This window comes from Neorhizobium sp. R1-B (genome assembly GCF_004368875.1).
In the GTDB taxonomy this organism is placed as follows: domain Bacteria; phylum Pseudomonadota; class Alphaproteobacteria; order Rhizobiales; family Rhizobiaceae; genus Neorhizobium; species Neorhizobium huautlense.
On record NZ_SOEM01000010.1, the window covers coordinates 57,378 to 115,048 of the forward strand.

At 58.9% G+C, this 57,671-nt stretch carries 51 protein-coding genes (2 of these 51 cut by a window edge); 26 read left to right on the forward strand and 25 right to left on the reverse strand.

Annotated elements, in window-relative coordinates; all coding sequences use genetic code 11:
- From rho to EDE05_RS15385, 6 genes are all read left to right on the forward strand, one after another.
- On the forward strand, positions 1–347 hold the 3' portion of the coding sequence (gene rho / locus EDE05_RS15360; protein WP_105372201.1) for a transcription termination factor Rho. It extends 919 nt beyond the left edge of the window; 347 of the gene's 1,266 nt are visible here — the last part of the coding sequence; the start codon falls outside the window, past its left edge; it ends in the stop codon at positions 345–347.
- An 85-nt stretch (positions 348–432) separates the two neighbouring features.
- On the forward strand, positions 433–1,731 hold the full coding sequence (mnmE, locus tag EDE05_RS15365) for a tRNA uridine-5-carboxymethylaminomethyl(34) synthesis GTPase MnmE (protein WP_132411068.1): 1,299 nt from the start codon (positions 433–435) through the stop codon (positions 1,729–1,731).
- 48 nt (positions 1,732–1,779) lie between these two features.
- Positions 1,780–3,654 (forward strand): tRNA uridine-5-carboxymethylaminomethyl(34) synthesis enzyme MnmG, encoded by a 1,875-nt coding sequence (gene mnmG, locus EDE05_RS15370; protein WP_132411210.1) that lies wholly within the window; start codon positions 1,780–1,782, stop codon positions 3,652–3,654.
- Positions 3,654–4,271, forward strand: coding sequence for a 16S rRNA (guanine(527)-N(7))-methyltransferase RsmG (gene rsmG / locus EDE05_RS15375; RefSeq protein WP_105372199.1), 618 nt, complete (start codon positions 3,654–3,656; stop codon positions 4,269–4,271). The genes mnmG and rsmG overlap by 1 nt, the downstream gene beginning before the upstream one ends.
- A 13-nt stretch (positions 4,272–4,284) precedes the next feature.
- Positions 4,285–5,076 carry a ParA family protein gene (locus EDE05_RS15380; protein WP_105372198.1) on the forward strand — a complete coding sequence of 264 codons (792 nt, stop codon included), beginning with the start codon at positions 4,285–4,287 and terminating at the stop codon, positions 5,074–5,076.
- 28 nt (positions 5,077–5,104) lie between these two features.
- Positions 5,105–5,989 (forward strand): ParB/RepB/Spo0J family partition protein, encoded by an 885-nt coding sequence (locus EDE05_RS15385; protein WP_105372197.1) that lies wholly within the window; start codon positions 5,105–5,107, stop codon positions 5,987–5,989.
- Between the two features lie 6 nt (positions 5,990–5,995).
- Here EDE05_RS15385 and holA read toward each other — a convergent pair whose 3' ends face one another.
- From holA to leuS, 3 genes are read right to left on the reverse strand one after another with little or no spacing between them, the layout of a single operon-like run.
- Complete coding sequence (holA, locus tag EDE05_RS15390) at positions 5,996–7,027, reverse strand: DNA polymerase III subunit delta (RefSeq protein WP_132411070.1); 1,032 nt, start codon at positions 7,025–7,027, stop codon at positions 5,996–5,998.
- Positions 7,015–7,575 (reverse strand): hypothetical protein, encoded by a 561-nt coding sequence (locus EDE05_RS15395; RefSeq protein ID WP_105372195.1) that lies wholly within the window; start codon positions 7,573–7,575, stop codon positions 7,015–7,017. The genes holA and EDE05_RS15395 overlap by 13 nt, the downstream gene beginning before the upstream one ends.
- Positions 7,565–10,195, reverse strand: coding sequence for a leucine--tRNA ligase (leuS, locus tag EDE05_RS15400; RefSeq protein ID WP_132411072.1), 2,631 nt, complete (start codon positions 10,193–10,195; stop codon positions 7,565–7,567). Before leuS ends, EDE05_RS15395 begins: the two co-directional genes overlap by 11 nt.
- A gap of 174 nt (positions 10,196–10,369) precedes the next feature.
- On the opposite strand from leuS, the gene EDE05_RS15405 reads away from it, so the two are divergent.
- The 5 genes from EDE05_RS15405 to minE all read left to right on the forward strand — a co-directional run bounded on the left by EDE05_RS15405 (position 10,370) and on the right by minE (position 15,049).
- Positions 10,370–11,029, forward strand: a complete 660-nt coding sequence (locus EDE05_RS15405; RefSeq protein WP_105372194.1) for a YggS family pyridoxal phosphate-dependent enzyme — start codon at positions 10,370–10,372, stop codon at positions 11,027–11,029.
- Between the two features lie 104 nt (positions 11,030–11,133).
- Positions 11,134–13,056 (forward strand): propionyl-CoA synthetase, encoded by a 1,923-nt coding sequence (locus EDE05_RS15410; protein ID WP_134101918.1) that lies wholly within the window; start codon positions 11,134–11,136, stop codon positions 13,054–13,056.
- Between the two features lie 154 nt (positions 13,057–13,210).
- A complete protein-coding gene (gene minC, locus EDE05_RS15415) occupies positions 13,211–13,945 on the forward strand; it encodes a septum site-determining protein MinC (protein ID WP_105372192.1) in 735 nt (244 codons plus the stop codon).
- Positions 13,946–13,976: 31 nt separating this feature from the next.
- A complete protein-coding gene (gene minD / locus EDE05_RS15420; RefSeq protein ID WP_105372191.1) occupies positions 13,977–14,792 on the forward strand; it encodes a septum site-determining protein MinD in 816 nt (271 codons plus the stop codon).
- Positions 14,789–15,049 carry a cell division topological specificity factor MinE gene (minE, locus tag EDE05_RS15425; protein WP_105372190.1) on the forward strand — a complete coding sequence of 87 codons (261 nt, stop codon included), beginning with the start codon at positions 14,789–14,791 and terminating at the stop codon, positions 15,047–15,049. Before minD ends, minE begins: the two co-directional genes overlap by 4 nt.
- A gap of 87 nt (positions 15,050–15,136) precedes the next feature.
- Here minE and EDE05_RS15430 read toward each other — a convergent pair whose 3' ends face one another.
- The gene (locus tag EDE05_RS15430; RefSeq protein WP_105372189.1) at positions 15,137–15,847 is read right to left on the reverse strand and encodes a DUF1013 domain-containing protein; all 711 of its coding nucleotides are present in this window, start codon (positions 15,845–15,847) and stop codon (positions 15,137–15,139) included.
- Between the two features lie 220 nt (positions 15,848–16,067).
- Here EDE05_RS15430 and acs point away from each other — a divergent pair, with 220 nt between their 5' ends.
- Positions 16,068–18,020 (forward strand): acetate--CoA ligase, encoded by a 1,953-nt coding sequence (gene acs / locus EDE05_RS15435; RefSeq protein ID WP_134101922.1) that lies wholly within the window; start codon positions 16,068–16,070, stop codon positions 18,018–18,020.
- A 79-nt stretch (positions 18,021–18,099) separates the two neighbouring features.
- Here the strand turns inward: acs and EDE05_RS15440 are convergent, their stop codons facing one another.
- Positions 18,100–18,546: a thermonuclease family protein gene (locus EDE05_RS15440; RefSeq protein ID WP_112796010.1), complete on the reverse strand. Its 447-nt coding sequence runs from the start codon at positions 18,544–18,546 to the stop codon at positions 18,100–18,102.
- Between the two features lie 49 nt (positions 18,547–18,595).
- Complete coding sequence (locus EDE05_RS15445) at positions 18,596–18,814, reverse strand: DUF1674 domain-containing protein (RefSeq protein ID WP_105372186.1); 219 nt, start codon at positions 18,812–18,814, stop codon at positions 18,596–18,598.
- Positions 18,815–18,925: 111 nt separating this feature from the next.
- Here EDE05_RS15445 and htpX point away from each other — a divergent pair, with 111 nt between their 5' ends.
- From htpX to purH, 4 genes are all read left to right on the forward strand, one after another.
- The gene (gene htpX, locus EDE05_RS15450) at positions 18,926–19,891 is read left to right on the forward strand and encodes a zinc metalloprotease HtpX (protein WP_105372270.1); all 966 of its coding nucleotides are present in this window, start codon (positions 18,926–18,928) and stop codon (positions 19,889–19,891) included.
- 59 nt (positions 19,892–19,950) lie between these two features.
- Positions 19,951–21,297: a transcription antitermination factor NusB gene (locus EDE05_RS15455; RefSeq protein ID WP_245505137.1), complete on the forward strand. Its 1,347-nt coding sequence runs from the start codon at positions 19,951–19,953 to the stop codon at positions 21,295–21,297.
- A gap of 98 nt (positions 21,298–21,395) precedes the next feature.
- Positions 21,396–23,078: a heparinase II/III family protein gene (locus EDE05_RS15460; RefSeq protein ID WP_105372184.1), complete on the forward strand. Its 1,683-nt coding sequence runs from the start codon at positions 21,396–21,398 to the stop codon at positions 23,076–23,078.
- Between the two features lie 81 nt (positions 23,079–23,159).
- Positions 23,160–24,776, forward strand: a complete 1,617-nt coding sequence (gene purH / locus EDE05_RS15465; protein WP_105372183.1) for a bifunctional phosphoribosylaminoimidazolecarboxamide formyltransferase/IMP cyclohydrolase — start codon at positions 23,160–23,162, stop codon at positions 24,774–24,776.
- An 11-nt stretch (positions 24,777–24,787) separates the two neighbouring features.
- Here the strand turns inward: purH and EDE05_RS15470 are convergent, their stop codons facing one another.
- On the reverse strand, positions 24,788–26,185 hold the full coding sequence (locus EDE05_RS15470; protein ID WP_105372182.1) for an MFS transporter: 1,398 nt from the start codon (positions 26,183–26,185) through the stop codon (positions 24,788–24,790).
- A gap of 153 nt (positions 26,186–26,338) precedes the next feature.
- Entirely contained in the window at positions 26,339–31,105 is a 4,767-nt protein-coding gene (locus EDE05_RS15475; RefSeq protein ID WP_132411076.1) for an NAD-glutamate dehydrogenase, read from the reverse strand.
- Between the two features lie 171 nt (positions 31,106–31,276).
- On the opposite strand from EDE05_RS15475, the gene pdxY reads away from it, so the two are divergent.
- The gene (gene pdxY, locus EDE05_RS15480; RefSeq protein WP_105372180.1) at positions 31,277–32,149 is read left to right on the forward strand and encodes a pyridoxal kinase PdxY; all 873 of its coding nucleotides are present in this window, start codon (positions 31,277–31,279) and stop codon (positions 32,147–32,149) included.
- A 72-nt stretch (positions 32,150–32,221) separates the two neighbouring features.
- A complete protein-coding gene (locus EDE05_RS15485; RefSeq protein ID WP_105372179.1) occupies positions 32,222–32,896 on the forward strand; it encodes a carbonic anhydrase in 675 nt (224 codons plus the stop codon).
- Between the two features lie 15 nt (positions 32,897–32,911).
- On the opposite strand, the gene EDE05_RS15490 is transcribed toward EDE05_RS15485, so the two are convergent.
- Positions 32,912–33,721, reverse strand: coding sequence for a lytic transglycosylase domain-containing protein (locus tag EDE05_RS15490; RefSeq protein WP_105372178.1), 810 nt, complete (start codon positions 33,719–33,721; stop codon positions 32,912–32,914).
- Positions 33,722–33,916: 195 nt separating this feature from the next.
- Positions 33,917–34,951: an aspartate-semialdehyde dehydrogenase gene (locus EDE05_RS15495; protein WP_105372177.1), complete on the reverse strand. Its 1,035-nt coding sequence runs from the start codon at positions 34,949–34,951 to the stop codon at positions 33,917–33,919.
- A 497-nt stretch (positions 34,952–35,448) separates the two neighbouring features.
- Between EDE05_RS15495 and EDE05_RS15500 the strand changes: the two genes are divergently transcribed.
- Positions 35,449–37,332, forward strand: a complete 1,884-nt coding sequence (locus EDE05_RS15500; protein ID WP_105372176.1) for an MFS transporter — start codon at positions 35,449–35,451, stop codon at positions 37,330–37,332.
- Between the two features lie 67 nt (positions 37,333–37,399).
- Here the strand turns inward: EDE05_RS15500 and lpxE are convergent, their stop codons facing one another.
- The 5 genes from lpxE to EDE05_RS15525 form a co-directional block, all read right to left on the reverse strand.
- Positions 37,400–38,206 carry a lipid A 1-phosphatase LpxE gene (gene lpxE / locus EDE05_RS15505; RefSeq protein ID WP_105372175.1) on the reverse strand — a complete coding sequence of 269 codons (807 nt, stop codon included), beginning with the start codon at positions 38,204–38,206 and terminating at the stop codon, positions 37,400–37,402.
- Positions 38,207–38,336: 130 nt separating this feature from the next.
- Entirely contained in the window at positions 38,337–39,446 is a 1,110-nt protein-coding gene (leuB, locus tag EDE05_RS15510; protein WP_105372174.1) for a 3-isopropylmalate dehydrogenase, read from the reverse strand.
- A gap of 102 nt (positions 39,447–39,548) precedes the next feature.
- On the reverse strand, positions 39,549–39,938 hold the full coding sequence (locus EDE05_RS15515) for a RidA family protein (RefSeq protein WP_105372173.1): 390 nt from the start codon (positions 39,936–39,938) through the stop codon (positions 39,549–39,551).
- Positions 39,939–39,950: 12 nt separating this feature from the next.
- The gene (gene leuD / locus EDE05_RS15520; protein ID WP_105372269.1) at positions 39,951–40,556 is read right to left on the reverse strand and encodes a 3-isopropylmalate dehydratase small subunit; all 606 of its coding nucleotides are present in this window, start codon (positions 40,554–40,556) and stop codon (positions 39,951–39,953) included.
- Between the two features lie 138 nt (positions 40,557–40,694).
- Positions 40,695–40,922 (reverse strand): hypothetical protein, encoded by a 228-nt coding sequence (locus EDE05_RS15525; RefSeq protein WP_105372172.1) that lies wholly within the window; start codon positions 40,920–40,922, stop codon positions 40,695–40,697.
- Between the two features lie 108 nt (positions 40,923–41,030).
- On the opposite strand from EDE05_RS15525, the gene EDE05_RS15530 reads away from it, so the two are divergent.
- Positions 41,031–41,933, forward strand: coding sequence for a CoA ester lyase (locus tag EDE05_RS15530; protein WP_105372171.1), 903 nt, complete (start codon positions 41,031–41,033; stop codon positions 41,931–41,933).
- Positions 41,930–42,136, forward strand: a complete 207-nt coding sequence (locus EDE05_RS15535) for a DUF1737 domain-containing protein (RefSeq protein ID WP_105372170.1) — start codon at positions 41,930–41,932, stop codon at positions 42,134–42,136. Before EDE05_RS15530 ends, EDE05_RS15535 begins: the two co-directional genes overlap by 4 nt.
- A 12-nt stretch (positions 42,137–42,148) precedes the next feature.
- On the opposite strand, the gene EDE05_RS15540 is transcribed toward EDE05_RS15535, so the two are convergent.
- Positions 42,149–42,586: a metallopeptidase family protein gene (locus EDE05_RS15540; RefSeq protein WP_105372169.1), complete on the reverse strand. Its 438-nt coding sequence runs from the start codon at positions 42,584–42,586 to the stop codon at positions 42,149–42,151.
- Between the two features lie 172 nt (positions 42,587–42,758).
- Between EDE05_RS15540 and EDE05_RS27225 the strand changes: the two genes are divergently transcribed.
- The 5 genes from EDE05_RS27225 to bfr all read left to right on the forward strand — a co-directional run bounded on the left by EDE05_RS27225 (position 42,759) and on the right by bfr (position 49,506).
- Entirely contained in the window at positions 42,759–43,697 is a 939-nt protein-coding gene (locus EDE05_RS27225) for a hypothetical protein (RefSeq protein ID WP_245422851.1), read from the forward strand.
- Complete coding sequence (locus tag EDE05_RS15545) at positions 43,594–45,159, forward strand: DNA polymerase Y family protein (RefSeq protein ID WP_245422849.1); 1,566 nt, start codon at positions 43,594–43,596, stop codon at positions 45,157–45,159. Before EDE05_RS27225 ends, EDE05_RS15545 begins: the two co-directional genes overlap by 104 nt.
- Entirely contained in the window at positions 45,156–48,593 is a 3,438-nt protein-coding gene (locus EDE05_RS15550; protein WP_132411080.1) for an error-prone DNA polymerase, read from the forward strand. The genes EDE05_RS15545 and EDE05_RS15550 overlap by 4 nt, the downstream gene beginning before the upstream one ends.
- Positions 48,594–48,743: 150 nt before the next feature.
- Positions 48,744–49,055: a (2Fe-2S)-binding protein gene (locus EDE05_RS15555; protein ID WP_132411082.1), complete on the forward strand. Its 312-nt coding sequence runs from the start codon at positions 48,744–48,746 to the stop codon at positions 49,053–49,055.
- Entirely contained in the window at positions 49,021–49,506 is a 486-nt protein-coding gene (gene bfr, locus EDE05_RS15560) for a bacterioferritin (RefSeq protein WP_105372165.1), read from the forward strand. The genes EDE05_RS15555 and bfr overlap by 35 nt, the downstream gene beginning before the upstream one ends.
- Before the next feature lie 221 nt (positions 49,507–49,727).
- Here bfr and EDE05_RS15565 read toward each other — a convergent pair whose 3' ends face one another.
- The 9 genes from EDE05_RS15565 to proB form a co-directional block, all read right to left on the reverse strand.
- Positions 49,728–50,264: an RNA pyrophosphohydrolase gene (locus EDE05_RS15565; RefSeq protein ID WP_132411212.1), complete on the reverse strand. Its 537-nt coding sequence runs from the start codon at positions 50,262–50,264 to the stop codon at positions 49,728–49,730.
- Between the two features lie 16 nt (positions 50,265–50,280).
- Positions 50,281–51,474 carry a divergent polysaccharide deacetylase family protein gene (locus EDE05_RS15570; protein ID WP_132411084.1) on the reverse strand — a complete coding sequence of 398 codons (1,194 nt, stop codon included), beginning with the start codon at positions 51,472–51,474 and terminating at the stop codon, positions 50,281–50,283.
- A gap of 85 nt (positions 51,475–51,559) precedes the next feature.
- A complete protein-coding gene (locus tag EDE05_RS15575; protein WP_105372162.1) occupies positions 51,560–52,891 on the reverse strand; it encodes a S41 family peptidase in 1,332 nt (443 codons plus the stop codon).
- Positions 52,881–54,263 carry a murein hydrolase activator EnvC gene (locus tag EDE05_RS15580; RefSeq protein ID WP_132411214.1) on the reverse strand — a complete coding sequence of 461 codons (1,383 nt, stop codon included), beginning with the start codon at positions 54,261–54,263 and terminating at the stop codon, positions 52,881–52,883. Before EDE05_RS15580 ends, EDE05_RS15575 begins: the two co-directional genes overlap by 11 nt.
- A gap of 122 nt (positions 54,264–54,385) precedes the next feature.
- Positions 54,386–54,868, reverse strand: a complete 483-nt coding sequence (rlmH, locus tag EDE05_RS15585; protein WP_132411086.1) for a 23S rRNA (pseudouridine(1915)-N(3))-methyltransferase RlmH — start codon at positions 54,866–54,868, stop codon at positions 54,386–54,388.
- A gap of 107 nt (positions 54,869–54,975) precedes the next feature.
- On the reverse strand, positions 54,976–55,449 hold the full coding sequence (rsfS, locus tag EDE05_RS15590; protein ID WP_112737256.1) for a ribosome silencing factor: 474 nt from the start codon (positions 55,447–55,449) through the stop codon (positions 54,976–54,978).
- Between the two features lie 110 nt (positions 55,450–55,559).
- Positions 55,560–56,219: a nicotinate-nucleotide adenylyltransferase gene (locus EDE05_RS15595; protein ID WP_207914843.1), complete on the reverse strand. Its 660-nt coding sequence runs from the start codon at positions 56,217–56,219 to the stop codon at positions 55,560–55,562.
- Positions 56,194–57,477, reverse strand: a complete 1,284-nt coding sequence (locus tag EDE05_RS15600) for a glutamate-5-semialdehyde dehydrogenase (protein WP_132411088.1) — start codon at positions 57,475–57,477, stop codon at positions 56,194–56,196. The genes EDE05_RS15595 and EDE05_RS15600 overlap by 26 nt, the downstream gene beginning before the upstream one ends.
- Positions 57,470–57,671, reverse strand: the 3' end of a protein-coding gene (gene proB, locus EDE05_RS15605) for a glutamate 5-kinase (protein WP_132411090.1). The gene runs 974 nt beyond the window's last position; only the last 202 of its 1,176 coding nucleotides appear in the window; its start codon lies off the right edge, out of view — the gene reads right to left on this strand; the stop codon is at positions 57,470–57,472. The genes EDE05_RS15600 and proB overlap by 8 nt, the downstream gene beginning before the upstream one ends.

Sequence of the window (57,671 nt, forward strand, 5' to 3'; positions counted from 1 at the left end):
CCCGCAACATCGAGGAAGGCGGTTCGTTGACGATCATTGCAACCGCTCTGATCGATACCGGAAGCCGCATGGACGAAGTCATCTTTGAAGAGTTCAAGGGCACCGGCAACTCGGAAATCGTCCTTGACCGAAAGGTGGCCGACAAACGCATCTTCCCGTCGATGGATATCCTCAAGTCCGGTACCCGGAAAGAAGACCTGCTTGTGCCGCGCCAGGACCTGCAGAAGATCTTCGTGCTTCGTCGTATCCTTGCGCCGATGGGAACGACGGACGCCATCGAATTCCTGATCGACAAGTTGAAACAGACGAAGAACAACGCCGATTTCTTCGATTCGATGAACACCTGATCGTTAGCCGGATTCAATTACAGGAAGCGCTCGGCTCGTCTGGGCGCTTTTTGATTTTTCGGATCTGGTTTGTTAAGGCAATGCCATGATCTCATCCGATACGATCTTTGCACTTTGCAGCGGTGTGTTGCCGGCGGGTGTCGCAGTCCTGCGGCTCAGTGGCCCTGGATCCTTCGATGCGGCGCGCGTTCTGGCGGGAGATTTGCCGCAAGCCCGCCGGGCAGTTTTAAGAACAATTCGGAGCCCCGACGGCTTGGTTATCGACCAAGCGCTTGTGCTTCTGTTCCCAGCACCCAATTCGTTTACGGGAGAAGATTGCGTCGAGTTCCAGCTGCATGGCAGTCGCGCCGTTATTGCAGCCGTTTACGAGGAGCTCGAACGGCTCGGTCTGCGGCTGGCCGAGGCAGGAGAATTCTCAAGAAGGGCATTTGAGAACGGCAAGCTGGATCTGGTGGAGGTAGAGGGCCTCGCCGATCTGATCGCCGCCGAAACGGAGATGCAGCGCCGGCTGGCGGTAGAACAAAGTCTGGGCGGCCAATCGGCGCTTTACAATCAATGGGCCGAAAGGTTGACCCGGGCGCGGGCGCTGATCGAAGCCGAACTGGATTTTGCTGACGAGGACGACGTTCCAGGATCGGTTTCCGACGGGGTGTGGTCGGACATGGCAGATCTTCTTCTGGAGCTTAGGGAGCATATCGCCGCCGCCAGGGCGGGGGAGGTTATCCGAGACGGATATAAGGTGGTGATCGCTGGGCCGCCCAATGCCGGCAAGTCCAGTCTGCTGAATGCCTTGGCCAAGCGGGACGTTGCAATTGTAACGGAGATTGCCGGCACCACGCGAGACATCCTGCATGTGGATATCGACCTAGACGGCTATCTCGTGCGATTTTTCGATACGGCCGGTTTGCGGTCTACCGACGATCGCGTCGAGCTGGAAGGAGTTAGGCGGGCTTTGACTGCCATTGAGCAGGCGGACTTGATCCTGCACCTCGAAGAGATCGATTCGGAACCGCAACAGTCTATACCTCTTGGGATGCCCAACGTGCTGCGGATCGGCACCAAGGTCGACAGCCATGGCGCCTCGTCCGCCTATGTCCTCTGTATTTCCAGTCGCACCGGGGAAGGACTTGAGGCGCTACGGGCGCATTTGCTTGCTACCCTGCAACAATTATGGTCCGGGTCTCTGGTCCCGAACCGCCTGAGGCATAGCCGTCATCTTAAAGAGGCTTCCAATTTCCTAGAGGAAGCGTTAAACGGCAGTGAGCTTGATGTCCGAGCTGAAAGCCTGCGCGCCGCAGCCTCCTCTCTTGGCCGAATAACCGGCCATGTGGATGTCGAGCAGCTCTTGGATATCATCTTTTCGCAATTCTGCATCGGCAAGTGATTCACGTGAAACGCCCAGTGGCGGGTTCGTGGAGTGATGGAAATGGACATGACATTTGACGTGGTGGTTATCGGCGGGGGACATGCGGGCTGTGAAGCGGCAAGTGCTTCCGCGCGGATGGGCGCCAGAACGGCGCTGATCACCCACAAGATAGAGACGATCGGCGTCATGTCCTGCAATCCGGCCATCGGCGGGTTGGGAAAGGGGCACCTTGTCCGGGAGGTTGATGCCCTTGATGGTCTGATGGGTCGCGTTGCTGACGAGGCAGGCATACAATTCCGTCTGCTCAATCGGAAAAAAGGACCGGCGGTACGCGGGCCGAGAACTCAGGCTGATCGCAAGCTTTACCGCCTTGCGATGCAGAGAGAAATCCTGAACCATCCCAACCTTGACGTCATTGAGGGTGACGCCTTCGACATCCAGACCGCGGAGGGTCGAGTAACCGCGGTGGAGATGAAGGATGGACGCCGATTCGGATGCGGAACGGTTGTACTGACGACCGGTACCTTCCTCCGGGGTCTGATTCACATCGGAGATCAAAAGATCCCCGCCGGTCGGGCCGGAGAAGAGCCTTCGCTCGGTCTTTCGGCAACTCTTCAGAGATGCGGGTTACGGCTCGGGCGGTTGAAGACGGGCACCCCTGCCCGCCTCGACGGACGAACAATCGATTGGGGCGGTATCGGTCGCCAGGAGGCCGACGAGGAGCCCGTCCCGTTCTCGTTCATGACCGACCGGATTACAACCCAGCAAATCGCCTGCGGTGTTACCCGCACGACAGAAGCCACCCACAAGATAATCTCGGACAACATCCATCGCTCAGCGATGTATTCAGGGCAGATCGAGGGTGTGGGGCCGCGCTACTGTCCGTCGATCGAAGATAAGATTGTCCGCTTCGGAGAGAGAGACGGTCACCAGATTTTTCTGGAACCGGAGGGGCTCGACGATTTCACTGTTTATCCCAATGGCATTTCCACCTCGCTTCCCGCCGACATCCAGGATGCGTTTATTCGTACCATCCCGGGGTTGGAAAAGGTCGCCGTTCTCCAGCCGGGCTATGCGATCGAATACGATCATGTCGATCCCCGCGAACTGACACCCTCGCTTGAGGTCATGAAGATGTCCGGATTATTCCTCGCAGGGCAGATCAACGGGACCACCGGGTACGAAGAGGCGGCCGCACAGGGCCTGGTGGCCGGACTGAATGCGGCTCTCAAGGCGGGCGGCGAAGATCCTTACCACTTCAGCCGCGCCGATTCCTACATCGGGGTCATGATCGACGATCTGACTTCACGCGGCGTAACCGAGCCGTATCGAATGTTCACCTCTCGTGCCGAATATCGGCTTTCTCTGCGTGCGGATAATGCAGATCTCAGACTGACTCCGAAAGGCATTGATCTGGGTTGCATACATGCGTCACGGCAAGAAAAGTTTGAGGCATATAGCGGGGAGCTTGATCAGCTTCGAACTATACTGAAGTCGCTCGATCTGACGCCGAATGAGGCGGCCCGACACGGCCTGAAGATGAATCAGGACGGACAGAGACGGACCGCCTACGAAATTCTGGCCTATCCCGACCAAACTCTTTGTTCTCTTTCCGCCGTATGGCCTGAGCTGGCAGATGTTTCTCCGAAAGCACGGGAGGCTCTGGAAATTGAAGCTTGCTATGCGGTTTACATGGATAGGCAGGTCGCGGACATTGCCGCAACACAGAAAAATGAAGCGCGTTCGATACCTCAAGACTTTGATTTCGCTTCACTTTCTGGTCTTTCTAACGAGGTCAGGCAAAAGTTGGCGGCCTCGAGGCCTGCCAATCTGGCACAGGCAGCAAAGGTCAATGGTATGACCCCAGCGGCGCTTGCTTTGCTTCTGGCCTTGCTCCGCAAGGAAGAGCTGGCGGCCCATCGCGTTAAACGAGTCTCCTGATGTTGTTAAACGGCAGGAGTGTTTCACGTGAAACGCAAGAACGGCTGGAGCATTTTTCTAAGCTCTTTCAGAAATGGGCCAAGACGATCAATCTCGTTGCTCCTTCGACGTTGGATGAGTTGTGGCACCGTCATATCGCCGACAGCGCGCAAATCTTTCATCTCTCTCCCGGCCCCTACACTTGGGTTGATCTTGGATCGGGTGGAGGGTTTCCCGGTATTATCACCGCCATCTTCTTAGCGGAGATAGGTGGTGGCTGGGTTCATCTGGTGGAAAGCAACCAGAAGAAGGCAGCCTTTCTTCGGGTGGCCCTGAGCGAAACAGGAGCCCGCGGCTCGATCCACCCAATTCGGATCGAAGCAGCAACGAAAGCAATCACTGAATGTGATCGGATCTCTGCAAGGGCACTTGCGGACCTCGAACAGCTCCTCTCCTATACCGCACCATGGGCAGGCAATAAAAATACCAGGGCATTTTTCCATAAAGGCCGGGATTACGCGAGTGAGGTGCAGAAAGCCCGTGGTCGATGGTCATTTGATCTGTTAAAACATAACAGTGCCGTCGAGTCAGATTCTGTCATCCTTGAACTCAGCAATATCAGGCACAAAGAACCCTAACTTCAGGTGCGGTATGTTCGAAAAAAACCGGATTATCACCATCGCCAACCAGAAGGGTGGTGTCGGAAAAACGACGACGGCGATCAATCTAGCGACGGCCCTTGCTGCAATCGGCGAGCGTGTCCTGATCGTGGATCTGGATCCGCAGGGGAACGCCAGTACCGGTCTGGGGATCGAACGCCGCGAACGGAAGATATCCTCTTATGATTTACTGATGGGCTATAACTCGGTTGCTGAAACGGCCTTGGAGACCGCGGTGCCCAACCTCTGGATTGTTCCGTCGACCATGGACCTGTTGGGGTTCGAGATGGAGATCTCGCAATCTTCCGACCGTGCCTTCAAGTTGCGGCGAGCGCTAAACACCGACGAAGCCCAGTTCTATTCTTATATTCTTCTGGATTGCCCTCCATCGTTCAATCTATTAACGATGAACGCGATGGCTGCTGCTCATTCAGTTCTTGTACCGCTCCAATGCGAATTCTTCGCCCTTGAGGGGCTGAGTCAACTTTTGGAAACCGTTGATCAGGTTCGCCGCACCATCAATCCGGCTCTTGATATCCAGGGCATCGTGCTAACAATGTTCGACGCTCGTAACAATCTGGCCCAGCAGGTCGTCAGTGACGTCAGGACCTATTTGGGAGATAAGGTCTACCATACCCTTATCCCTCGCAATGTTCGAGTGTCGGAAGCCCCCTCTTATGGAAAACCGGCTATTCTTTACGACCTGAAATGTGCTGGCAGCCAGGCCTATCTGCAGCTGGCATCCGAGGTGATCCAAAGAGAGCGTCGGCGCAAAGCGGCGTGAATGCATCGACTGGAGTGAGTAGAAGCGAATGAATGACGATGTTTCGAAGCGGCGCCTGGGCCGTGGTCTCGCAGCTCTGATCGGTGAGATGGACCAACCGGTTCCGGTCGACGGAGGCACGCGCGGCGTCAATCCAGATCGCATGGTGCCGATTGAATATGTCGCTCGCAATCCGCGTAATCCGCGAAGAAGTTTCGACGAAAGCGAGCTGCAGGATTTGGCGAGTTCGATCCGACAACACGGGATCGTTCAGCCGGTGGTTGTCCGCCCGCAGGGCTCGGATCGTTTTGAAATCATCGCCGGGGAGCGGCGTTGGCGGGCGGCGCAACTTGCGGGTTTGATTGAAATTCCCGTTATCGTTCGCGATGTGGACGATCGTACCGCGTTGGAAATCGCCATTGTCGAGAACGTCCAGCGCTCCGACCTTAATCCGTTGGAAGAAGCGCTGGGCTACGAACAGCTGATCGCAGAGCATGGCTATACCCAAAACGATCTTGGCGAGATTATCGGCAAGAGCCGAAGCCATGTGGCAAACAGTCTGCGCCTGTTGAAATTGCCGGAACCTGTTCGGGATATGCTTGCCTCCGGGAGCCTCTCCGCCGGGCATGCGCGAGCGTTGATTACCACTTCGGATCCTGCGGCACTTGCTCGTACGATCGTGTCAAAAGGTATGTCGGTTCGCGATGCAGAACGACTTGCGCAGAACGACATCAAGGCCCAGAGCGAGGGAGCATCCGTTTCGAAGACGGAACAAAAGGATTCCGATACGCTGGCGCTCGAGCGCACGCTGACGGACTCTCTCGGGCTGGAGGTCAAGATCAACCACAAGAGCGGCGGCGGCCATGTGCGGATCAATTATCGGAGCCTCGATCAGCTCGAGGAGATCTGCCGCTTGCTGGAACGAAGACAATGAACAAAATCAACGGCTTGACTGAATAGTGATCGCCATCAGGGTTTGGAAAGCAATACTCGGCTCAAGGTTTTGTTTCTGACGCGACATCAATATAGCAGATTGCAGACGTTCGGTTTCGCGAGACAACGCCGGCGCGCTCCATGTCCGGAGCGCTTTTTCCATCATCGGCTTGCGCTTGAAGTGAATGTGTCGGCCGAGCGTCATCATCACCTGTGCGACGGGAAGTTTTTTCTCTTCCATTTCAGCTTTCATCAGATCCAGCAGCTGGAACTGCTTGAGGCAGGATTGCAGGACGAGGAAAATCGGAGTCTTGGAAGAGAGGACTTTCTGTATGGCGCGATGGAGGCTGGGCAGATCGCCACTCAGGATCGCATCCACTGCTTCGTCGGCTGAAACGCCGCTTGCATCGCCGATGATGTCGTGGATGTGTTCCTCCTCCACCATACCCTTGCCGCGGCAATAAAGGGCAAGTTTTCGAACCTCATTGCGAGAGGCAACCCGGTCTCCTCCCAGAAGGTCCAGGAGCTTCTGCCGCGCCGCGGTGCTGATTTTGAGGTTTTCGCCTCCGAGTTCGCTGTCGATGAGGCTGTTCAAGGCTCTTATGTCATCCGCATAACAGGGAATTACGGCAACGGATTTCGCGGGCTCGGCAGTCTTTCGCAGACCGCTCCCTTTTTTCAGATCCCCTGCCTCGATAATCAATATATTGGCAGGAGGCGAACCTGCGGCGAGAATCTGAACCGCATCGAGAAGCGGCTTTTCATTCGCGGCACCGCGGAGCCAGACAAGTTTCGATCCGCCGAAGAGGCCGAGCGAGTTCACTTCATCCAGAAGCCTGCCTGGATCTCCCTGAAGATCTGAAACATCCAGCTTCAGCGTGGCGAATGGGTCATCTTTCGGAACTCCCGTCCGGGCAGCGATTATCGCGGCGCGTTCCGAGACCAGACCGCGATCAGGCCCGTAAATGACGAATATCTTGTAGAGTTCGACACCCTTTTCTGCAAAACGGTCGAACTCGTGGGACTTTATTTCTGCCATACCGTCTGCGGCTGAGGTTCGCGGGCTATTACGATCGCGATCTCGGCGCGAATGAACTCGGCAAGCTCGCGTGCCGCGCGGTTTTCAGCATCGCGAATGGCCCGAAGCTTGGCAAAGCCCTGCCCCGAAACATCGATTAGAGACACCACCTCGCGCTTGCTGGACCTCAGCACCTGCCCGTCGCTCAAGCGTGTGATCGTGTAGGTCGCCCCGACCTGCACACGGCCGGGCACAGGTACGCCCGTCGTGGAGACGTTGTCGTCGTCCTCGTCGTCGATAATGCTCGACGCCGTGCTGGTGGCCGACAGCTTCACGTCATAGGCCGGGCGCACAGACTCACCGGCACCGCCAGATGTCAGGAAGATCAAGTGGTTGCGGATGACTTGGTCAATGCGGCTCTGGGGGTGGGAGAAACCGACCGCAGCAAGCCGTTCGCCCGTGCCCGCCGACTCCGAGTAGAGGGGACGGACCTGGCAGCCTGCCACGACGGCAAGCAGGACAAGGCTGGAGATAAGGCCGATGCGACGGAAGGAGCGGTCAGACGACAATGTTCACGATCCTCTGTGGGACGACGATGATTTTCTTTGGCGCCCGGCCATCAAGAGCCGCCCTCACCGCTTCCAGCGCCAAAACCGCAGCTTCGACGGCACTTTGATCCGCGTCGCGGGCGATTGTCAATTCGGCTCGTTTCTTGCCATTGATCTGGATGGGCAAAGTGATGTCATTTTCGACGACTAGGGCTTCATCGTACTGCGGCCAGGCGGTCTTGGTCAGCAATCCGCCGTTGCCAAGCGCAGCCCAGCATTCTTCTGCGAGATGCGGTGTCATTGGAGCCACGATCTGCACCAGTATCTCCGCGGCGTCGCGCACCGCAGCTCGAAATGCCAAATCGCCTTCGCCCGCCGCGACCCTGCCGAGCGGTGCAGCCAAGGCGTTGACAAGCTCGTAAATGCGCGCAACCGCCTTGTTGAAGGAAAGCTTGTCGTAGTCTCCCTGGACGGCCTTCAATGTTTTATGGGCCAGCTGCGAGATCGCAAGCGCCTCGCCCCCCTTAGCCGGCTTCGGCTCGATGGTGGAGAGGTTTCCGGATGCTTCGGAGATCAACCGCCAGAGCCGCTGTGTAAAGCGGTGAGCACCCTCTACGCCGGCCTCCGACCAAATGACGTCGCGCTCAGGCGGCGAGTCCGAGAGCACAAAGAAGCGAGCCGTGTCCGCGCCGTAGGACTCGATAATATCGTCCGGATCCACGACGTTTTTCTTGGACTTCGACATCTTCTCTATCGAACCGATGGTGATTTCCTCGCCGGTCGCCAGAAGGGTAGCGCGTCTTTTGCCGTCGACTTCCTCAATGCGGATATCGGCAGGCGCTACCCATTCGCCATTCTGCCCGGAACCCCGACGGTAAGTCTCATGAACAACCATGCCCTGGGTGAACAGGCCTTTGAAGGGTTCCTTCAGGTCGACATGGCCCGTCTCCCGCATGGCGCGGGTGAAGAAGCGCGAATAGAGCAGATGCAGGATCGCATGTTCAATACCGCCGATATATTGATCGACGGGCAGCCAGCGGTTGGCGGCGGCTGGATCTGTCGGCTCGTTTTCCCAAGGCGCGGTGAAACGGGCGAAATACCAGCTCGAATCGACGAACGTATCCATCGTATCCGTCTCGCGACGCGCATTCTTGCCGCAGTTCGGGCAGGCAACATGTCGCCAGGTCGGATGACGGTCCAGCGGATTGCCCGGCTGGTCGAAGGTCACATCGTCCGGCAATCTCACCGGCAGATCCGCTTTCGGCACCGGCACGACGCCGCAGTCATCGCAATGAATGACAGGGATAGGGCAGCCCCAGTACCGCTGCCGGGAAATGCCCCAGTCACGCAGGCGGAAATTTACCTTGCGTTCGCCCTGCGGCATATTGCCGAGCAGCGTGTCGGACAACTTATCGGCAACGATCTCGAAAGCTTCCTCTGTCGTTTTACCGTCCAGGAAGCGGGAATTGATCATTACGCCGTCATCGACGTAGGCCGTATTGCCGATCTCGAAGGTCGCGGCATCGCCGCCCTTGGGCATAACGACCGGAACCACGGGCAGATCGTATTTGCGGGCAAAATCCAGGTCGCGCTGGTCGCCGGAAGGGCATCCGAAGATAGCACCCGTGCCGTAGTCCATCAGCACGAAGTTGGCGACATAGACCGGCAGTTCCCAAGAGGGATCGAGCGGATGCCTGACCCGGATACCGGTATCCATGCCCTTCTTTTCGGCCGTCTCCAGCGCAGCCAACGAGGTCCCGTGACGTCGGCACTCTTCTGCAAAAGCTTCGATAGCCGGATCCTGTGCGGCAACGGCCTTTGCGATCGGATGGTCGGCTGCGATCGCCAGGAAAGAAGCACCGAACAAGGTGTCCGGGCGGGTGGTATAGACCACCACTTCGTTCTCACCGGCAGGGGCGGTGCCAGGGACGATCTCCCAACGCAAGGCCAAACCTTCGGACCGGCCGATCCAGTTCTTCTGCATCAGCCGGACTTTTTCCGGCCATTGATCCAGGTCATCCAGCGAATCGAGCAGGTCCTGGCTGAATTCGGTGATCTTGAAGAACCACTGCACCAGCTCTCGCTGTTCGACCAGGGCGCCGGAGCGCCAGCCGCGGCCATCGATAACCTGTTCGTTGGCCAGCACGGTCTGATCGACCGGATCCCAGTTAACCTTCGATTGCTTGCGATAGACCAAGCCCTTTTCCATCATGTCCAGGAAGAGGTGCTGCTGGCGATGGTAATAATCGACATCGCAGGTGGCGAATTCGCGCGACCAGTCCAGCGAAAGGCCCATGGCCTTCAGTTGCTTCTTCATCGCTTCAATGTTCTGGTAGGTCCAGGCCTTCGGATGAACCTTGTTGTCCCGAGCGGCGTTTTCGGCTGGCATTCCAAAGGCGTCCCAACCCATCGGATGCAAGACGTTGAACCCGCGAGCGCGCTTGTAACGCGCAACCACATCTCCCATCGCGTAGTTCCGCACATGGCCCATGTGAATGCGGCCCGACGGGTAAGGGAACATCTCCAGGACGTAATATTTCTCGCGCGGATCGCTGTTGTCGGTCTCGAAGACCTTGGCTTCGTTCCACTTCTGCTGCCAGCGAGGCTCGGCATCGCGCGGATTATAACGTTCAGTCGCCATTTCGATGATATTCCGGGAAATCAGGATAAAGAGTCGGGCGAGACCTTCACCATGAAACCCCGCAAGCGTCAAGTTTTACGGGGTCGGGAAGGGGCAAAGTTTCAGGCGGAAAGGCCTTGGCAGAGGCTTATATGAGGGCTACTCGCTGACATCGCAAGAAATGGAAAGGTGATCATGAGCGTCGAGCAGAGACTTCACGAAGTTCAGGAACGGATAGGCAAGGCGGAGCGTCAGGCGAAGCGTCCGGGCGGATCGGTGGCGCTCGTCGCGGTATCGAAGACTTTCGACGCAGATCACATCCGGCCGGTGATTGCTGCCGGCCAGCGCGTGTTCGGCGAAAACCGGGTGCAGGAAAGCCAGGGCAAATGGCCCGAGCTGAAGGGGGAGACGCTTGGCATCGAACTGCATCTGATCGGGCCGCTGCAATCCAACAAAGCGGAAGACGCGGTCGCCCTGTTCGACGTCATCGAAACCGTCGACCGGGAAAAGATCGCCCGGGCGCTGGCCGGCGAGATGAAACGGCAGGGAAGATCGCCGAAGCTCTACGTGCAGGTCAATACCGGGCTGGAGCCGCAAAAGGCGGGAATCGAGCCGAAGAAGACCGCCGAATTCGTGGATTTCTGCCGCGACGAACTTGGTCTTTCAGTCGAAGGCTTGATGTGCATTCCGCCGGCGGAGGAAAATCCCGGTCCGCATTTTGCGCTGCTTGCCAGGCTCGCCCAAGATTGCGCAGTGGAGAAGCTGTCCATGGGCATGTCGGGGGACTTCGAGACAGCGATCGAGTTCGGCGCGACCAGCGTAAGGGTAGGCTCGGCGATCTTCGGTGCCCGATAATAGACTTTTGTCAAGTCTCTCACGCTTTCGTCGGGGTTTCCCGTAATCCGTCGCCATCCTAGAGTGGCGGCCATCGGGCTGTGCTCATGTGACGGGAGGTGCAGATGCAAAGCCGCTATTTCGACGCCTATAAGGGCTGGCAGCAAAATCCGGAAGAATTCTGGAGGGCCGCCGCAAAGGAGATTCACTGGTTCAAGCAACCGGCCAGGATCTTCGACAGGGACCAAGGCGTTTATGGCCGCTGGTTTCCCGACGGGGAGACCAATACGTGCTACAATTGCCTCGACCGGCATGTCGAGGCCGGACGGGGCGGACAACGGGCCTTCATTTATGACAGCGTGATGACCGGCACGCAGAAAAGCTTCACCTACGACGACGTGCTTGTCGAGGTACAGGCGATCGCCGCAGTCCTCAGAAAACATGGCGTAGCCAAAGGTGACCGCGTTATCATCTATATGCCGATGGTGCCGGAAGCGGTGTTCTCCATGCTTGCCTGCGCCCGCCTCGGCGCGGTCCATTCCGTCGTTTTCGGCGGCTTCGCTGCACAGGAACTGGCCGCGAGGCTCGAAGACTCCAAGGCAAAGGTGATCATCAGCGCAAGCTGCGGTCTGGAGCCCGGGCGCGTGGTGGCCTATAAGCCGCTTCTCGATCAAGCGATCGACATGGCCAAGACCAAGCCGGATTATTGCCTGATCCTTCAGCGCGATCAGCTACACGCGCCGCTCCGCTACGAGCATGGAGATCGCGATTTCGCCGATGCGGTCGAAATGGAAAAGGTCAGCGGTACCGAGGTGCCGTGCGTCGCGGTAAAGGCCACCGATCCGCTCTACATCCTTTACACGTCCGGCACGACGGGACAGCCGAAAGGCGTTGTCCGCGACAACGGCGGACACATGGTGGCGCTCCGCTGGAGCATGGAGAATATCTACGGCCTGAAACCGGAAGACGTCTTCTGGACAGCCTCCGACATAGGCTGGGTGGTCGGCCATTCCTACATCGTCTACGGGCCACTTCTGGCCGGCAATACCAGCGTGATCTTTGAGGGAAAGCCGGTCGGCACACCTGACGCAGGTACCTTCTGGCGGGTGATCAACGACCACCGCGTCAAGGTTCTGTTCACAGCGCCGACCGCTTTCAGAGCCATCCGCCGAGAAGACCCGGAGGGTGATTTTATCGCCAGATTCGATACGTCCAGTCTGACGGCATTGTTTCTGGCGGGAGAGCGCGCCGATACGGAAACCCTGAAGTGGGCAGAGCAGAAGCTTCGGATCCCGGTCATAGACCACTGGTGGCAGACGGAAACTGGCTGGCCGATGGCGGCGAATACGATGGGGCTCGGCCTGATGCCGACCAAGCACGGTTCGCCTACGCGGCCGATGCCGGGTTATGCGATCGATGTGCTTGACGATGCCGGTCACCCGGTACCGTCGGGGACGCTCGGCAATATCGTCGTGAAATTGCCCCTGCCCCCCGGTTGTCTCGTCAGCTTCTGGCAGGCCGACGAACGGTTCCGTGACGCCTGCCTTGCCGAATTTCCCGGCTATTACAAGACCGCCGATGCAGGGCTTGTGGACGATGAGGGCTATGTGTTCGTCATAGCCCGCACCGACGACGTCATCAACTGCGCGGGGCACCGGCTTTCCACGGGAGCGATGGAGGAGGTGTGCGCCATGCATCCAGACGTCGCCGAATGCGCGGTCATCGGCGTGTCGGATGCGCTGAAAGGCCAAGTTCCCTGCGGTTTCGTTGTCCTGAAGCACAATGTCGCGCGTGATCATGCCCTGATCAAGAAGGAAGTCGTGGGGCTCATCCGAAACGAAATCGGCCCGGTTGCGGCTTTCAAGACGGTGATGGTCGTCGATCGCCTGCCGAAAACCCGTTCAGGCAAGATCCTGCGCGGCACCATGCAGAAGATTGCCGATGGAATGCCATGGAAAATGCCTGCCACGATCGACGATCCCGCCATTCTCGATGAAATCACATCCATCCTGAAGGCGAATGGATATGCGCGCAGCGCAGCAGCGTGAATCTTAGGAAAACCTGCCGAGCCCTTGAAACCTCCGGCGTCGGCCGGAGGTTTTCTATTACCCAACCGCTTAATAAACTGGCCCAACGGAGCTTGGCGTTAACTACTTGTTAACCATACCGGCAGTACACACGGTCAACGATTTATTTACGTAGATGACCAAAGTGCTAACAGACGCTCGATCGATCCGCATCAAGGGCCGCTCTTTTCTGGCGGTCGTCCTTTCTCCCGATCTTCCGTTCGACGACTGGCTCGCAAGGTTGGACGATCTGGCGGCGCGTTCGGCCGGTTTTTTCCTAGGACGTCCCGTCGTTCTGGATGTTACGGATCTGCCGATCGACCGGGCTCAATTGAAGGAGCTGCTCGCCGAGTTCAGCCAGCGCAATGTCAGCATCATGGGCATCGAAGGCGCGCGTCCCTCGATCCTTGGCCAGGGCATGCCGCCCGCTCTGAAGGGCGGGAGGCCTGTTTCCGACGAAGCCGTGGCCAAAGAACCGGTCATCGAGCTGCAGAACAACCCGGCCGACAGCAAATCCGCAGTCGTCGAAAGCCGGCAGCCATTGCAGTCCATCATCATCCGGGAACCGGTGCGCTCAGGCCAATCGGTGATCTTTCCGGAGGGCGATGTGACCGTCATCGGTTCGGTAGCTTCGGGCGCCGAGGTCATCGCCGGCGGGTCCGTCCACATCTACGGGACGCTGCGCGGCCGGGCGATGGCGGGTTCGGTCGGCAACGCCTCGGCGCGCATCTTCTGCCGCAAGATGGAGGCGGAACTGCTGGCGATCGACGGCATCTACAAGATGGCTGAAGACATGGCTCCGAGCTTGCGTGGAAAACCCGTCCAGCTCTGGCTCGAGGGCGATACAATCATGGCAGAGACACTTATCTGAGCCGGAGACGGCTGGGAAACAGGAGAGAAACATGGGGAAAGTCATAGTAGTCACGTCAGGCAAGGGCGGGGTCGGCAAGACGACCTCCTCCGCCGCGTTGGGAGCGGCTTTGGCGCACAAGGGCGACAGGGTCGTGATCGTCGACTTCGACGTTGGTTTGCGCAATCTCGATCTGGTCATGGGCGCAGAGCGCAGGGTCGTTTACGATCTGGTCAACGTCATCCAGGGCGAAGCAAAACTCAGCCAAGCGCTGATTCGCGACAAGCGGCTGGAAACACTCTTCCTGCTGCCTGCTTCGCAAACACGCGACAAGGACGCTCTTACTCCTGAAGGGGTCGAGACGGTCATCACGGAGCTGAAGCGAGTTTTTGACTGGGTGATATGCGACAGCCCGGCCGGTATCGAGCGCGGTGCGACGCTTGCCATGCGCCACGCCGATATCGCGGTGGTCGTGACCAACCCGGAAGTCTCCTCGGTGCGCGATTCGGACCGGATCATCGGGCTTCTCGACGCCAAGACCGCCAAGGCCGAACGGGGCGAACGCATCGAAAAGCACTTGCTGCTGACCCGCTACGATTCGAACCGAGCCGAGCGGGGCGACATGCTGAAGGTCGACGATGTTCTGGAGATCCTCTCGATTCCGCTCATCGGCATCATTCCGGAAAGCATGGATGTGCTGCGCGCTTCCAACATCGGTGCACCGGTCACTTTGGCGGACGCCCGCAGCGCTCCGGCAATGGCCTATTTCGACGCCGCCCGCCGGCTTGCCGGCGAGGTGCTGCCGATCACGATTCCCGGTGAAAAGCGGGGTATCTTCGGCAAAATCTTCGGAAGGAAGGCCGCATGAGCATTTTCAGCCTTTTCCGCAAACAAAGGTCTGCGCCAATGGCGCGCGAGCGCCTGCAGGTGCTCCTGGCGCATGAGCGCGCTTCCAGCAGTTCCGATCTCGTTTCCGTGCTCCGTGAGGAAATCCTGGCCGTCATAGCCAAGCACGTACAGCTCGACAGTGACAAGGTGCACGTAAAGATGGACCGTGACGAGAACGTTTCGATCCTTGAGATCGACGTGGAAATTCCGCTCGACGCGGCATTGCAGGCGGCCTGAAACAGCGGCCGACCGCGTCCTTTGGACCAAAAAAAACCCGCCGGATCGGCGGGTTTTTGCGTTCAATGGAATGGCAGGCGGATCTGCTTAGAAGCGATCGTCCTCGTCTTCCTCGTCGCGGCGATTGGACTTCAGCGAGCTCAATTTCGCGAAGACGGCATCCGCATCGATTTCCTTTTCTTCCTCGCGTTCCGGGCGATAGCTGAAGCCCAGGTTTTCGGTCTCGGAAGCCGGCTGCAGTGAGGCGCCGAGCTCGGCAGCCGTCGGCAGCGGACGGCCCTTGGAGGCGCGTTCGACTTCCAGGTCGAGATCGATCTGGCTGCAAAGGCCAAGCGTGACCGGATCCATGGGCGTCAGGTTGGCGGAATTCCAGTGAGTGCGTTCGCGAATCTGCTCGATCGTCGATTTCGTGGTGCCGACAAGGCGGGAAATCTGGGCGTCCTTGAGTTCCGGATGATTGCGGACCAGCCAGAGGATGGCATTTGGGCGGTCCTGGCGCTTCGAAACCGGCGTATAACGCGGGCCGCGGCGCTTCGATTCCGGCACGCGTACCTTGGGCTCGAGGAGCTTGAGCTTGTAGTTGACGTCTGCCTCACCCCGGCCGATCTCGTCGCGGGAAAGCTGGCCGGTGGCGATCGGATCGAGGCCCTTGATGCCCTGCGCCGCTTCGCCGTCGGCAATCGCCTTCACTTCCAAAGGATGAAGCTTGCAGAAATTGGCAATCTGGTCGAACGAAAGGGCGGTGTTGTCGACGAGCCAGACAGCGGTCGCCTTCGGCATAAGCAATTGTTGGGCCATGGGTATAGTTCCTCTGTCGTCCGCGCCGGTGTCGCGGGCCGTGGGTATCAACCACAATTTCCGGGAATTTACCGCCCTATAGCTGAAATGCGACGGAATTGCAAATCTTCAAATGACATGGCCGTTTGTCTAATTGCCGGGCCGGCTTCACCTGTTATGAATGCAAAACAGATTGCCTAGTCGACCATTGGCTGCGGCGTCGTTCGATGGGGAGGTATTCATGTCCGAAAAAGTTTATCCGGTGCTCAAGGCCACCAAAGCGAGAGCTTTGATCGATAAGGAAAAGTACGAGAAGTGGTATGAGGAAAGCATCGAGAACCCGGACAAGTTCTGGGGCAAACACGGAAGGCGCATCGACTGGTTCAAGCCTTACACAAAGGTCAAGAACACCTCCTTCAAAGGCAAGGTCTCGATCAAGTGGTTCGAAGACGGCCTGACCAACGTCTCCTACAACTGCATCGACCGGCATCTGAAGACGCATGGGGAGCGCACTGCGCTCATCTGGGAGGGCGACAACCCTTATATCGACAAGAAGATCACCTATAATCAGCTTTACGATCAGGTCTGCCGGCTGGCCAACGTCCTGAAAAAGCACGACGTCAAGAAGGGCGACCGCGTTACCATCTATATGCCGATGATCCCGGAAGCGGCCTATGCGATGCTCGCCTGCGCCCGCATCGGGGCGGTCCATTCGGTGGTCTTTGGCGGCTTTTCGCCTGAAGCGCTGGCCGGCCGCATCGTCGATTGCGAGTCTACTTTCGTGATCACCTGCGACGAGGGCGTGCGCGGCGGCAAGCCGGTGCCGCTCAAGGAAAATACCGATACCGCCATCCATATCGCTGCCCGGCAATATGTGACGGTCGACAAGGTGCTCGTCGTACGCCGCACCGGCGGCAAGACGAACTGGGCGCCCGGCCGCGACCTCTGGTATCACCAGGAAATCGCCAGTGTGAAGCCGCATTGCGAGCCGGTAAAGATGAAGGCGGAAGACCCGCTCTTCATCCTCTACACGTCGGGCTCCACCGGCAAACCCAAGGGCGTGCTGCACACCACCGGCGGCTATCTCGTCTATGCGGCGATGACCCATGAATATGTCTTCGACTATCACGACGGCGACATCTACTGGTGTACTGCCGATGTGGGCTGGGTGACGGGGCATTCCTATATCGTCTACGGACCGCTCGCCAATTGCGCCACATCGCTGATGTTCGAAGGCGTGCCGAATTTTCCGGATCAGGGCCGCTTCTGGGAAATCATCGACAAGCACAAGGTCAACATCTTCTATACCGCGCCAACGGCGATCCGCTCGCTGATGGGAGCCGGAGATGAGTTCGTGAAGCGGTCATCGCGGGACAGCCTGCGCCTGCTCGGCACGGTCGGCGAGCCGATCAACCCGGAGGCCTGGGAATGGTATTACAATGTCGTCGGCGACAAGCGCTGCCCGGTGATCGATACCTGGTGGCAGACGGAGACCGGCGGGCATATGATCACGCCACTGCCGGGCGCGACGGATCTGAAGCCGGGTTCGGCCACCAGGCCGTTCTTCGGCGTGAAACCCGAACTGGTCGACAGCGAGGGCAAGGTGCTGGAAGGGGCGGCTGACGGCAACCTGTGCATCAGCGACAGCTGGCCGGGCATGATGCGCACGGTCTATGGCGACCACGAGCGCTTCATCCAGACCTATTTCTCCACTTACAAGGGCAAGTACTTCACCGGTGACGGCTGCCGCCGCGACGAAGACGGCTATTACTGGATCACCGGTCGCGTCGATGATGTCTTGAACGTGTCCGGTCACCGGCTTGGCACTGCCGAGGTCGAATCAGCCCTCGTTTCACATCATCTGGTGTCTGAAGCTGCTGTTGTCGGCTACCCGCACAATATCAAGGGGCAGGGTATTTATTGCTATGTCACCCTGATGGCGGGCAATGAAGGCAACGATGCGCTCCGGCAGGAACTGGTCAAGCACGTCCGTCAGGAGATCGGCCCGATCGCGGCGCCGGACAAGATCCAGTTCGCGCCAGGTCTACCGAAGACGCGCTCCGGCAAGATCATGCGCCGCATCCTGCGCAAGATTGCCGAGGATGATTTCGGGGCGCTCGGGGATACTTCGACACTTGCCGATCCCGGCGTTGTCGATGACCTTATCACGAACCGCCAGAACAAGGCAGGCTGACAAAAGGGCCGCCTCCCCAGAACCGATCCCCGAAAGTTGTCGTCCAACTTTCGGGGGCAGTTCAAACGACGAAAGTCTTTCAATCGGTATTACAGATCCGGTGTGGCTTCCTGCCTCCGTCATAGTCTTGCACGAGGCCGGCAAGCAGGAGGTTGCTTGCGGCATTGCGCCCGTCCGACAAGATGACGTCGGCGACGATGCGGCCGAAATATTTGTCGCCTGAAATACGCGTGAGTTGAATTCTGGAAGAGGCTGCGGCCAAGGTTTCCAAGGCCTGCTGCGCATCAAGCCCTTCCCGGCGGAGGTGATCGCATTTTGATTTCAATTCTGGCGCATCGATGCCGCGTATCCGGACATAGACTTCCATCTTTTGCTGCGGCCAGGGCTGGGCTTCAACCAGCAGGGTGTCGCCATCAATAACCCGCAGAATTTTCGCGGTGACAGGTCCTGAGATCTCCTCGCGCGCCGATGCTTGCGTGAAGAGGGTTGTGACGAAACCAGCCAGAATTAGAAGTTCCTTGAGCATGAAAGGAATAAATTCCGATCATGCGCCAAAGTCAATAGGAATATTTACCTTAAAAGTCGATTGCCCGGCCCTTGATTTCCCAATCGCCGAAACGGGCGGGATCGGCGCCACCGCGGCCGCCATATTCTGCCGGCGTCTCGGTCTTCGCTTCCGCCTGCCGGCGTTCCTCAGCTTCCTTCAGCGCGCGCTGGGCCGCTGGGGGCAGAGGTCTCGGTGGAGCTTCTTCCTTTGTGGCGGTGTCGCGATTGTCGTTCTCTGCGTTCTGCATCTTTCGGATCACTGGATGGTTTATTGAAAACTGCGGTCGAATTGACCACATCATAGGGCGTTCGTCGCCGCAGGAAAACCCTTGAGCGGCATCGGCAACGGAGAGATGACGATGAACGTGATGCGCACCGCCATGCTTCTGGCCTTCATGACGGCCCTGTTCATGGGCGTCGGATTCCTGATCGGCGGCAGGGGCGGGATGATGATTGCCCTGGTGATCGCGGCAGGCATGAATCTCTTTTCCTACTGGAATTCGGACAAGATGGTATTGTCCGCCTATCATGCCCAGGAGGTGGACGCACGCACGGCTCCGGAATTCTATAATATGATCCGGGACCTGGCGGCCAATGCAGGCCTGCCCATGCCGAAGGTCTACATCTATGATAATCCCCAGCCGAACGCCTTTGCCACGGGGCGCAACCCGCAGAATGCTGCCGTTGCCGCCTCCACGGGCCTCTTGCAGCGCCTGACGCATGAGGAGGTGGCGGGCGTGATGGCCCATGAGCTGGCGCATATCCAGAACCGCGACACGCTGACGATGACGATTACCGCGACGCTGGCGGGTGCTATCTCCATGCTCGGCAATTTCGCCTTCTTCTTCGGCGGCAACCGCGAGAACAATAGCAACCCGCTGGGTTTTATCGGCGTGCTGGTGGCGATGATCGTCGCGCCGCTCGCGGCCATGCTGGTGCAGATGGCGATCAGCCGCACCCGTGAATATTCCGCCGACCAACGTGGCGCCGAAATCTGCGGTAACCCGCTGTGGCTTGCCTCGGCGCTCGCCAAGATAGCCGGCGCGGCACATGCCATTCCCAATTATGACGCCGAACGCAATCCCGCTACAGCGCATATGTTCATCATCAATCCTCTGTCGGGCGAGCGAATGGATAACCTGTTTTCGACCCATCCAAACACCGAAAACCGGATTGCGGCCCTGGAGCAGATGGCAGGCAAGTTCCCCGGCGGCGGCTCGACGGGCGGCTTCAGGGCTGGTAGACCCCAGCGCACCGCGCGCTCCGTGCCGACGACCGGCTGGGGCCGCGGTTCCAATGAACCGCGAAAAGGTCCCTGGTCTTGAGTGAGCCCAAGAAAAACAAGAAGTCGCCTTCGCACAAGCAGTATCGCAGGAAACCGGACTTGCCCGCGCAAGGCCCCGTACAGGGCGAAGCGCTGAAACCGGGGCTCGAAGTGCGAGCGACCGCGGCCAAACTGCTGGCGGCGGTCGTGGATCGGAAGATCTCGCTCGACGGCATGCTCGATCCGGTCCATGGCAATCCGGCCTACAAAGCACTCAGCGATGCGGACCGCGCATTGACCCGCGCGATTCTCACAACGGCGCTGCGGCACCTGCCGCGGCTCGAAGCGGCAATTGCATCGCTGATCGAGACGCCGCTCCCGGAAGGCGCGCGCGCCCTCCACCACGTGCTTGTTACCGCTGCGGCGCAAATTCTCCATCTCGACGTGCCGCCCCATGCGGTTGTGGATCTTGCCGTTGAACAGGCCAATCGAGACCCACGTAACCGCCGTTTTGCAAAGCTCGTCAATGCCGTACTGCGCAGGCTGGTGCGCGAGAAGGACGAGGTTCTAGTACGAACAGCCTCTATCTCGCCCGTACCGGGCTGGTTCAGCCAACGGCTTGTCGCTGCTTACGGCGAGATTGCGGCGGCTCGCATCGCGGAGGCCCAGCTCGTGCCGCCGGCGATCGATCTGACAGTGAAGTCCAACCCAGAAGTTTGGGCCGAAAAACTCGGGGGCAAGCTTCTGCCGACAGGCAGTATCCGGATGCCGATGTTCGAAGGAGCGGTATCGGCGCTTGAAGGATTTGCGGAGGGTGTGTGGTGGGTGCAGGATGCGGCAGCCAGCATTCCTGCGAAACTTTTGGGGGATCTGAAGGGCAAGCGGGTGGCGGACCTTTGCGCAGCGCCGGGCGGCAAGACCGCGCAATTGGTCGCGGCCGGCGCTAAGGTGACGGCCGTCGAGCAATCTGCCAACCGATTGGCTCGATTGAAGGAAAATCTTGCGCGACTGAGCCTTGAGGCAGAGTTCATTGCCGGCGATCTTTTCGACTACAAGCCCGAAGAACTGCTGGACGGCGTCCTGCTCGACGCGCCCTGTTCCTCGACAGGCACGACGCGTCGGCACCCCGATGTGCTCTGGGTCAAAGGACCGGGGGATATCGCAAAGCTTGCTGCGTTGCAGGAAAAGATGCTGCGTCATGCAATCACGCTGGTGAAGCCCGGGGGCATCGTGGTTTTTTCCAACTGCTCGCTCGATCCTTCCGAAGGTGAGGAACTGGTGCAACGGGTGCTGGCAGATCATCCTGATCTGAAGCGTCGGCCTGCAGAAGCGCAGGATTGGCCCGGCTTGCAAGAGGCGATCTCTCCGCTTGGCGAATTCCGAACGACGCCGGCAATGTTACCAGGCGACGACGAATTCGCAGGTGGAATGGACGGATTCTTCGCAAGCGTGCTTCAGCGCCAGTAAGGCTTTGTTCACCATACAAGCCCATTGTTTCGAATGAGCTAAAGTGATTCCGGCCGACCGGCTGGAGATCGAATCCTGCGGAGTGTTCTAGATTGACCATGCGGCTCGCAGATCGCCGGAGGCTCTTCTCCTACGGCTTGCGGGAAATCTGGCGCCGCTTTTGCCGGCGGTCCGCCGGATTGCGTCTGGCTGCCACCTCTTTTTCTCTCCACGTTCCCGACCGGTTGATCGTTGCACCCACGGACTTGAGGTCGCTCGATCCTTTTGTCGCGGAAGAGATCCTTGAAGGCCGCTTTCCGTTAGCCGGCCGTATTCTGGAAACTTACGGGCGCTCGCCCTTTTCCGTCGAGCTTCCATCTCGCGCCTTTGCCGAGCGGCTGCACTCCTTTGCCTGGCTGAGGCATATCCGCACCAACAAGACCGAAGCCAGCTGTGCCCATGTTCGTCAGGTGGTGGCCGACTGGATAGCACTCTACGGTCGGCGGCCGAAGGGGTTGGCATGGGAGGCAAATGTGGCGGCCGAGCGGGTGATCGCCTGGCTCTCCCACTCCACGGTTGTCTTGCAGGGTGCCGAGGCGGGTTTTTACCGGCGCTTCATGAAAAGCCTAGCTTATCAGGTACGCTACCTACGGAAGATAGCCGGCTGTACGCCCGAAGGCGATACCCGGCTGAGGCTCCGCATCGCGCTCGCCATGGCCTCGATCTCGATGCCGACGCGGGCTGCCTATATCCGCCGCGAAGGCAATCGGCTCGACCGGGAGCTGGAACGCCAGATCCTGCCGGACGGAGGCCATGTATCGCGCAATCCGCGGACGGTGCTCGACCTGCTCATCGACCTTCTGCCGCTTCGACAGACCTATATCAACCTGGGCCACGACCTGCCGCAGAAGCTCATCCCGACAATCGACCGAATGTATCCCGCCCTGCGTTTCTTCCGTCACCAGGATGGTGATCTTGCTCTGTTCAACGGGGCCAGTGCCACGCCTGCAAGCGAGCTGATGTCCGTATTGCGGTACGACGAAACCGCCGGCAAGCCGTTCAAGGCCCTGCCGCACATGAATTACCATCGGCTTTCGGCAGAAGGCACCACGCTGATCGTCGATACGGGGCATGCGCTTTCGACGGAGCTTTCACGCGGAGCTCATGCCGGCTGCCTTTCGTTCGAAATGTCCTCCGGCCGGCACCGCTTCATCGTCAACAGCGGCGCGCCGAAACATGGCAGCCGTACCTACCGGCAGATCGCCCGCTCGACCGCCGCCCATTCGACCGTGACGCTCAATGAAACATCCTCCGGCCGCGTTGCCCGATCCAGGCTGGCGGGGCCGATCTTACTTGGCGGCGTATCGGAGGTGGAGGTGGAACGCTGGGACGACCCGCATGGCAACGACTGGCTGCGGGCTATCCACGATGGCTATGTCCGCGAATTCGGCTATCTGCACGAGCGCGAGATCGGACTCAACGCCAAGGGGAACAAGATCAAGGGGCATGATCGCTTGTTCCTGCCCGAAGGAGAGGCAGCCGACGACGATCCCTTCAGCGCAGCGGCACGGTTTCATATCCACCCGGCGATTACGCTCCTGCGACGTGATGAAGAAAGCGTCGTCATGCGCGCGGCGGATGGCGAAACGTGGGTTTTCGCAGCTCCCGGCCTGCAGGTCTTGATCGACGAGGATATCTTTTTTGCGGATGTTTCCGGTGCCAGGCCGAGCCAGCAGCTCGTCATCGAGTTCTCCCTGCCGCACATATCGGAAATCCGTTGGATGCTGAGGCGCGGCGAATAGGCTTCCCCTGAGGGCAGAAGCTATGCTAACGGCGGCAATCCTTCGCAGTGCCGATCTATGGCGCGTTCCCAGGAGAGACCGATGGCCGTCGTTTCCAAAAAAATCCCTGCTCCCGATCGTATCAAAATTCGCACCGCGCTGCTTTCGGTCTCCGACAAGACCGGCATCATAGAGCTCGCTGAGGCCTTGGTCTCTCAGGGCGTGAGGCTGTTGTCGACAGGCGGAACACACAAGGCGATCGCGGCGACGGGTCTTCCCGTGACCGACGTATCGGAAGTGACGGGTTTTCCGGAAATCATGGACGGTCGCGTAAAGACGCTGCATCCGACCGTGCATGGCGGACTTCTCGCCATCCGGGACGACCAGGAGCATGCGGCCGCGATGAAGGAGCACGGGATCGAAGCCATCGATCTCGCCGTCATCAATCTTTATCCCTTCGAAGAGGTGCGCGCCGCCGGCGGCGATTATCCGACCACGGTTGAGAATATCGACATCGGCGGGCCCGCGATGATCCGCGCCTCAGCCAAGAACCATGCCTATGTCGCGACCGTCGTCGATCCCTCCGACTATCCTGCACTCATCGAAGCGCTGCGGACCAACGATGGGCAAACGGTCTATGCCTTCCGTCAGAAGCTTGCCGCCAAAGCCTATGCGCGCACAGCGGCCTATGACACGGCGATCTCCAACTGGTTCGCCGAAGCGCTGGACATCGAAATTCCACGCTACCGGACGATTGGCGGTGTGTTGAAAGAAGAGATGCGATACGGCGAAAACCCGCACCAGAGCGCGGGCTTCTACGTTACCGGCGAAAACCGCCCCGGCGTCGCCACCGCCAAGCTTCTGCAAGGAAAGCAGCTTTCCTACAACAACATCAACGACACGGATGGGGCTTTCGAGCTAATTGCCGAGTTTGCGCCCGCAAAGGCGCCGGCCTGTGCCATCATCAAGCATGCCAATCCTTGTGGCGTGGCGACGGGCCCGAGCTTGAAGGACGCCTATCTGCGGGCGCTTGCCTGCGATTCCACCTCCGCTTTCGGCGGCATCATCGCATTAAACCAGCTTCTTGACGGCGAGACTGCCGAAGAAATCGTCAAGCTGTTCACCGAAGTGATCATCGCTCCCGAGGTTTCGGACGAAGCCAAGGCAATCATTGCCACGAAGAAAAACCTGCGGCTACTGGTGACCGGCGGCCTGCCGGACCCGCGCTCGCGGGGGATCACCGCCAAGACCGTTTCAGGCGGGCTCCTCGTCCAGACCCGGGATAACGGCATGATCGAGGATATCGATCTGCGTGTCGTGACGAAGCGGGCGCCGAGCGAGCGCGAGCTCGAAGACATGAAGTTCGCCTACAAGGTGGCCAAGCACGTGAAGTCCAATGCAATCGTTTATGCCAAGGACGGCCAGACCGCCGGCATCGGCGCCGGACAGATGAGCCGGGTAGATTCCGCACGCATCGCCGCCATCAAGGCGGAGGAAGCGGCAAAGGCCATGGGTTGGGCGGAACCGATGACCAAGGGTTCAGCTGTTGCCTCGGAGGCTTTCTTTCCCTTTGCCGACGGCCTGCTATCGGCGATCGCGGCCGGCGCAACGGCCGTTATCCAGCCGGGCGGCTCGATGCGCGACGATGAGGTGATTGCCGCTGCCGACGAGCACAACGTTGCCATGGTCTTTACCGGCATGCGCCATTTCCGGCATTGATCAGCCGACTATCATTCCGGTGCTGCGTCGGGGTTACCGGCCGGGTATGGCGTCGTAAGCAGCAAGAGGAAACCAGCCAGCAGGAAGAGGATCAGCGTGGCCATTCCCAGCCGCGCCGATCCGGTCGCATAGGTGGCCAGCGAAAAGAAGAGTGTCGCCATGAAACTGGTAGCCCGGCCCGACAGCGCGTAGATCCCGAAAAACCGACCTGCTTCGGAAGAACTGACGCTGCGGGCAAGATAGGAGCGCGACGAAGCCTGCACAGGGCCGAAGGCGACGCCTATCAACAGGCCGAAGAGCAGATAGGCTTTTTCAGCAGCTGTTCCGAACAACCCTCCTCCGTCGTCCATGGGCAGCGGAAGCATGCCGAAGAAGACGAAACCTGGGCCCGTCGAGACAATGCCGAGGGTTGCAATCAGCAGGCATACGAGGCTCGCTGAGACGACACGCTTCGATCCCATCGCCTTGTCGAGCGCACCGGCGGCAATGCAGCCGAAGATGGCAACCACGTTCAGCAGGATTCCGAAGATGCCGATTTCTATCGTGGCCCAACCGAACATTCCAGCAGCGAAGGTGCCGCCAAGGATCAGCACGCCGTTGACGCCGTCCTGATAGAGCATGCGCGCGATCAAGAACCTGGAAATGCCCGCCCTCTGCTTCAATTCACGGACAGTTCCTGCAAGCTCCTGCAAGCCGGAGCGTACAGCCTCTGCAAAGGGCATCGCCTTTCTGGTGTCGGGCGTGAAGAAAAACATGGGAAGAATGAAGAGGAAATACCAAAGCGCCGCGATCGGGCCGGTAATGCGGGCGTCTTCTCCGAGATGAGGGTCGAGCCCGAACAGCGGGGGAATGCCGATCAGGGTCAACCCGGTATCCGGGCTTGCTGCGAGGAGCGCCACCACTGCGATCAGCACGATCATGCCGCCGAGATAACCGAGGCCCCAGGCGACATTCGAAACCCTGCCGACCTCGTCCTTGCTGATGAGGCGCGGCATCATGGAATCGTTGAAGACGGTGGAAAACTCGGCTGCGATGGAGGCCAGGATCATGAAAATCAGCGGCCAAATGATCGGGGAGCCGGGCGCTGCGAACCACAACATAGCGACGCAGGTGATTTTGACCGCGGCGAAAGACGCGATCCATGGCTTTCGAGGACCCGATTGATCGGCGATCGAGCCGAGGATCGGTGACAGTATGGCAATGGTGATCGAGGAGATCGTCGCCATATTGCTCCAGGCTGCCTGTGCCGAGACAGGGTCACTGGTCAATCGGGCGACGAAATAGGGGCCGAACACGAAGGTCGTGACGACGGTAAAAAAGGGCTGAGCTGCCCAGTCGAAGAGCATCCAGCCCCAGATACCGCGCCGGCTGGATTTCGCCGGCGCTTCCTCAATCACATGAACAGCCATTTTACCCCCCGGATCAGAGCGCTCAAACCTCTTCAAGCGATGAAGGTCATTCTGGTAAACAAGTCGTCCAGGGGACATAGCTGCGTTATGCCCCGCCTGGAATGCCATGATCATGGTGGGGACCGCCGGACGGTCTGCGGCCTCTCCCCTTTGCTAGATTGCCGGTCCGCGTGCGAGATCTCCGAGAAGCCCGGCGGCAACGGTGATCTTGGGAAGCGTGAGATCGCTGCCCTCGCTCAGAGCCATAAGTTCTGCTCCGATGCGGTTCACGCGCGTCCGGTCATTGCCAACCCACGCCTGCAGCGGCTTCTTTTCCTTTGGATGAGCCGTGAGGGCGGCGATGATGATGTCACGTCGGGCTGAGGCGATCTGCTGCAGGCTGCGTGAAAGCGCCAGACTCTCGTAGTGATCTGAGGTGGCAATTCGCTCGCCGGCACCGATCAGCCGATTGATGCGGAACGTCTCGGTGACAGCGAAGTAGCTTTCCGTTGCGCGCGCCATGGTCTCGCCGGTACGATTGGCAACCAGCATGATTTCGGGCAGGAGAACCAGGGTTGGCAACAGCAGGATTTCCCGTGCGACCGCCGAAGGGACGCCCTGTGCCTCGAACTCCGTGGCCTGTGCCGCGGTTTCCAGAATGCTTCCGGCGGTGATGGAGGAACGCAGGCCCTTAATTGCGGCTCTGAGCCGGCTCATGGCACCGGTCATATCGCCGGCGCCGACCTGCGTCTGAAGAATGAGCCGGGTCGCTTCCGCGAAGATCAGCGTGGTGCGGGCGTAGAGATCGTTTTGGACCTGGCCCGAAATCCGGCCGTCCAATGCATCGATTTCCGCCCACAGCTTCGGCAGGTCGAAACTGTCGCGTGCCAGAAAAGCTGCCTTGACGACATTTGATGCCGCAGCGCCCGTCACGTCACTCATCAGCTGTACGAAACCGGGCCCACCCCGATTGATGGCCTCATTGGCCAAGGCGGTTGCCACGATCTCCCGATGCAGGCGATGATTTTCGATATCGGCTGCGTAGGGCTTCTGCATCTTTGCCGGGAAATAAGCTTTCAGCACGGCAGAAAAATAGGGATCGTCCGGGATGGAGCTGTCGATCAGTGCGTCGAACAGGACGATCTTCGAATAGGAGAGCAGAATACCGATTTCCGGCCGGGTCAGGGGGCGGTTGGAAAGATACCGTTCGGCCAGTTCGTTGTCATCGGGAAGCGTTTCCACCTTACGGTTCAGGAGGCCCTGGCTCTCAAGCACGGACATGAGGCGTGACAGTTCTTCCCGGTTGGCGACGCCCTTTCTCTCGGTAAGGGAGATTGCCAGCGGCTGAAGATAATTGTTGCGCAGAACGAGCCCGGCCACCTCGTCGGTCATCGAGGAGAGAAGCTGGTTGCGCTTCTCCCGCGTCAACCGACCGTCCTGCATCGCCGAGTTGAGCGCGATCTTGATGTTGACCTCGACGTCCGAGGAATTGACGCCCGCGGAATTGTCAATCGCGTCCGAATTGCAGCGCCCGCCGGCGAGCGAATAAGCGATGCGGCCCTTTTGGGTGACGCCAAGATTGGCACCCTCGCCGATCACGCTCGCACGCACGTCCGCCGCAGTAATGCGGATCGGATCGTTGGCGCGGTCGCCCACTTCGGTGTCGGCTTCGGAAGCGGCCTTGATATAGGTGCCGATGCCACCGAACCAGAGCAGGTCTACGGGGCTCTTCAGGATCGCCGTCATGATCTCGAAAGGCGTTGCCGTCGTCTTGTCGATGCCGATCGCTGCGGCCGCTTCCGGGGTCAGCCTAACGGCCTTCTCGGCTCTCGAAATGATCATACCGCCTTTGGACATCGTCGTCCGGTCGTAATCCTGCCAGCTCGACCGCGGCAGGGCGAAGAGGCGCTCGCGTTCGACAAAGGACTTTTCAGTGTCCGGATCAGGATCGATGAAGATGTCACGATGATCGAAGGCGGCAATGAGCCTGATCTTGCGGGACAGCAGCATTCCGTTGCCAAAAACGTCGCCGGACATATCTCCGACACCAGCCACAGTGAAGGGCGTGGTCTGGATGTCGATGTCCTTCTCGCGGAAATGCCGCTTGACGGCCTCCCAGGCGCCGCGGGCGGTAATGCCCATCTTCTTGTGGTCGTAGCCGGCGGAGCCCCCTGAGGCGAAGGCGTCGTCCAGCCAGAAGCCGGCTTCCTGGGCCAATCCGTTGGCGGTGTCGGAGAAGGTGGCGGTGCCTTTGTCGGCCGCTACGACAAAATAGGGGTCGTCGCCGTCGATGCGCATCGTATCCGCCGGCGGTACGATTTCGCCATCGACGATGTTGTCGGTGATAGAGAGCAACGTTCTGATATAGGTCTTGTAGGCTTCCCGTCCGGCGTTAAAGACCTCGTCGCGGGAGCCTCCGACGGGCAGCATCTTGGGGAAGAACCCCCCTTTGGCGCCCACCGGTACGATGACCGCGTTCTTGACCTGCTGGGCCTTCACTAGGCCCAAAACCTCGGTTCGGTAATCCTCGCCACGATCCGACCAGCGCAAGCCGCCGCGTGCAACTCTGCCGAAGCGCAAATGCACGCCTTCGACCTCGGTGCCGTAAACGAAGATCTCTCGGAACGGTTTTGGCTCAGGCAGCCCGTCGAGGAGTTTTGGATCGAGCTTGAAGGCCAACATTCGCTTTGGTGATCCTTGGGCGTCGCGCTGGAAATAGTTCGTCCTCAGGGTGGCATCGACGGCGTTGACGAAACGGCGCAGCGTCCGGTCCTCGTCGAGGTTCGGGACGTTACCGAGAGCGGCTTCGATCTCGGCATGGGCTTCCGTCAGCTTCTTCACCCGCACCTTTTCTCCAAGCTTCGGATCGAAGCCGTCGCGGAAGAGACGGAAGATGGCGGCCGAGATGGCAGGGTATTTGTTCAGCGTGTCGGCGATGTAATTTTGCGAGTATACGATCCCGGTCTGGCGAAGATATCGGGAATAGGCTCGCAACACAGTGACTTCTCGTGCGGAAAGTCCGGCGAGCAGCACCAGCCGGTTCAGACCATCATTGTCGATTGCGCCATCGAAAGCCGATAGGAAGGCCTCCTCCAGTAACATGCCTTCATGGGAAAGGTCGATTTCCCGCGCATTATTAACCTGCAATTCCATGTCGTGCAGTACGACCAATTTGCGATCACTCCCCAACCCGACATTGAGTTCGAAAGTCTGCTCGCTGACCACATGGAAACCCAGGTTTTCAAGAAGCGGTACACGGCGGGAGAGCGAGAGGTGCCGGCCCTTGTGGAAAATCTTCAGCGAAACGGTGGCGGCAGTATCGGCGGGGCGGCGATAGAAGGCGATGCGGATCGTTTCACCGGCAGCGCAGGCGACGATATCGGGAAGATCCTCAAAGGTTTCCTCGGGGGAAAAGGCTTCCTGGAAGGCCTGCGTTACGGAGAGGCGAGGGCCTTGTTTTGCCAAGGCCGCAAAACGATCCTCCCAAGGGGTCGCGATAAGTCGGATTGCCTCTTCGAGCTTTGCCTGCGGAACACGTGGAGTCTTGCCGCCGCGTCGACCTACGATCATGTGTACGCGGGCCAAACCGCCTTCCGGAAAGGCCGGATAGTAGGCAGAGATATGCCCGTCGTAGATATTTGCGAGATAGTCGCCCACCTTTTCACGCACCAGAGAATTGTAATCCTCCCGCGGAACGTAAATGATCACCGAAACGAACCGATCGAAATGATCGATGCGTGGCAGCGCGCGTACACGAGGCCGTTCGCTCAATTCCATGATCTGCTCGCAGAAGCGAGCAAGCAGGTCGGTGTCGATCTGGAAAAGGTCGTCACGCGGATAGGATTCCAGCGTATTTGCCAGCATGCGGCCTGAATGGCTGTCCGGATCGAAGCCGAAGTGTTCCTCAATTCTGGCGGCCTTGGCGCGCAGGAGCGGGATATCGCGAACGGAGTGGGTATAGGCGGTGGCCGTGAAGAGGCCGACGATGCGCAGTTCTCCGACGACCTCGCCATTCTCGTCGAAACGCTTGACGCCGACATAGTCCATATAAGCCCGACGATGGACCACGGATTTCACGTTTGCTTTCGTGACGATCAGGAAATCCGGTCCATCGAGGAATTCAAGGATTTCCGGTGTGGTCGTCACGGCGTCCTTGCCCTGGCGCAACACCAGGACGTCCGGGTCGGACAATATGCCCAGACCACGGCCTTTGCCGCGCTCCACCTTCGCTTCGGGGCCTTTGCCGGAATAGACATATTCCCGCATGCCGAGAAAAGTGAAATTGTCGTCGCGCAGCCATTCCAGGAATGCGATCGCCTCTTCGCGATCGGCCTTCCGACGGCTGGTCGAATTGTTGAGTTGGCCGGCGGCGCCCTTGAGAACATCCAGCATCGCGCTCCAATCGGAGATGGACAGGTGCACCTGATCCAGGATGTAACCAAGGCGTTCTGTCAGCGCCGTTGACTGCTCCTGCGAGAGTGGCGCGATATGGATCTGTATCAGGCTTACGTGATGAGCTGGATTCCCAGGATTCTCATTAGAGCGAAGCACCGGCTCCTTGCCTGGCTCAAGAAGCAATATCGGGTGAACGGCCAGCATCAGATCACGGTGGGTGGCCGTCACCTCACCCATGACTGAATCGAAAAGGAAAGGCATGTTCCGATCGACAATCGTCAAGACGGAAACCGGCACGCCTTTGGGCTCCACCCCGGCTATAGGCGTTACCGTGATATCCGCCCTGACCCGTGGCCAAGCATTCAACCGTTCGGCCGCGTGCCTTGCGGATAGGGCCAGCATTTCAGGAGTATAGTTCTCAAGGTCGTCATTGCTGGCTCGGCCAAACAGGATGAGGGGGTCCAGAAGCGGTCCCTTGTCCTGGGTGGCAACCTTGCGCGCGTTTTCAATCTGTTTTTCACGCTTCGGATTCTGCCTGACGGCCATATTTTCTCCCTCCCCTTTTTTGATTAAACCGAATTATTTCATGCTCTGTCATCTTGCGGCAACGTGGCCGATCCATGTCCGCATGCGAGGTTGCCGCATTCTTCTCGACTATTATTGACACAGCGGTGCGAAGAAACCATCAACAGGCCATTGAAGTCGGAAAGCGGATCCATGCAGGACAACAGCAATGCCGTCATCGTCATTTCCAGCCACGTCATCCGCGGCTCCGTCGGCAATCGCGCCGCCGTTTTCGCCTTGGAAACGCTTGGATATCCAGTGTGGGCAATGCCAACCATCGTTCTTCCCTGGCATCCGGGTCATGGGCCTTCCACGAGGTTGACTTTCCACGAATCGGATTTCGACAAAGCTATAGACGATCTCATCCGCGCGCCATGGCTGGGTGAGGTAAAGGCCGTCCTGACGGGCTATTTTGGAAATGCAGCCCAGCCGCGTTCGGTGGCTCGGCTGGTTCGGGCCTTGAGGGAGAAGAATCCGCAACTCCTCTATGTCTGCGACCCGGTGATGGGCGACCTCGGCGGGCTCTATATCCCGCAGCCGACCGCGGAGGCGATCCGCGACGAACTCATTCCGCTTGCCACCATTGCCACGCCCAATCGTTATGAGCTTGCCTGGCTTTCAGGGGCGCCACTGGAAACCAACAACGAGATCATGGACGCAGCGATCGCGCTCGGACCGCCCCGCATTCTGGTGACCTCTGCCGTTCCGATGATGGCAGGCGGCACAGGCAATCTCTATCTCACCGGAAAACATGCGTTGCTTGCCGAACATCGGCTGATCGACAATCCGCCGAACGGCCTCGGCGATCTCCTCAGCGCACTTTTCCTGGGGCGTATTCTGGCAGGCATGGAAGAGGAAAAGGCGCTGCAGCTTGCGACGGCAAGCGTCTTCGAGATTCTGGCGCGCACGGCCAAGCGGGGAGGCGACGAACTGACATTGGAGACCGACGCTTCCAGCCTCTCCACGCCGATGGCGATGGTACAGATGCGCAGGCTCGTGCACCCGCTGCAACGGGCGAAGCGGTGATTCGGTTCTCATCTTAGCAACTGCACAAATGACCGTTGAAATTAGGCGCCTGCCGCTATAATCGTTTTCCCCATGACGGATTTTCCAGACAGACTTCTAGCGGGCTACCGCAGTTTCATGAGCGGGCGTTACGCCGACGAACGCGAACGCTACCGGGTGCTGGCCGAAACCGGACAGAAACCCCACGCGCTTCTCATTGCCTGTTGCGATTCCCGCGCTGCGCCGGAAACTATTTTCGATTGCGGCCCGGGCGAACTTTTCGTGGTCCGCAACGTCGCCAACATGGTACCGCCCTATGAGCCGGACAGTCAGTTTCACGCCACTTCGGCGGCGGTGGAATACGCGGTACAGGTGCTGGAGATCGAGAATATCGTAGTAATGGGCCATGGCCGCTGTGGCGGAATCCGGGCAGCGCTCGATCCGGCGATGGAGCCGCTTTCGCCCGGCGACTTCATCGGTCGGTGGATGGCGCTGGTCCGGCCGGCGGCCGAACTGATCCAAAGCAATGATTTTATGACCCAGGCCGAGCGGCAGACGGCACTTGAACGCGTGTCGATCCGCAACTCGATCGCCAATCTCGAAACATTTCCGTTCGTGCGCAAACGCTGCGAGAAAGGCGAACTCAGCATCCATGGTGCCTGGTTCGACATCTCGACCGGCGAATTGTGGGTGATGAACGAGAAGGGCGACTTCATTCGTCCGGAGCTGGACGATCCGCGCCTTCAGGCCGAACAGGCGTCGGCCTGACCTGATTTTTCCGAGTTACCGACCGTCGATCTCGGCGCCGATATAGGCGATCGCCCGCTGATAGACGCTTGCGGCATTCCAGCCCTGGATGGCACCGAAATTCGGTTCCCCGGGCTGGTAGCCGGCACCGGCTCGCCAGCCATGTCCACGCAGGAAATTGGCGGTCGAGGCAAGCGCGTCGGCGCGCGAGCGAACCATATCGATATGGCCATCCCCGTCCCCATCGGCGCCGTAGCGTACGACGTTTAGCGGCAGGAACTGGGTTTGGCCGATCTCGCCGTGAGCCGCACCCTTGGCCGAGGTGCTCAGGTCTCCGCGAGCGACGAGCTGGAGAGCGGCGTAGAGCTGTTCCGTGAAGTAGGCCGAACGGCGGCAGTCATAAGCCAGCGTTGCGACGGCAGACAGCGTATGTTGATTGCCCATGAAGCCGCCGAAGCCGGTCTCCATGCCCCAGATGGCAAGGAGCGGTCCGGCCGGCACGCCGTAACGGCGTTCGATCGAGGCGAAGAGGGATGCATTGCCGGACTTCATGCTTTTGCCGCGGGAGATGATGGCGGCCCCGCCACGTTTGCGCATGAATTCGTCAAAGGAGAGCTTGAAGCTTTTCTGACCCCGATCGGCTCGGATCGTTTCGCGGTTATAAGAGACGCCGGCGAAGGCTTTTTCCACTACCGACGGGCTGATGCCATTCGCCGGAGCCACGCGCTTGAACTCGTCGACCCACCGGGCAAAGCCGGATGAGTCGTTACCGCATTGAAGCGCTGCAAAAGCCGGAGTGGTGGTCAAACCGGTTGCAATCAATCCTGCCAGCAAAATCTTCTTCATGCAGTTAACCCGTGGTCAGCCGGATCGCCTGGCCGCAGCGTCCGGAGGATGTGTTTTTCGGCCTTATGGCGGTGGTTGCAAACTTTCGCAACTCACCCGTTCATGAACAGTTCGTGATGCGCGATGATTCGGAGAGAAAACCCCGCCATTTCTGGCAGGGTTTCTATCCTAACATGTTTAATAAATTAATCGCTTTCAGGCGGCTGCCTTGCGCGGCTTGATCAGCCCCCGATTGACGAGAAGCTCGGCAATCTGCACGGCGTTCAGCGCGGCACCCTTGCGCAGGTTGTCGGAAACGACCCACATATTGAGACCGTTTTCAACCGTTGCATCTTCGCGAATGCGGGAGATGTAGGTGGCATCTTCACCGGCGCACTCGTAAGGCGTGATGTAGCCGCCGTTTTCGTGCTTGTCGATCACCAGGCAGCCCGGAGCTTCGCGCAGGATATCGCGGGCCTGGTCGGCGGTGATCTCGTTTTCGAACTCGATGTTGACCGATTCCGAATGACCGATGAAGACGGGGACGCGCACGGCCGTGCAGGTTACCTTGATCTTCGGGTCAAGCATCTTCTTGGTTTCGGCCAGCACCTTCCATTCCTCCTTCGTATACCCGTCTTCCATGAAGACATCGATATGCGGGATGACGTTGAAGGCGATGCGCTTGGTGAACTTCTTCGTCTCGACCGGGTCGGCGACAAAAACGGCGCGGGTCTGGGTAAAGAGCTCGTCCATGCCTTCCTTGCCTGCACCGGAAACGGACTGGTAGGTGGAAACCACGACGCGCTTGATCTTGGCGAAGTCGTGGAGCGGCTTCAGCGCGACGACGAGTTGAGCGGTCGAGCAGTTCGGGTTGGCGATGATGTTTTTCCTGGTAAATCCATCGATCGCATCCGGGTTCACTTCCGGCACGATTAGCGGCACTTCCGAGTCGTAGCGCCAGGCAGACGAGTTATCGATGACGACGCAGCCCTGGGCGCCGATCTTGGGCGACCACTTCTTGGAGATCTCGCCGCCGGCCGACATCAGGCAGATGTCGGTGTCCGAAAAGTCGTAGTTTTCGAGATTGGAAACCTTCAGCGTCCGGTCCCCGTAGGACACTTCGGTGCCCTGGGAACGAGCGGAAGCGAGCGCCACAACCTCATCCGCTGGAAAGCCGCGTTCGGAAAGAATAGTCAGCATTTCCCTGCCGACATTGCCGGTTGCCCCGGCGACTGCAATCTTGAAACCCATTTTCTTGCTCTCTTTCTGTCTCTCCTCGATCCGGTGAGGGGGAAGCCGCGGGATCTTGTCCGCGTATTCCTGGTCCCCGGCCTTGCCGGGGAGAGAGCGGCGGCCAGAGACGTCAGACGGTTTTCGTCGTCGTTTTGGCCATGGTTTTGAAGAAAGCGGAAAAACATCCGCGCTGCCCGAGCTGAGCAGCCGGCAGTGCGAAGGCAGCGATGTCGAATTCGCAAGCACGCATAGATGTGTCTTTCCGTTCGCGAAGGTGTTTAGAAGATTTTCGCCATGAGTCAAGCGAGGCCTGCATTGTCGGCGCAGCTACGACACTGCACCGCACCATTTCAGTTCGAGGAAATCGCGGTATTAGACGAAAGTCATAATCCCAAAGCATCTCTCTTCCTTTGGCCAGAATTCTGCCAATCTGCGACAATGCGTCGCCTTATTCATGTCCAGGAGGGAAAAGGACACGGAGCCGGCACGCGAGTTTATTCTTTGGGAGGACGACAATGGCTAATGTCGCAACGACCGCCGAGGTAAGAACCGGCGGTATGACGCGAGAGGAGAAGAAGGTTATCTTCGCCTCGTCGCTCGGCACTGTTTTCGAATGGTATGACTTCTATCTTTACGGCTCATTGGCAACCTTCATCGGCGCTGCCTTCTTCAGCCAGTATCCGGAAACGACCCGGAACATCTTTGCTCTATTGGCCTTTGCAGCGGGCTTCCTGGTCCGTCCTTTCGGGGCGCTTGTGTTCGGCCGTCTCGGCGACCTCGTCGGACGCAAATACACCTTCCTCGTCACCATTCTGATCATGGGTCTTTCGACCTTCCTGGTCGGCATTTTGCCGGGCGCAGCCTCCATCGGGATCGCGGCCCCCATTCTTCTGATTGCCCTGCGCATGCTACAGGGTCTGGCGCTCGGCGGCGAATATGGCGGTGCTGCGACTTATGTCGCCGAACATGCGCCGCATGGCCGACGCGGCTTCTTCACGTCCTGGATTCAAACCACGGCGACGCTTGGCCTGTTCCTGTCGCTGCTCGTCATCCTCGGCATCCAGCTGCTCGTGGGAAAAGAAGCGTTTGCAGCCTGGGGCTGGCGCGTTCCGTTCCTTCTCTCGGTCATCCTGCTCGGCGTTTCGGTCTGGATCCGCCTGAAGATGAACGAATCGCCTGCCTTCAAGAAAATGAAGGAAGAGGGCAAGGGATCGAAAGCGCCGCTCACCGAGGCATTCGGCCAGTGGCGGAATGCGAAGATCGCACTTCTCGCCCTGTTCGGCGCCGTGGTCGGCCAGGCCGTCGTCTGGTATTCCGGCCAGTTCTACGCGCTGTTCTTCCTTCAGAATATTCTCAAGGTTGATGCGCAGTCCGCAAACCTGATGGTTGCCGCGTCGCTTCTTCTGGGCACCGGCTTCTTCGTCTTCTTCGGCTGGCTTTCCGATAAGATCGGACGCAAGCCAATCATCATGGCGGGCCTACTTCTGGCCATGGTGACCTATTTCCCGCTGTTCAAGGCTATGACCTGGGCCGGCAATCCGGCTCTGGCGCAGGCTCAGGAAACCGTGCGGGCGACAGTGACGGCAGCTCCGGGCGACTGCAAATTCCAGTTCAACCCGACCGGCACTGCTAAATTCACCACCTCTTGCGATATTGCGACGGCTTACCTGACGCGCAATTCGGTGCCTTACGATGTCGTTGCAGGGCCGGCTGGACAACCTGCTACGGTCAAGATCGGCGATTCGACGATCACCAGCTATGACGCCATCGCCGCCGGTGCCGATGCAAAGGCCAAGGATGGAGCATTCCAGAAGCAGGTGAACATTGCCCTGCAGACGAGCGGTTATCCGCTGGCACGCGCTGCCTCCAAGGTGCCGGATGCAAAACTTGATGCCTTCGTTGCAGCCAATCCGGAACTGAAGCTTGATGCTGCCGCCATTCGCGCCGGCAACAAGGCCTCGGTTTCCGGCCCGGATCTCGTCTCGCAGAAGCTGCTGACGGCACAAGAAGCCACGGGCGTGACGGAGATGGCAGTTTATACCGTCCCGAACTCCGGCGCCTTCTCGATGGTAGCAGATCCGCAGGCGGTCAACTGGGTGACGATCATCGCCATCCTCACGGTGCTGGTAATCTACGTTACCATGGTCTACGGCCCGATCGCGGCACTGCTGGTCGAACTCTTCCCGACCCGCATCCGCTATACCGGCATGTCGCTGCCCTATCATATCGGCAACGGCTGGTTCGGCGGTCTTCTGCCGGCAACGGCATTCGCTATGAGTGCCGCCAAGGGCGATATCTATTACGGCCTCTGGTATCCGATTGTATTTGCGGGCATCACGCTGGTGATCGGCTTGCTCTTCCTGCCGGAAACCAAGGACCGGGATATCCACGCCGAATAGTCCTTCACAGCAAGGAACCGATAAGGAGAAGGCCCGGTGCAGGAAATTGCGCCGGGCCTTCTTTCATTCAAGCCTTTTCCTCACGCTTTGGCGGCATTCCGCGCGGCGGGAAAGACGCATTTGAGCGGTCAGGGCGCATGATCAAGGGTATCGGTCGGCGTAAAACCGGCCACCCGCCCGGCTCCTGCCTGAACAGCAAACCATAACGCGAGAACACGATTGCCATGAGAATCGAGAACCAGGCGCCAAAGGAAAGGCCGGCGATGACGTCGCTTGGATAGTGGGCGGCGACGATGACGCGCGAGAAACCGACCCAAAGGCTCATGACCAGAAAAAGAAGCCTGTAGGGTGGGGCAAGGATGGCCATGGCCATCAGAAATGCCCCTACAGTCGTCGCATGGCCGGAGGGAAAGCTCTCGAAGCGGGAGCCGGAAAAGGGATTGAACCCGTATGAACTCCACTCTTCGTAAAGAACGGGGCGTGCGCGCCCAATGACGCGCTTCAAGAGGTTGACCGCCAGGCCTGAGCCGGCAACGCAGATAAAGAGGTAGATGGCCATATGGCTGACGAGCATTGCCTGGAAACGTGTCTTCAGCGTCGGTGCAAGCCGGATGACCGCCAGCGCCTCAAAGAAAATGACAGCGCTTCCAAACAGGATCCAGCCGGATTTGCCGAGGTCGGTAATGGTTTCCCCAAAAGGCTTCAGAAGGTTGCGGGTATGGGCCGCATAGGAACCGACAGGAGCGTCCAGCAGGAAAAAGGCGATCAGGATCAGGTTGACCGTAACCAGCGCGTAGGACCACCACCGGGGCGAGGAAGACCCTGAACGGTAGCGATAGCGGCGGTGTTTCAGTTTTTCGATTGTCCGTTTCATCAGCCTTTATCCGTGGCGCGGGAGCGATCCCCGTGCTCTCTCCCATAGATTTCTCGATATGGGTAGCCAGACGCTGAAAACAAAACGGCGAAAGGGTCTTTCCGCTCTTTGCGGAAAGACCGGTAGGGCATCAGGCGGAGAGGCTGACGAACTCCTTGAGGATCGCGTCGCCCATTTCGGACGTGCCCACTTTGCGGCAGCCCTCGGCCATGATGTCGCCGGTACGGATGCCCTGATCCAGCACGTTGGCGATCGCCTTTTCCAGATTTTCCGCTTCCTTGATCATGTTGAAGGAATAACGCAGGCACATGGCAAAGGAGGCGATCATAGCAATCGGGTTGGCAATGCCCTGGCCGGCGATGTCGGGGGCCGAGCCGTGGACAGGTTCATAAAGCGCCTTGCGCTTGCCCGTCTTGGCGTCGGGCGCGCCGAGCGAAGCGGACGGCAGCATGCCGAGCGAGCCGGTCAGCATTGCCGCGACGTCGGAAAGCATGTCGCCGAACAGATTGTCCGTAACGATGACGTCAAACTGCTTCGGTTGGCGCACCAGCTGCATGCCGCCGGCATCGGCCAGCATGTGTTCGAGTTTTACGTCCGAATAGGAGCGCTTGTGGGTTTCGGTGACCACTTGGTTCCAGAGCACGCCGGACTTCATGACGTTGCGCTTTTCCATGGAGCAGACGGCATTGCCGCGGGTACGGGCCAGCTCGAAGGCAACGCCGGCAATCCGCTCAATCTCGTAGGTATCGTAAACCTGCGTGTCGATGCCGCGCTTCTGTCCATTGCCGAGATCGATGATTTCCTTCGGTTCGCCGAAATAGACGCCGCCAGTCAGTTCGCGAACGATCAGAATGTCGAGACCTTCGACCAGTTCCGGCTTCAGAGACGAAGCGGATGCGAGAGCCGGATAGCAGATGGCAGGTCTCAGATTGGCGAAGAGCTCCAAGTCCTTGCGCAGACGCAGCAGGCCGGCTTCCGGGCGGACCTCGTAAGGAACATGATCCCATTTCGGCCCGCCGACGGCGCCAAAGAGCACCGCATCCGCCTTCATGGCCTTGGCCATGTCTTCCTCGGAAATAGCGACACCGTGAGCATCATAGGCTGAGCCCCCGACCAAGCCTTCGTCGAGCACGAAATCGGCCTGCATGGCGCTGTTCATATGAGCGATGATCTTGCGGACTTCGCCCATGGCCTCAGGGCCGATACCGTCGCCGGGAAGGAGGAAGAGGTTCTTTGCCATATCTTGTGGTGTCCTTGGTTTTTTCAGGCTCAGGTCCTCCCGCGCGGATCTCGCGCCTGGCGAAACCTCGTCCGAGCCTGTCGAGGACGAGGCTGGAAAAGTTCAGGAACTACCGGCGCCAATGCGGGCGGTGACTTCGATTTCGATTTTCATTTCAGGCGTGGTGAGGCCGCAGACGACCATGGTCGCGGCGGGACGGACTTCAGAAAAGGTTGCACCGAGCACATCAACGACGGCGTCATAGTCGACCATATCGACCAAGTAATAACGCACACGCACGATATCTTGCAGACCGCTTCCGGCCTCCTTCAGTGCTTTTTCGATGGTGCCGAGCGCGTTGCGCGTCTGGGCGGCGACATCGTCCGGCATTTCCATCTTCGCATAATCGTAGCCCGTCGTGCCGGAGACGTAGACCATGTCCCGGTCCACGACTGCGCGTGAATAACCGATCCGCGCTTCAAAAGGCGATCCGGAGGAAATCCGCTTGACCATGAGAGCGTCCGATCAGAGCCAGGGGCGCTCGGTGCGGTTCTTGGTCTCGAAGCTCCTGATTGCGGCATCACTCTTCATGGTCGAGGCGATGTCGTCGAGGCCTTCGAGCATGATGTGGCGACGGCCGGGATCGATGTCGAAATGGATCGAGCCGCCGTCCGGACCGGTGATTTCCTGAGCTTCTAGGTCTACCGTGAGAACCGCGTTCGAGCCGCGTTCGGCATCGTCCATCAACTTTTCCAAGTCTTCCGGGCTGACGACGATCGGCAGAATGCCGTTCTTGAAGCAGTTATTATAGAAGATGTCCGCGAAGCTGGTTGAGATGACGCAGCGAATGCCGAAATCGAGCAGCGCCCAGGGAGCATGCTCACGGGAAGAGCCGCAGCCGAAATTGTCGCCGGCCACCAGAATCTTGGCATTTCTGTATGCGGGCTTATTCAGCACGAAACCCGGGTTTTCAGCGCCGTCTTCGGTGTAACGGGCTTCCGCAAAGAGGCCTTTGCCGAGGCCGGTGCGCTTGATCGTCTTGAGGTAGTCCTTCGGAATGATCATGTCCGTATCGATATTCACGACCGGAAGCGGCGCTGCGACGCCGGTGAGTTTGGTGAATTTTTCCACGATCTGCCTCCACATGGACTAATCTGCGGAAGCTGCCATAAAGCAAATCGACAAGGATTTGAAGGGCTGTTTGCCTGGAACCGGTACGCCGATGTGCTGGTTTTCAGCGCCTTTTAGCCTTTAAAGGGCGTTTCCGGTTTACAGGTCTATGATCGTTCCGCGTCCGTCGTTCCAGACATGCATCTCGCGCTTGTCCGTCTTCGCCCGCACCGGAACCGGCTTCAGCCGCGCTGAAACTGCTCGTCCGATGGAAAGAACTGCAAGAATACCGGCAAAGGCGACAGTGAGTGACGCCGTCAGAAGCGCTGCCATGGCGAACAAGGCAATCGCCGATACGATGACGAAGAAAACGCGAATATTATGCATGATCCAAACCTTTCTCGTTGAAGAATGTGGGCTCTCGCGCCCTTTCTTGCAAGGGGTTTTGCGCATTGCGGTATTGCCGGGACTTCAAAAGATTGACAGAAAGCCGTGATGACTTCCTTGACCGACATCAATTTCGCTCCCTTCCGGTTTCGCCGTTCGGTTTTGAGCGTGCCGGCCAGCAATCAGAGGGCTCTGGAAAAGATCCGGACCCTCGACTGCGACGCCGTGATCTTCGACCTCGAAGATTCCGTCGCGCCGGAGAAGAAAGCCGAGGCGCGTGAGAATCTGCGCCGGTTGTTCAAGGACAATCCGCTGCAAGGAGTGGAACGGGTCGTCCGCATCAATGCGCTCGACACCCAATTCGGCAAGGCAGACATGGATCTTGCGGTGGAAATCTCTCCGGACGTGGTGCTGGTTCCCAAGGTTGAGCAGGTGGCCCAGATACAGTCCGTGGCGGATATTCTCTCGGAAGCCGGCGCTCCGGACGATCTTGCCATATGGGCGATGATCGAAACGCCGAAAGGCGTCTTGAACGCGTCAGCGATCGGAGCTGCCGATGAACGGCTCCAATGTTTCGTCGTCGGTCTCAACGACCTGCGTAAGGAGACCGGCGTGCTGTCGCAGCCGGGTCGCGGCTATCTTGTGCCCTGGCTGATGCAGATCGTGCTGGCCGGCAGAGCCCATGGGATCGACATCATAGACAGCGTCTTCAACGATTTCCGGGACACGGAGGCTCTCGAGGCAGAATGCAGGCAAGGCCGCGTCATGGGCTTTTCCGGGAAAATGCTGATCCATCCCGCCCAGATCGAGCCCGCCAACCGGCATTTCGGACCGGATCCGGAAGCGGTGAAAGATGCTGAAACGATCATCGCCGCCTTTGCGAAGCCGGAAGCGCGACATCTCAATGTCATCAATCTCAACGGCCAGATGGTGGAACGCCTTCACCTTGTGGAGGCCGAGAAACTTGTTGCCAAGGCGAAATTCCTAACCGAACGAAAGAACGCTCCATGAAACTCTACCGTTTTCTCACCGGCCCCGACGACGCTTCCTTCTGCCATAAGGTGACGGCTGCGCTGAACAAGGGGTGGGAGCTTCATGGTTCGCCGAGCTATGCCTTCAACGCCACGACCGGCGAAATGCAGTGTGGGCAGGCGGTCACGAAGACCGTGGAGGGCAAGGACTATCATCCGGACATGAAGCTCGGCGAGCAGTAGGCGTCAAGCCGATCAGCGCTGTGCGGCAGCATCGGCGCTGGCTTCGATGCGCTCCATATCGTCGTCGCTCAAGCCGAAATGGTGACCAATCTCGTGGATCAGCACATGGGTGATGATATCGCCCAGGGTTTCCTCGTTTTCGGCCCAATAATCGAGGATCGGGCGTCGGTAGAGCCGGATACGGTTCGGCAGTTCGCCAGTTTCCATGTTGAAGCGTTCGGAAATGCCGCGGCCCTCGAACAGGCCAAGGAGATCGAAGGGAGTCTCGAGCGCCATGTCCTCGAAAACCTCGTCATCGGGAAATTCTTCGATCTCGATGATGAGATTGGTCGTGAGCGCCCGGAATTCCTCCGGCAGATGGCCATAAGCATCGATTGCCAGCGACTCGAATGTGCTGATCGTCGGCGCATGGCGATCCTGCCAATCGTCGGTCTGGTCAATGCGGGCCATGGGCTCTCCTTCTGATCAGGCCCATATAGTGCCTCCGGCAATATTTTTCGAGAGAAGAATCATTGACCTATCGGAAGAGGAAAAGATTCCCGCGTCTCTTCTGTTGACTCTTCTTCCGACCTCTGGAATCCATAAGAACATAAAGTGAACATATATGGATGGAGCTGACGCCATGGCCGAGAACGCCACGGCGCAGGAAAGACTTTTTGCCCTGCGCGCACAGATCGCCCGACTGGAGGGAAAATCCCTGCCAGCACTTGCCGCGGCAGAGCAGGCGCAGGCTGCCGAAAGGCCGGAATGCGGCAAAACCAGGATAAAACAGCCTCGTCTTCCCTTCGGCATAGACCCGTTGGATGTCGCCTTGGAGGGCGGCTTGCCGCTTGATGGAATTACGGAAATCCGCACGCGATCGATGGGAGATGCAGGCGCAGCAAGCGGTTTCACCTTCGCACTCGCATCTCATCTTAAGAGAAGGAAAGCCGATGGTGCGCCTGTTCTGTGGATCGGTGATGTCGTTTCCAGGCAGGAGGCGGGTGCTCCTTATGCGCCAGGCCTCGGGCAATTCGGGCTGAAACCTCAGGAGGTTCTTTATGCAGTGCCGCGAAAGCTGGATGAGGCGCTATGGCTTGCGGAAACTGCACTGGCAAGCAGGGCGCTTTCCGCCACCATTCTCGAGATCCGCGGCAATCTCAAGAATTTCGGCCTTACCGAGAGCCGCAGGCTGAACCTTCGGACAAAGGCGGCGGGGCGCCCCCTTTTTCTGCTGCGGCATGCAGGCGAAGAAGAGGCGAGCAGCGCTTCCTTCCGCTTCCTTGCCGAACCGGCGCCGGCCACCGGCCGGCGTCTTCCTGATGGATCCGTGCTTGGCGGCAGCATCGGCTATCCCGTTTTCCGACTCATTTTGGAGAAGAGCCGTAATCCGGCTCCGCTCTCCTTCCTTTTGGAGTGGAACCCCCATGACCGTCAATTTTCCCTCAATTCCAAGGCAGGAGAGGTTTTCTCTTTCCATGCCCCGCCAGCGCATTCTGGCGCTGGTCTTCCCGCATCTGCCGACAGACAGGATCGCGCGCCGACTCTGGGGCATATCGTGGCGCTCGAAAGGGCGTCCTGAGCATCCGCCGATCCTCTGCGTCGGGCGGCGTGACAATGCCATGCGGCTCACGGCGCTTGACGAGGTTTCGGAACGCTTCGGCCTGAGGCGAGGGCAGGGGCTGACAGAAGCACGCGCCATGTTTCCGGCAATCCATGTCATGGACGAGGACGAAGCAGCGGATCGGGCGCTCATCGAAGCCATCGCCGACTGGTGCGATCGCTATACCCCTCTGGTGGCTTTGGACGGATTGGATGGGCTTTTCCTCGATATCACCGGCTGTGCCCATCTCTTCGGGGGAGAAGAAATGCTTCTCAAGGATATTCTAGGTCGGCTTTTCCAGATGGGCTTCGACGTCAACGGCGCGATCTCCTCGTCGCCCGGCCTCTCCTGGGCCGCTTCCCGTTTCGGCCTAGGCGGCGTAATCTCCCACGATGGCATTGAAGAAGCGTTGGCGCCGCTGCCGGTCAACGCCTTGCGTCTCGACGCGATGGCGATCTCGTCGCTCCACAAGCTGGGACTGAAGCGGATTGGCGACCTTCTGTCCATGCCGCGCGCGCCGTTAGCGCGCCGTTTCGGAACGAGCCTGCTCCAGCGGCTGGATCAGGCACTGGGGCTGCATGAAGAAGCCATTTCCCCCCGCCGGCCGGTTGCCGCCTTGTCTGTCGAGCGAAAGCTTGCCGATCCGATCCAGGCGGAAGAGCATATCCTGCAATTGACAGGGCAGGTCGCGTCTTCGCTGAAACCGGAGCTGGAAGCCCGTGGCGTCGGCGGCCGCATCTTCGAGCTGGTGCTGTTCCGGGTGGACGGCTGCGTCTTTCGTATTTCGGTGAGAGCTTCCCGGCCGCTACGCGATCCAAAGCGGATTTCCTCGCTGTTTTCCGAGCGCTTGGCGACCGTACACGACGATCTTGATGCCGGATTCGGATTCGAGCTTCTCCGTCTCAACGTGGTCGAGCACGAGGTTTTCAAACCCTCTCAGGATGACTTCACCGGCGACGGCCAAAGTGATGCCTCGTTTGCAGATTTCGTGGACAAGGTTTCGGCCCGGCTCGGCGCGAACTGTCTGCAGATTGCGGAATTGCGGCAAAGCCATCTGCCGGAGCGGGCAGAGAGTTTCCTATCTGCGATGGCGGCGAGGGCCGTGGGTAAAAATGTCGAAGAGGCTTTTGCCTTCATGCCGAAAGCCGACCGGCCTCTGCGACTCTTCCGGTATCCGGAACCTATCGAGGCTTTTGCCGCCACGGTTCCCGACGGCCCTCCGCAGCGTTTTCGCTGGCGGCGGATCGTTCATCGGGTCGTGCGCGCCGAGGGCCCGGAACGGATTTCTCCAGAATGGTGGCTCGACGGAAAGGATGCTGAGGAGCGCGATTATTTTCGCCTTGAAAGCGAAACGGGCCGCCGCTTCTGGGTTTTCCGTGAGGGTCACTACAAAACGGGAGATGCAGCTCCCGTCTGGCGTGTCCAGGGGATTTTCGCATGAAGGATATCCCGGCTTTCTTCGAGATCGGCGCAAAGACCAATTTCTCCTTCCTGGAAGGAGCGGCGCGGCCGGAGGAGATGGTGCTGGCCGCAAGTCTGCTTGGACTTTCCGGTCTCGGTATTGCCGATCGGAATTCCGTAGCGGGCGTGGTTCGGGCGCATAACCAGGTCAGAGAAATGCGGGAGACTTGCAAGCGCCAGCAGGAGCGGGGCAGGAAGGAAGGCGAGAACGAGGCTATCGAACCTTGCGCGTTTTATCCCGGCGCGCGGCTCGTTTTTTCTGACGATACACCGGATGTGCTCGCCTATCCCCGCAACCGGAAGGGCTGGGCCAATCTTTGCCGGCTTCTTAGCCGGGGAAACCTCCGGACCGAAAAGGGCTCCTGCATTCTGGAAGAGTGGGACTTTCTGGAATGGTGCGACGAAATGATGCTTGCCATCATTCCGGATTTTTCCTCCGCAGAAGATCCTCGATATCTCGCTGATCTCAGCGATCGTCTGAAGAGCTATCGCGAACGATTCCGCAAGGACATCTATCTCGCTCTTTCGCCGACCTATGACGGGCGGGACGGATTTATTTTTGCAACTTTTGCACAAATCGCCTCCCGCAATCGCGTGCCATTGATCGCGACCAACTTGCCGCTTTTCAATCTGCCCTATCGCCGGTCGCTATCGGATGTAATGACCGCCATCCGGGAGCATGTGACAATTCAGCAGGCGGGTTTCCGACTGGCTCCGAATGGGGAGCGGCATATCAAGCATGCGGCTGAAATGGCGCGACTTTTCCATACCTATCCGGATGCAATTGCCAATACGGAGCGCTTCTTCAGTCGGCTGAAGTTCTCTCTGGATGAACTCAGTCATAATTACCCGGATGAGAGCGTTTCAGGCGAAACGGTATCTGAAACCCTGGAACGGCTTACCTGGGAAGGAGCCCAACGCCGCTATCCTGACGGCATTCGGGAGGAGGTTTCCAATCAGATCAGGTACGAGCTCGATCTTATCAAGGAGATGGCATACGAGCCTTACTTCCTGACGGTGCGCCACATTGTTTGGCATGCCCGGCATGTCTTGAAAATTCTCTGCCAAGGGCGCGGTTCGGCCGCCAATTCCACCGTCTGTTTTTGTCTTGGCATTACCGAAGTCGATCCAACATTTACGACGCTGCTATTCGCGAGGTTCATCTCGACTGAGCGTAACGAGCCGCCGGACATTGACGTCGACTTCGAACATGCGCGCCGTGAAGAAGTCATCCAATATATTTATGAGCACTACGGTTATCGCCATGCAGGATTGACCGCGGCGGTCACCAGCTATCGAACCCGGATGGCTGGCCGCGAGGTGGCCAAGGCCTTCGGGCTTTCGGAGGATGTGCAAGCTGCACTTTCGAGCACGGTCTGGGGCTGGTCCGAGGAGGGGCTTTCGGAGCGGGAAGCAAAGGTCGCCGGTCTCGATGTGTCGGACCCGACGACCAAGAAGGTTATTACTCATGCAAGAGAACTCATGGGCTTCCCGCGCCATCTCACCCAGCATGTCGGCGGTTTCCTGATCACGCGCGACCGGCTCGACGAGGTCGTGCCGATCATGAAAACCGCCATGCCCGGGCGGTATATGATCGAATGGGACAAGGACGACCTCGATACGCTCAAACTCCTGAAGATCGACGTGCTTGCGCTCGGCATGCTGACCTGCCTGAAGAAGGCATTCGAGCTCATGCGTCTGCGCTACGATGTAAACGAAACCCTGGCCGACCTTTTGCAGAAGGATAGGGATAGCAATGTCTACGACATGATCTGCCGGGCCGATACGATCGGAGTCTTCCAGATCGAAAGCCGGGCGCAGATGAGCATGCTGCCCCGACTTCGGCCGAGAATATTCTATGATCTCGTCGTCGAAGTGGCGATCGTGCGGCCGGGTCCCATTCAAGGAAACATGGTCCACCCGTATCTGAAGCGGCGGGAAGCCGTAAGGAACAAGCAGCCTATCGAATATCCCAGTGGTGAATTGGAGAAGGTATTGGAGAGAACGCTTGGCGTCCCGCTATTTCAGGAACAGGCGATGCAGATCGCCATCACGGGTGCCGGCTTCTCTCCTGAAAAGGCCGACAAACTCCGCCGTTCCATGGCGACATTCAAGCGATCAGGGCGAGTGGAGGAATTCAAGCGCGATTTTATCGATGGAATGCTGGAAAACAGCTATTCTAGGGAATTCGCGGAAAGCTGTTTCAGCCAGATCGAGGGTTTTGCGGAATACGGCTTTCCCGAAAGCCATGCGGCGTCTTTCGCCTTGCTCGTTTATGCGTCTTCCTGGATCAAAGCCTATTATCCGGATGTCTTTTGCGCAGCGCTTTTGAATTCACAGCCCATGGGTTTTTATGCGCCGTCGCAGCTTATCCGGGATGCTCGGGAGCATGGGGTCGAAATTCTTCCGGTCGACGTCAATCATTCGGATTGGGACTGCACCTTGGAGGAAAGCCGTTTTGACAAAAATACCATCGATGGCCGCCATGCTTCAATGAAGGAGGTGATCAGGACAAAATATGCCGTTCGGCTGGGATTCAGACAGGTCAAAGGCCTTGCTGAAAAGGGCTTGAGGAAAACCCTGCTCGCCAATCGGGGTAGGGGATATATATCGGTGCACGATCTGTGGCTGCGCTCCGGCCTCGACAAATCGGATATCGAACGGCTTGCGGATGCCGATGCTTTCACCTCCATGGGGCTTTCCCGTCGGGAAGCCCTCTGGGCCGTTCGAGGTCTCGATGGGAAAAAAACCGCTGAGGATTTGCCCTTGTTCGATGTAGCGGACGGCTTAGATCTTCGGCCGGAGACGAAGGTATCGCTTCCCGCCATGCTGCCAGGCGAAGAGGTGATCGAGGATTACCGATACCTCTCCTTATCGCTCAAGGCCCATCCGGTCTCGTTCCTGCGGGAGGAGTTCAGGTCTATGGGGGTCACCCGCAGCGTTGATCTGTTGAATGTCCCGAATGGACGGAAGGTCACGATCGGCGGACTTGTGTTGGTGCGGCAGCGGCCGGGATCTGCCGGAGGCGTGATCTTCATGACGCTGGAGGATGAGACCGGGGTTGCCAATGCCATCGTCTGGCCCAAGACGTTCGATCGCTATCGGCCAATTGTAATGGGTGCGCGGCTTGTGAAGATTCAAGGGAGACTGCAAAGCCAGAGCGGCGTCATCCACACGGTGGTGGAGCATATCGAGGATCTCACGTCCATGCTCGGCCTTCTCCAGAAGGAGACGCGACGTTTTGGCGTGTCCGCACGCGCCGATGAAGCGCTGCAATCGGGCGGTGATCACCGGGGCAAGCGGCGCTCTAACGGAATGGACGACCGTTCTTCCAAAACAGCGGGGAGGGACACTCTTCAGTCTTACGTCCCCGAACCGGGGCGGGTAATGCCGAAGGGGCGGAATTTTCATTGATGTGATCGACATCAATGATCGCGCGTCCTTACCTGGTACATAATCCCCCAGTTCCTCCAGAAAGGACGAACTTTAGATTTTTCTTGACATCTGCCAACCGCTTTCGCAAAAGAGGATGTTAGTGCTCATGTTTCGCAGGTCGACGCGAGAATGCTAGTTTGCAGTTGCAATTACATCACCGACAAGGAAATCCGCGACACTATCATTGAGCTGCTCAATGAAGATTGTTGGCAGCTTATCGTTCCGGCCAAGGTCTATCATGCCATGAGCAAACGTGGCCGTTGCTGTGGCTGCTTCCCCAGCGTCGTTGATCTTATCATCCGCACAACCGAGGAATATCACGCTCGTCGCGACTCGACGGAAGCCGAGGTCGTCGTATATATGTCCCGCTTGAGACAATTCCACGAAGAAACCAGGAGAGCGGACATTGAAAGGCGACTTAAAGGTCATCGAGCGGCTTAACGAGGCACTGTTTCTCGAGCTCGGCGCTGTCAATCAATATTGGCTGCATTACCGCCTTCTAGAGGACTGGGGTTACACCAAGCTTGCCAAGAAGGAGCGTGCTGAATCCATCGAAGAGATGCAGCATGCGGACAAGCTGGTTGCGCGGATCATTTTTCTCGAAGGACACCCCAATCTTCAGACTGTGGCGCCATTGCGCATCGGCCAGAACGTCAAGGAAGTGCTCGAAGCCGACCTTGCCGGTGAATACGATGCCCGCACGGCCTACAAAGCTTCCCGCGATATCTGTCACGCGGCAGGCGACTACGTCTCCATGAAGCTTTTCGAGGAACTCCTGGCTGACGAGGAAGGTCATATCGACTTTCTAGAAACGCAACTGGAGCTCCTGTCAAAGATCGGCGAGGAACGGTACGGTCTTCTCAACGCGGATTCCGCCGATTCCGCCGAATAAATATCGGCGCCATCGGATATCGAAGCCCGGCGAGCACCGCTCCGCCGGGCATTTCTTTGATCAATAGGACGGCCTTGTTCTCTTCCAGAATAGAAACGCTCGGATCCCGCGGGTCCCTTAAAGCGTGCCGCGATCCTTCGGATTCGCTTGCTGCGCTTTAAATCCTTGTTCTATCGCATGCCGTTATCGCAGAACCGCTGCACGCTTTTGCGCGAAATGCTTCAAGCTGCTGTTCTTGCAAGATGAGCAAATTCAGCCACGACCTGTTCGTAGACATTGCGTTTGAAGGGCACGATCAATTCCGGGAGGTCGACCATCGGCTTCCATTCCCAGGCGTCAAACTCAGGCGCATGGCCCCCCGGCGGTGGATTGATGGCAATTTCGCTTTCGTCCCCGTCGAAGCGAAAGGCGAACCAGCGCTGCGTCTGGCCGCGATATTTGCCTTTCAACCCGATGCCGATGAGATGTGGTGGCAGGTCATAATTGATCCAGTCGCTGGACTGCGCCAGCAAAGTGACCGAGCGAATCCCTGTCTCCTCGTAAAGCTCGCGATAGGCAGCGGGGAGTGGATTCTCGCCCTTGTCGATCCCGCCTTGCGGCATCTGCCACAGCTGCGGCGACCCGTCGAACTCGCTATTGCCTTCGCTGATCCGGCGGCCCGCCCAAACCAAACCATCGCGGTTCAGAACCATGATTCCGACGCATGGCCGGTAAGGAAGGTCCTCGGCGCGGATCGCGCGTTTGTCCTTGCTGCTCATTTGCGGCTCAACTCCATCAGGGTGCAACACTTTCGCTCGCCAGCGTCGAGACGCCGACGACCTCAATCCCGCGTTGCGACGCCTCTTCACTCCACTTCCTTATGGCGTCGATGCTTTCATCGAAAGCTGACGCAATGCCGACCGCCTTGCCATTACGCGCAGCGATCCGCTCCAATTCATCCAGCTTCTTGAGGATCGCATCGGACTGCAACTGCCCATCGAGAGTGAGATCACCAAAAGCGTGCGGCAAATCGATCGCCTTGGCGATGACTGCGGTCTTCGACTGACCGGATGTGCCGTCATCGACGAACAGCAGGCCGCGTTTTGAAATGTCACGCAGAACGGGTTCCAAGGCATCGGTGTCTGCGAGATAACGGCCTCCAAGATAGTTCATGATGCCTGTATAATTGGTAATCTTGCCCATCGCCTCGTGCAATCGCTCAAGATTCTGTTTGGCCGAGGTTTTGGTCAACAAGGTGCCTGGGCCGGGATCGTTTGTCGGATAGTCGAACGGCTCGAAGGGCACCTGGATCAGGATTTCGTGGCCACTCCGGCGAGCCTCCTGCATCCAGCGCTGCAAGCTGTTGCCGCTGGCGGCGAAAGCAAAGGTCACTCCCGCTGGCAATTGCTGGATCGCCCGCTGCGTCCCGGTCTGGCTGAGACCGAGGCCGCCGACGACGATTGCGATCCGCGTCCCTCGTGCGCCCGACCAGGGCCGTGCATATTGGTCCATCGGCCGCAAGCCGTCCGGACCAACGACAGGCAGACGGCCGTGCGGCGATTCCTCAAGCAGCATCTCATTGGGCTGGGCGGCCACGCGCGGATCCTGGCCGATGCGCTGCGCATCGAGCAGCACCGGGCCGCCGCCATCTCGCGGGCGGGGCGTGTATTTCGTGACGACCGATCCGTCGTCGGTCAATGTCCGCTCAATATTGGCGCCGGAATTCGGATTCGAGCGTGGCATGGCGGAGGACGGCAAAGCGGCAGGTCCTTCGGCATCGGCGGAAGGTGACGGGGCTGCCGGCGGCTTTGAGGGTGTGGTCGTGGCGACCTGCTTCAGCGCCGCGTCGCCACGCATACCATAGATCGAGAGGCCGAGCACACACGACACGGCCAGGAAAGCAAATACGGAGACTGCGGAAAACCGCCTCGCCCGCGGCTTTGCGGCCGGCCGGTTCTGCCCGAGCGGAGCGTGAAGATCGGTGCCCAATTTCAGTCCCGCATCATAGCTCTGGGTAAGCGAGACCGGCCAGAATTGCCTCTCTTCGACGCAGCACCGGCCGGTTTCGATATTGTCACTTCTTTACGTTTGCGGCGGCCTTGTCCGGGCTCGGCGGGAATGATGCATCCGTCTTTGTCCCATGAAGCAGGTCCATGGCGTAGTTCAGCTGGATATCATCCTTGGCTTCCGGCGGCACGTAGGCAACCGAGCCGGAACCTTCCTCGGTTTCGGCAGCCCCCTGGATATGTCCACGCAGGCTCGACTCGCCTTCCGCGCGCACCTTGCCCTGGAGCTCCGCCGGCAGCGGCTGCTCGACCTTGATGTCCGGAGCGATGCCGGTACCCTGGATCGACTTGCCGGACGGCGTGTAATAAAGGGCCGTGGTCAGCCGCAGCGCACCTGCGTCGCCAAGGGGTATGATGGTCTGCACCGAACCCTTGCCGAAGGAGCGGGTGCCGAGCACCGTCGCACGCTTCAGATCCTGCAAGGCGCCGGCGACGATTTCCGAGGCGGATGCCGAGCCGCCGTTAACGAGAACGATTACCGGCTTGCCGTCCGTCAGGTCTCCCGGACCTGCATTGAAGCGGCGGGTCTCGTCGGCGTTGCGGCCGCGGGTCGACACCACCTCCCCACGCTCCAGGAAGGCATCCGATACGTTGATCGCCTGATCGAGAAGGCCGCCCGGGTTGAGGCGCAAATCGAGAACATAACCTTTAAGCTTGTCGGCCGGCACATCCGCCTTGATCTTCTTGATCGCCTTCTCGAGGTCGTCATAGGTCTTCTCGGTGAACGAGATGACCCTGAGATAGCCCACGTCGCCGCCTTCAACCCGAGACTTGACAGCGCGCACGGCAATGATGTCGCGGACGACCGTGATGTCGAGCGGTTTATCGGCACCCTGTCGGATGACAGTGAGCTTGATCGGAGTATTGACCGCGCCACGCATCTTCTCGACGGCTTCTTCGAGCTTGAGGCCGCGCACCGGCTGGCCATCGATCTCGGAAATGAAGTCGCCTGACAGAATGCCGGCACGTGAAGCCGGAGTATCGTCAATCGGAGCGATAACCTTGACGAGCTCGTTTTCCATGGTGACCTCGATGCCGAGGCCGCCAAACTCGCCACGCGTCTGCGTGCGCATGTCCTCGGCGTCCCTGGCGTTCATGAAGCTCGAATGGGGGTCGAGCGAGGTCAGCATGCCGTTGATGGCGTTTTCGACCAGTTTCTCCTCGTCCGGCGGCGTAACGTACTGGGCACGAACGCGCTCAAAAACATCGCCAAAAATCGACAATTCCCGGTAGGTCGAAGGGCCGGCAGCTTGCGCCGGCACCCCGGCCGAATAAATCACGCTCATCGCGGTCGCACCCATGAGTGCACCGACGATGACAAGAGAAGCCCTACGAATCATTTCGTGCCCTTCCAGTTTCTTTCGCGGTCCACCACGGTCTGGAATCGACCGGAGTGCCGTCCTTTCGGAATTCAATGTAAAGCGTTGGACGATCTGTTTCCAGCGCCAATGCCGTTGCGCTTGCCACTCTTTTTTCACCCATCACGGCAATGGGCTCGCCTGCGAACACGAATTTGCCCTGCCGTGCATTCACTTCGTCCATGCCGGTCAGAACCAGATGGTATCCATCTCCGGCATTAAGGATGATCGTCTGCCCATAGCTTCGGAAGGCGCCAGCAAAAACCACGAGGCCGTCGGCCGGTGCGGTTACCACTGCATCGGGATTCGAAGCGATAGTCAGGCCTCTTGCCGTATGTCCCGTCCCGTCGGCGTCGCCGAACCAGCGCAGTACATCGCCGGCGACCGGAAGCTCCAGCTTCTGTTTGAGGCTCGAAAACGCGTATGCGGGCGCAATGCGGTTTTTGTCGGGCACGCCGCTTTCGGCCAGCCGTTTTGCCCTTTCGCGCTCGGCCTCCGACAGCATGCGCTGCCGCTCCTCTTCCGCCCGGGCTCTGTCAATCGCATCGCGCACCGAAGCGATCTCGCCCTCGAGCGATTGAATAAGGCCTTCGAGCGAATTGGCGCGACCAGCCAGTTCCTCCGAGCGACGGCGCTCCGCATCGAGATCGGCGGCGTTGCGCTTGTTCAATTTTTCGTTTTCCGCCAACAGAAGGTCCATCCGCCGCTCCTCCTCAAGGCTTTCGGCGATCGTATCGGAAACATTGGTCTTCTCCGAAAGGGTCGCCGCCTGCAAAGAGGCAAGCGATTGAAGGTCGGCAACGAGCTTATCCGCCTCATGGCGCATTCCCGGCACGACCGCACCGAGCAGGATAGCGCTTCGTACCGACGCCAGCGCGTCATCCGGTGTCACCAGAAGTGCCGGAGGCGGGTTGCGCCCCATCCTCTGCAGCGCAGCCAGAACCTCCGCCAGAACGGCGCGGCGGCCGCGCAGAGAGGCACGGATGCGATCTTCCCTGACTTTGAGCTCCGCAATCTTCTTTTCGCTGTTCAGAATCCCGGTTTCCAGGCTCTTGCGCCGTGCGGCGGAATCTATAAGCGCCTGGCGGATGTCGGCGCTGTTCTTTCTGGTTTCCGCGATATTTTTTTCGATCGCTGCGGCCCGTTCGGTCGACAGCTTCATGTTCTTGGCCAGAACCTCAAGTTCACCTCGGGTCTCGTTTCGGCGGCGCTGGAGATCGGCGGTGGGGTCGACGGCAATGGGCTGCGCTTCCGAAGGCGGCGCGGATGCATCAAAATCCTGCGCATGCGCAGGAACGGAAAGAGGATGTGAAAAAGCCAGGGTGATACCGAGGGCGGCCGCAAGAAGCAGCATGTGCCGATTCGATATCATGCTTCCCTTCCTCATCTTCGCTGCGATAGTCCGATCGGGAAAGCGTAAGCTGATTTGCCGGACAGGACCACAAACAACATCGTGTTCGAAGGTAAATGAAACGTTCACACTCGGTGATAAGGATGGCCGGAGAGGATGGTCACGGCTCGATAGAGCTGTTCGGCGATCAAGATTCTAACGAGTTGATGCGGCCAGGTCATCGATCCGAGGTTGAGCACCATGTCTGCGCGTTGGCGCAGATCGGCATCAAGCCCGTCGGCGCCGCCGATTGCAATCATCACGTCGCGCTTGCCGTTATCACGATAGCGGCCGACAAGTTCGGCAAAAGCCTCGCTGTCGAGGGCCTTGCCCCGTTCGTCCAGAAGAAGGAGCACCGCGCCCTCGGGAAGGGCCTTTTCCAGCAGGCTCGCTTCCTCGCGCTTGCGGGTCTCGGCATTTGCGGCGCGGCTTTCCTGGACCTCGACCAGTTTAGACAGTTCCAGCCCTACCGCTGGGCCGGCCTTGGCCAAGCGGTCGAGATACCGGGACGCAAGGTCCTTTTCCGGTCCGGCTTTCAACCGTCCCACGGCAAAAAGGCTTATCCGCATGTCCTGATCCGTTGGTTTTGACGGTCGAAACCACTTTCAGGCGACGAGCATGCGCCCCGCCTTGAATTTCAACCCGACCCTGACGGATTCAAGCCTAACTGAAGCCGTCAGTGCAGCAGTGCACCTTCCTCGATATCCGGAGCGGCCCACATCTTTTCGATGTTGTAGAACTCTCGGATTTCCGGGCGGAACACATGGATGATGATGTCGCCGGTGTCAATCAGCACCCAGTCGCCGGTCTCCAGTCCTTCGACGCGAGCGGTTCCCAGCCCCTCGTCTTTCAAGTCGGAAATCAGGTGATCGGAAATCGCCGTGACATGGCGGGTCGATCGTCCGGAGACGACGACCATGTAGTCTCCGAGCGCTGATTTTCCAGCAATGTTGATGGTGACGATATCTTCAGCTTTGGAGTCCTCGAGGCTTGCGAGGACCAGTTCGAGAGCGCGGGCAGCAGCATCGGCGCCACGTTCCAGGCTCTTCGGGAGGACGGAAGCCGTCTTTCCCTTGGCGTGTACTGTTGTCAGGGTTTGTCCTTTCTTCCGGTAACAGCAACATGCACTTTCAGCGAATCCGAGTCGCACTCGGCCGCAATATAAAAAGTGGCATCGAATGGTTAATCTTTCAAGGGAGATGCTGAAAAGGTGATCATAAGATGTAGAACCATGCCCAATGGCCGCGCATCCTGGCTATTCTAGCTCGCTTTCTGGCCGCTGGTGTCGCGGATCGCAGTGGAACTCAACGCCGAGCGGGGGCCATGGATGAAGGTCCAGGCAGGTGCTTTCCTTTTCCAGAGCGTGCCGGCATCGTCTTCATCGACACGGGCATAGTGGAAGGTACGAGCCATCTTGGACGACAGAAACGACAGGGTGGCGCCGGGCCGGTCGATGACCGCGATCGGGAACGTAGAGGCAATCTCTTGCCATTTCTGCCAGCGATGGAAGGTCTTCAAGCTGTCTGCGCCCATGATCCAGACGAAATGCACATGCGGCCTCCGCGCCTTCACGAATGCCAGGGTATCTGCCGTATAGGCGCCGCCGAGGGTTTTTTCGAACGCAGTCACCTTGATGCGAGGATCATGGATCAGTCTTTCACTCATGGAGAGCCGGTCCGGCAGCGAGGCAAGCTGAGCCCGGCTCTTCAAGGGATTGCCAGGAGTTATCATCCACCAGAGCTGATCGAGGCCAAGACGCCGGAGGGCTATCTCCGCGACCAGCAGATGGCCCTCATGCGGGGGATTGAACGAACCGCCGAACAAGCCCACCACCATGCCACGCTCCACATGCGGCAAGGCAAGATAACGGGAATCGACAGCCGGTTCGGTCACGTCAGGGCCGAATCTGGCCGGTGCCATGCACCCGGTATTTGAAAGAGGTCAGCTGCTCGACGCCGACAGGGCCACGGGCGTGCATTTTGCCAGTCGAAATGCCGATCTCGCCACCCATGCCGAACTCACCGCCGTCGGCAAACTGCGTCGAGGCATTGTGGATGAGGATCGCCGAATCAATCTCGTTGAAGAAGCGTTCGACCACTTCCGGATCCTCAGCGATCACAGCCTCCGTGTGGCTGGATGAATAGGTGTTGATGTGACGAATCGCACCGGCAATTCCATCGACGATGGCGACGGAAATTACCGAGTCGAGATATTCCGTGCGCCAATCTTCTTCCGTCGCGGGCTTCAAACCCGGGAAAACCTTCAGCACTGCTGCGGAAGCGCGAATCTCGCAGCCTGCCGCGGTCAGCTCCTGAAGAATTGGCATCAGATGCGTGCCGATGGCCGCGCTATCGATCAGCAAGGTTTCCGCGGCACCGCAAACCCCGGTACGGCGCATCTTGGCATTGACGACGATTTCCTTGGCCATTTCCACATCTGCGGAGGCGTCCACGTAGATATGGCAGAGACCTTCCAGATGAGCAAAGACCGGCACGCGCGCCTCGTTCTGCACCCGAGCGACGAGGTTTTTTCCTCCACGGGGGACGATGACGTCGATTGCGCCATTGAGGCCGGAAAGCATTGCGCCCACGGCGGCGCGATCCGGGGTGGGCACGATCTGAATTGCATGCTGTGGAAGGCCTGCGGTTTTCAGGCCGGCGACGAGGCATTCATGAATAGCTTGCGATGAGTGGCGGGAATCGGATCCACCCCGAAGGATCACGGCATTACCGGCCTTCAGGCAGAGTGCGCCGGCATCGGCCGTTACATTGGGCCGGCTTTCATAAATGACCCCGATGACTCCGAGCGGAGTACGGACACGCTCGATATGGAGGCCATTCGGCCGATCCCAGGCGGCAATGACTTCGCCGACCGGATCCTTGAATTCTGCAATTTCCCGCAACGCATCGGCCATGCCGTCAACGGCCTTGTCCGTCAAGGTTAGCCGGTCGATGAAGGATGGCAGAAGGCCTTTGCCTTCGACATTCTTCAGGTCGGCGGCATTGGCCGCGAGAATTTTGTCCCTGGCGGCGACGATCGCATCCGCCATAGCGTTCAGAGCTTTGTTCTTTGTCTCGGTCGAAGCCGTTGCGAGTTCGCGTGCGGCGACCTTGGCGTTACGGCCAATCTCGTCCATGACAGCGGCAACACCGTCTGCTGCAATGACCTTCTCAAGCATGGGCGGCGTCCTCCTTGAGGTCTTTTTTTGTTTTCCGTCGGGCGGAGGCGGTCATGACGAGGTCATCGCGGTGAACCATCGCAGCGCGGCCGGCATAACCGAGAATTGCTTCGATCTCTCCGGACTTTCGGCCGATGATCTGGCGCGCCTCCTCGGCATCGTAACTGGCCAGTCCACGCGCGATCTCGCGCCCG

Coding starts and splice junctions, on each gene's coding strand:
- acs (WP_134101922.1), top strand. CDS start 16,068: ATGTCCGAAAAAGTTTATCCGGTGCTCAAGGCCACCAAAGCGAGAGCT.
- EDE05_RS15555 (WP_132411082.1), top strand. CDS start 48,744: ATGCTAGTTTGCAGTTGCAATTACATCACCGACAAGGAAATCCGCGAC.
- EDE05_RS15530 (WP_105372171.1), top strand. CDS start 41,031: ATGACTTCCTTGACCGACATCAATTTCGCTCCCTTCCGGTTTCGCCGT.
- EDE05_RS15575 (WP_105372162.1), bottom strand. CDS start 52,891: ATGATTCGTAGGGCTTCTCTTGTCATCGTCGGTGCACTCATGGGTGCG.
- EDE05_RS15500 (WP_105372176.1), top strand. CDS start 35,449: ATGGCTAATGTCGCAACGACCGCCGAGGTAAGAACCGGCGGTATGACG.
- EDE05_RS15540 (WP_105372169.1), bottom strand. CDS start 42,586: ATGGCCCGCATTGACCAGACCGACGATTGGCAGGATCGCCATGCGCCG.
- EDE05_RS15550 (WP_132411080.1), top strand. CDS start 45,156: ATGAAGGATATCCCGGCTTTCTTCGAGATCGGCGCAAAGACCAATTTC.
- EDE05_RS15430 (WP_105372189.1), bottom strand. CDS start 15,847: ATGGCCCAACAATTGCTTATGCCGAAGGCGACCGCTGTCTGGCTCGTC.
- EDE05_RS15475 (WP_132411076.1), bottom strand. CDS start 31,105: ATGGCCGTCAGGCAGAATCCGAAGCGTGAAAAACAGATTGAAAACGCG.
- EDE05_RS15495 (WP_105372177.1), bottom strand. CDS start 34,951: ATGGGTTTCAAGATTGCAGTCGCCGGGGCAACCGGCAATGTCGGCAGG.
- EDE05_RS15565 (WP_132411212.1), bottom strand. CDS start 50,264: ATGAGCAGCAAGGACAAACGCGCGATCCGCGCCGAGGACCTTCCTTAC.
- EDE05_RS15535 (WP_105372170.1), top strand. CDS start 41,930: ATGAAACTCTACCGTTTTCTCACCGGCCCCGACGACGCTTCCTTCTGC.
- EDE05_RS15385 (WP_105372197.1), top strand. CDS start 5,105: ATGAATGACGATGTTTCGAAGCGGCGCCTGGGCCGTGGTCTCGCAGCT.
- EDE05_RS15460 (WP_105372184.1), top strand. CDS start 21,396: ATGCGGCTCGCAGATCGCCGGAGGCTCTTCTCCTACGGCTTGCGGGAA.
- EDE05_RS15525 (WP_105372172.1), bottom strand. CDS start 40,922: ATGCATAATATTCGCGTTTTCTTCGTCATCGTATCGGCGATTGCCTTG.
- purH (WP_105372183.1), top strand. CDS start 23,160: ATGGCCGTCGTTTCCAAAAAAATCCCTGCTCCCGATCGTATCAAAATT.
- EDE05_RS15405 (WP_105372194.1), top strand. CDS start 10,370: ATGAGCGTCGAGCAGAGACTTCACGAAGTTCAGGAACGGATAGGCAAG.
- leuS (WP_132411072.1), bottom strand. CDS start 10,195: ATGGCGACTGAACGTTATAATCCGCGCGATGCCGAGCCTCGCTGGCAG.
- minC (WP_105372192.1), top strand. CDS start 13,211: ATGACCAAAGTGCTAACAGACGCTCGATCGATCCGCATCAAGGGCCGC.
- EDE05_RS15445 (WP_105372186.1), bottom strand. CDS start 18,814: ATGCAGAACGCAGAGAACGACAATCGCGACACCGCCACAAAGGAAGAA.
- EDE05_RS15580 (WP_132411214.1), bottom strand. CDS start 54,263: ATGCTGCTTCTTGCGGCCGCCCTCGGTATCACCCTGGCTTTTTCACAT.
- EDE05_RS15515 (WP_105372173.1), bottom strand. CDS start 39,938: ATGGTCAAGCGGATTTCCTCCGGATCGCCTTTTGAAGCGCGGATCGGT.
- EDE05_RS15410 (WP_134101918.1), top strand. CDS start 11,134: ATGCAAAGCCGCTATTTCGACGCCTATAAGGGCTGGCAGCAAAATCCG.
- leuB (WP_105372174.1), bottom strand. CDS start 39,446: ATGGCAAAGAACCTCTTCCTCCTTCCCGGCGACGGTATCGGCCCTGAG.
- lpxE (WP_105372175.1), bottom strand. CDS start 38,206: ATGAAACGGACAATCGAAAAACTGAAACACCGCCGCTATCGCTACCGT.
- EDE05_RS15485 (WP_105372179.1), top strand. CDS start 32,222: ATGACGGATTTTCCAGACAGACTTCTAGCGGGCTACCGCAGTTTCATG.
- EDE05_RS15440 (WP_112796010.1), bottom strand. CDS start 18,546: ATGCTCAAGGAACTTCTAATTCTGGCTGGTTTCGTCACAACCCTCTTC.
- EDE05_RS15600 (WP_132411088.1), bottom strand. CDS start 57,477: ATGCTTGAGAAGGTCATTGCAGCAGACGGTGTTGCCGCTGTCATGGAC.
- EDE05_RS15595 (WP_207914843.1), bottom strand. CDS start 56,219: ATGGCACCGGCCAGATTCGGCCCTGACGTGACCGAACCGGCTGTCGAT.
- EDE05_RS27225 (WP_245422851.1), top strand. CDS start 42,759: ATGGCCGAGAACGCCACGGCGCAGGAAAGACTTTTTGCCCTGCGCGCA.
- minD (WP_105372191.1), top strand. CDS start 13,977: ATGGGGAAAGTCATAGTAGTCACGTCAGGCAAGGGCGGGGTCGGCAAG.
- holA (WP_132411070.1), bottom strand. CDS start 7,027: ATGGCAGAAATAAAGTCCCACGAGTTCGACCGTTTTGCAGAAAAGGGT.
- rlmH (WP_132411086.1), bottom strand. CDS start 54,868: ATGCGGATAAGCCTTTTTGCCGTGGGACGGTTGAAAGCCGGACCGGAA.
- mnmE (WP_132411068.1), top strand. CDS start 433: ATGATCTCATCCGATACGATCTTTGCACTTTGCAGCGGTGTGTTGCCG.
- EDE05_RS15545 (WP_245422849.1), top strand. CDS start 43,594: ATGCCCCGCCAGCGCATTCTGGCGCTGGTCTTCCCGCATCTGCCGACA.
- pdxY (WP_105372180.1), top strand. CDS start 31,277: ATGCAGGACAACAGCAATGCCGTCATCGTCATTTCCAGCCACGTCATC.
- EDE05_RS15380 (WP_105372198.1), top strand. CDS start 4,285: ATGTTCGAAAAAAACCGGATTATCACCATCGCCAACCAGAAGGGTGGT.
- EDE05_RS15470 (WP_105372182.1), bottom strand. CDS start 26,185: ATGGCTGTTCATGTGATTGAGGAAGCGCCGGCGAAATCCAGCCGGCGC.
- minE (WP_105372190.1), top strand. CDS start 14,789: ATGAGCATTTTCAGCCTTTTCCGCAAACAAAGGTCTGCGCCAATGGCG.
- htpX (WP_105372270.1), top strand. CDS start 18,926: ATGAACGTGATGCGCACCGCCATGCTTCTGGCCTTCATGACGGCCCTG.
- mnmG (WP_132411210.1), top strand. CDS start 1,780: ATGACATTTGACGTGGTGGTTATCGGCGGGGGACATGCGGGCTGTGAA.
- rsmG (WP_105372199.1), top strand. CDS start 3,654: ATGTTGTTAAACGGCAGGAGTGTTTCACGTGAAACGCAAGAACGGCTG.
- EDE05_RS15490 (WP_105372178.1), bottom strand. CDS start 33,721: ATGAAGAAGATTTTGCTGGCAGGATTGATTGCAACCGGTTTGACCACC.